48 protein-coding genes and 3 tRNA genes (1 of these 51 only partly in view) are annotated in these 57,671 nt (G+C 62.8%); 21 read left to right on the plus strand and 30 right to left on the minus strand.

What is annotated here, in order from left to right:
• Nucleotides 1-36 precede the first annotated feature (36 nt).
• Entirely contained in the window at nucleotides 37-342 is a 306-nt protein-coding gene (locus ACUXUR_RS04410; protein WP_445501123.1) for a hypothetical protein, read from the minus strand.
• A 502-nt stretch (nucleotides 343-844) separates the two neighbouring features.
• Between ACUXUR_RS04410 and ACUXUR_RS04415 the strand changes: the two genes are divergently transcribed.
• Both ACUXUR_RS04415 and ACUXUR_RS04420 read left to right on the plus strand, forming a co-directional pair.
• On the plus strand, nucleotides 845-1,597 hold the full coding sequence (locus tag ACUXUR_RS04415; RefSeq protein WP_445501124.1) for a hypothetical protein: 753 nt from the start codon (nucleotides 845-847) through the stop codon (nucleotides 1,595-1,597).
• Between the two features lie 117 nt (nucleotides 1,598-1,714).
• Nucleotides 1,715-2,056 carry a DUF6894 family protein gene (locus tag ACUXUR_RS04420; RefSeq protein WP_445501125.1) on the plus strand — a complete coding sequence of 114 codons (342 nt, stop codon included), beginning with the start codon at nucleotides 1,715-1,717 and terminating at the stop codon, nucleotides 2,054-2,056.
• Between the two features lie 270 nt (nucleotides 2,057-2,326).
• On the opposite strand, the gene ACUXUR_RS04425 is transcribed toward ACUXUR_RS04420, so the two are convergent.
• The 3 genes from ACUXUR_RS04425 to ACUXUR_RS04435 form a co-directional block, all read right to left on the minus strand.
• On the minus strand, nucleotides 2,327-2,554 hold the full coding sequence (locus tag ACUXUR_RS04425; RefSeq protein ID WP_445501126.1) for a hypothetical protein: 228 nt from the start codon (nucleotides 2,552-2,554) through the stop codon (nucleotides 2,327-2,329).
• Between the two features lie 21 nt (nucleotides 2,555-2,575).
• Complete coding sequence (locus ACUXUR_RS04430) at nucleotides 2,576-4,558, minus strand: M10 family metallopeptidase C-terminal domain-containing protein (protein WP_445501127.1); 1,983 nt, start codon at nucleotides 4,556-4,558, stop codon at nucleotides 2,576-2,578.
• Nucleotides 4,559-5,300: 742 nt separating this feature from the next.
• Nucleotides 5,301-6,893: an isocitrate lyase gene (locus ACUXUR_RS04435; protein WP_445501128.1), complete on the minus strand. Its 1,593-nt coding sequence runs from the start codon at nucleotides 6,891-6,893 to the stop codon at nucleotides 5,301-5,303.
• Nucleotides 6,894-7,459: 566 nt separating this feature from the next.
• Between ACUXUR_RS04435 and ACUXUR_RS04440 the strand changes: the two genes are divergently transcribed.
• The gene (locus tag ACUXUR_RS04440; RefSeq protein WP_445501129.1) at nucleotides 7,460-8,479 is read left to right on the plus strand and encodes a calcium-binding protein; all 1,020 of its coding nucleotides are present in this window, start codon (nucleotides 7,460-7,462) and stop codon (nucleotides 8,477-8,479) included.
• Here ACUXUR_RS04440 and ACUXUR_RS04445 read toward each other — a convergent pair.
• From ACUXUR_RS04445 to ACUXUR_RS04495, 11 genes are all read right to left on the minus strand, one after another.
• Nucleotides 8,476-8,865, minus strand: coding sequence for a YbaN family protein (locus tag ACUXUR_RS04445; RefSeq protein WP_445501130.1), 390 nt, complete (start codon nucleotides 8,863-8,865; stop codon nucleotides 8,476-8,478). The two genes, ACUXUR_RS04440 and ACUXUR_RS04445, sit on opposite strands and share 4 nt — an antisense overlap.
• 74 nt (nucleotides 8,866-8,939) lie before the next feature.
• A complete protein-coding gene (locus ACUXUR_RS04450) occupies nucleotides 8,940-10,232 on the minus strand; it encodes an amidase (protein ID WP_445501131.1) in 1,293 nt (430 codons plus the stop codon).
• A 149-nt stretch (nucleotides 10,233-10,381) separates the two neighbouring features.
• Nucleotides 10,382-11,431 (minus strand): sensor histidine kinase, encoded by a 1,050-nt coding sequence (locus ACUXUR_RS04455; RefSeq protein WP_445501132.1) that lies wholly within the window; start codon nucleotides 11,429-11,431, stop codon nucleotides 10,382-10,384.
• Nucleotides 11,432-11,442: 11 nt separating this feature from the next.
• Nucleotides 11,443-11,892, minus strand: a complete 450-nt coding sequence (locus tag ACUXUR_RS04460) for a response regulator (protein WP_445501133.1) — start codon at nucleotides 11,890-11,892, stop codon at nucleotides 11,443-11,445.
• Complete coding sequence (locus tag ACUXUR_RS04465; protein ID WP_445501134.1) at nucleotides 11,893-14,121, minus strand: ATP-binding protein; 2,229 nt, start codon at nucleotides 14,119-14,121, stop codon at nucleotides 11,893-11,895.
• A gap of 8 nt (nucleotides 14,122-14,129) precedes the next feature.
• A complete protein-coding gene (locus tag ACUXUR_RS04470) occupies nucleotides 14,130-14,696 on the minus strand; it encodes a biliverdin-producing heme oxygenase (protein ID WP_445501135.1) in 567 nt (188 codons plus the stop codon).
• On the minus strand, nucleotides 14,693-15,445 hold the full coding sequence (locus ACUXUR_RS04475) for an ABC transporter permease (protein ID WP_445501136.1): 753 nt from the start codon (nucleotides 15,443-15,445) through the stop codon (nucleotides 14,693-14,695). Before ACUXUR_RS04475 ends, ACUXUR_RS04470 begins: the two co-directional genes overlap by 4 nt.
• Nucleotides 15,442-16,380 carry an ABC transporter ATP-binding protein gene (locus tag ACUXUR_RS04480; RefSeq protein WP_445501137.1) on the minus strand — a complete coding sequence of 313 codons (939 nt, stop codon included), beginning with the start codon at nucleotides 16,378-16,380 and terminating at the stop codon, nucleotides 15,442-15,444. Before ACUXUR_RS04480 ends, ACUXUR_RS04475 begins: the two co-directional genes overlap by 4 nt.
• Nucleotides 16,377-17,543: an ABC transporter permease gene (locus ACUXUR_RS04485; RefSeq protein WP_445501138.1), complete on the minus strand. Its 1,167-nt coding sequence runs from the start codon at nucleotides 17,541-17,543 to the stop codon at nucleotides 16,377-16,379. Before ACUXUR_RS04485 ends, ACUXUR_RS04480 begins: the two co-directional genes overlap by 4 nt.
• Before the next feature lie 93 nt (nucleotides 17,544-17,636).
• Nucleotides 17,637-18,551, minus strand: coding sequence for a glycine betaine ABC transporter substrate-binding protein OsmF (gene osmF / locus ACUXUR_RS04490; protein WP_445501139.1), 915 nt, complete (start codon nucleotides 18,549-18,551; stop codon nucleotides 17,637-17,639).
• 181 nt (nucleotides 18,552-18,732) lie between these two features.
• On the minus strand, nucleotides 18,733-18,942 hold the full coding sequence (locus tag ACUXUR_RS04495) for a DUF4170 domain-containing protein (protein WP_445501140.1): 210 nt from the start codon (nucleotides 18,940-18,942) through the stop codon (nucleotides 18,733-18,735).
• A 219-nt stretch (nucleotides 18,943-19,161) separates the two neighbouring features.
• Between ACUXUR_RS04495 and ACUXUR_RS04500 the strand changes: the two genes are divergently transcribed.
• Nucleotides 19,162-20,595 (plus strand): helix-turn-helix domain-containing protein, encoded by a 1,434-nt coding sequence (locus tag ACUXUR_RS04500; RefSeq protein ID WP_445501141.1) that lies wholly within the window; start codon nucleotides 19,162-19,164, stop codon nucleotides 20,593-20,595.
• On the opposite strand, the gene ACUXUR_RS04505 is transcribed toward ACUXUR_RS04500, so the two are convergent.
• Together ACUXUR_RS04505 and ACUXUR_RS04510 are read right to left on the minus strand one after the other, a co-directional pair.
• On the minus strand, nucleotides 20,596-21,117 hold the full coding sequence (locus ACUXUR_RS04505) for a GNAT family N-acetyltransferase (protein WP_445501142.1): 522 nt from the start codon (nucleotides 21,115-21,117) through the stop codon (nucleotides 20,596-20,598).
• Complete coding sequence (locus ACUXUR_RS04510) at nucleotides 21,114-21,842, minus strand: glutamine amidotransferase (RefSeq protein WP_445501143.1); 729 nt, start codon at nucleotides 21,840-21,842, stop codon at nucleotides 21,114-21,116. The genes ACUXUR_RS04505 and ACUXUR_RS04510 overlap by 4 nt, the downstream gene beginning before the upstream one ends.
• Nucleotides 21,843-22,417: 575 nt before the next feature.
• Here ACUXUR_RS04510 and ACUXUR_RS04515 point away from each other — a divergent pair.
• The 6 genes from ACUXUR_RS04515 (at nucleotide 22,418) to ACUXUR_RS04540 (ending at nucleotide 32,518) form a co-directional block, all read left to right on the plus strand.
• Complete coding sequence (locus ACUXUR_RS04515) at nucleotides 22,418-22,810, plus strand: response regulator (RefSeq protein ID WP_445501144.1); 393 nt, start codon at nucleotides 22,418-22,420, stop codon at nucleotides 22,808-22,810.
• Between the two features lie 166 nt (nucleotides 22,811-22,976).
• Nucleotides 22,977-26,810, plus strand: coding sequence for a FecR domain-containing protein (locus tag ACUXUR_RS04520; RefSeq protein WP_445501145.1), 3,834 nt, complete (start codon nucleotides 22,977-22,979; stop codon nucleotides 26,808-26,810).
• A gap of 3 nt (nucleotides 26,811-26,813) precedes the next feature.
• On the plus strand, nucleotides 26,814-28,790 hold the full coding sequence (locus ACUXUR_RS04525) for a CHASE2 domain-containing protein (RefSeq protein ID WP_445501146.1): 1,977 nt from the start codon (nucleotides 26,814-26,816) through the stop codon (nucleotides 28,788-28,790).
• A gap of 115 nt (nucleotides 28,791-28,905) precedes the next feature.
• On the plus strand, nucleotides 28,906-29,793 hold the full coding sequence (locus ACUXUR_RS04530; RefSeq protein WP_445501147.1) for a cation diffusion facilitator family transporter: 888 nt from the start codon (nucleotides 28,906-28,908) through the stop codon (nucleotides 29,791-29,793).
• 230 nt (nucleotides 29,794-30,023) lie between these two features.
• The gene (locus ACUXUR_RS04535) at nucleotides 30,024-31,697 is read left to right on the plus strand and encodes a methyl-accepting chemotaxis protein (protein WP_445501148.1); all 1,674 of its coding nucleotides are present in this window, start codon (nucleotides 30,024-30,026) and stop codon (nucleotides 31,695-31,697) included.
• A gap of 524 nt (nucleotides 31,698-32,221) precedes the next feature.
• A complete protein-coding gene (locus tag ACUXUR_RS04540; protein WP_445501149.1) occupies nucleotides 32,222-32,518 on the plus strand; it encodes a hypothetical protein in 297 nt (98 codons plus the stop codon).
• A 39-nt stretch (nucleotides 32,519-32,557) separates the two neighbouring features.
• Here ACUXUR_RS04540 and ACUXUR_RS04545 read toward each other — a convergent pair.
• From ACUXUR_RS04545 to hemC, 7 genes are all read right to left on the minus strand, one after another.
• Nucleotides 32,558-32,632, minus strand: a tRNA-Gly gene (locus tag ACUXUR_RS04545).
• 149 nt (nucleotides 32,633-32,781) lie between these two features.
• Nucleotides 32,782-32,857 (minus strand) — tRNA-Ala (locus tag ACUXUR_RS04550).
• 66 nt (nucleotides 32,858-32,923) lie between these two features.
• A tRNA-Thr gene (locus ACUXUR_RS04555) sits at nucleotides 32,924-32,999 on the minus strand.
• Between the two features lie 82 nt (nucleotides 33,000-33,081).
• A complete protein-coding gene (locus tag ACUXUR_RS04560; RefSeq protein ID WP_445501150.1) occupies nucleotides 33,082-34,671 on the minus strand; it encodes a heme biosynthesis protein HemY in 1,590 nt (529 codons plus the stop codon).
• 15 nt (nucleotides 34,672-34,686) lie between these two features.
• The gene (locus ACUXUR_RS04565) at nucleotides 34,687-36,078 is read right to left on the minus strand and encodes a COG4223 family protein (RefSeq protein WP_445501151.1); all 1,392 of its coding nucleotides are present in this window, start codon (nucleotides 36,076-36,078) and stop codon (nucleotides 34,687-34,689) included.
• A gap of 186 nt (nucleotides 36,079-36,264) precedes the next feature.
• The gene (locus tag ACUXUR_RS04570; RefSeq protein ID WP_445501152.1) at nucleotides 36,265-36,963 is read right to left on the minus strand and encodes a uroporphyrinogen-III synthase; all 699 of its coding nucleotides are present in this window, start codon (nucleotides 36,961-36,963) and stop codon (nucleotides 36,265-36,267) included.
• Nucleotides 36,963-37,889: a hydroxymethylbilane synthase gene (gene hemC / locus ACUXUR_RS04575; protein WP_445501153.1), complete on the minus strand. Its 927-nt coding sequence runs from the start codon at nucleotides 37,887-37,889 to the stop codon at nucleotides 36,963-36,965. The genes ACUXUR_RS04570 and hemC overlap by 1 nt, the downstream gene beginning before the upstream one ends.
• 124 nt (nucleotides 37,890-38,013) lie before the next feature.
• Between hemC and tsaD the strand changes: the two genes are divergently transcribed.
• The 6 genes from tsaD to ACUXUR_RS04605 all read left to right on the plus strand — a co-directional run bounded on the left by tsaD (nucleotide 38,014) and on the right by ACUXUR_RS04605 (nucleotide 43,956).
• A complete protein-coding gene (gene tsaD, locus ACUXUR_RS04580; RefSeq protein WP_445501154.1) occupies nucleotides 38,014-39,069 on the plus strand; it encodes a tRNA (adenosine(37)-N6)-threonylcarbamoyltransferase complex transferase subunit TsaD in 1,056 nt (351 codons plus the stop codon).
• Nucleotides 39,069-40,055, plus strand: coding sequence for an NAD(P)H-dependent glycerol-3-phosphate dehydrogenase (locus ACUXUR_RS04585; RefSeq protein WP_445501155.1), 987 nt, complete (start codon nucleotides 39,069-39,071; stop codon nucleotides 40,053-40,055). Before tsaD ends, ACUXUR_RS04585 begins: the two co-directional genes overlap by 1 nt.
• A 69-nt stretch (nucleotides 40,056-40,124) precedes the next feature.
• Entirely contained in the window at nucleotides 40,125-40,538 is a 414-nt protein-coding gene (locus tag ACUXUR_RS04590) for an EVE domain-containing protein (RefSeq protein WP_445501156.1), read from the plus strand.
• 189 nt (nucleotides 40,539-40,727) lie between these two features.
• Nucleotides 40,728-41,129, plus strand: coding sequence for a DUF1761 domain-containing protein (locus tag ACUXUR_RS04595; protein WP_445501157.1), 402 nt, complete (start codon nucleotides 40,728-40,730; stop codon nucleotides 41,127-41,129).
• A 147-nt stretch (nucleotides 41,130-41,276) separates the two neighbouring features.
• The gene (acs, locus tag ACUXUR_RS04600) at nucleotides 41,277-43,235 is read left to right on the plus strand and encodes an acetate--CoA ligase (RefSeq protein ID WP_445501158.1); all 1,959 of its coding nucleotides are present in this window, start codon (nucleotides 41,277-41,279) and stop codon (nucleotides 43,233-43,235) included.
• A 223-nt stretch (nucleotides 43,236-43,458) separates the two neighbouring features.
• Nucleotides 43,459-43,956, plus strand: coding sequence for a L,D-transpeptidase (locus ACUXUR_RS04605; RefSeq protein WP_445501159.1), 498 nt, complete (start codon nucleotides 43,459-43,461; stop codon nucleotides 43,954-43,956).
• Nucleotides 43,957-44,113: 157 nt separating this feature from the next.
• On the opposite strand, the gene ACUXUR_RS04610 is transcribed toward ACUXUR_RS04605, so the two are convergent.
• The 4 genes from ACUXUR_RS04610 to ACUXUR_RS04625 form a co-directional block, all read right to left on the minus strand.
• Entirely contained in the window at nucleotides 44,114-45,427 is a 1,314-nt protein-coding gene (locus ACUXUR_RS04610) for a class I SAM-dependent methyltransferase (protein WP_445501160.1), read from the minus strand.
• 72 nt (nucleotides 45,428-45,499) lie between these two features.
• On the minus strand, nucleotides 45,500-46,390 hold the full coding sequence (locus ACUXUR_RS04615) for a sigma-70 family RNA polymerase sigma factor (protein ID WP_445501161.1): 891 nt from the start codon (nucleotides 46,388-46,390) through the stop codon (nucleotides 45,500-45,502).
• A complete protein-coding gene (locus ACUXUR_RS04620) occupies nucleotides 46,377-46,838 on the minus strand; it encodes a carboxymuconolactone decarboxylase family protein (RefSeq protein ID WP_445501271.1) in 462 nt (153 codons plus the stop codon). The genes ACUXUR_RS04615 and ACUXUR_RS04620 overlap by 14 nt, the downstream gene beginning before the upstream one ends.
• Before the next feature lie 86 nt (nucleotides 46,839-46,924).
• Nucleotides 46,925-47,161, minus strand: a complete 237-nt coding sequence (locus ACUXUR_RS04625; protein WP_445501162.1) for a DUF1674 domain-containing protein — start codon at nucleotides 47,159-47,161, stop codon at nucleotides 46,925-46,927.
• 116 nt (nucleotides 47,162-47,277) lie between these two features.
• Here ACUXUR_RS04625 and htpX point away from each other — a divergent pair, with 116 nt between their 5' ends.
• From htpX to ACUXUR_RS04650, 5 genes are all read left to right on the plus strand, one after another.
• Nucleotides 47,278-48,198 carry a zinc metalloprotease HtpX gene (gene htpX, locus ACUXUR_RS04630; protein ID WP_445501272.1) on the plus strand — a complete coding sequence of 307 codons (921 nt, stop codon included), beginning with the start codon at nucleotides 47,278-47,280 and terminating at the stop codon, nucleotides 48,196-48,198.
• Between the two features lie 5 nt (nucleotides 48,199-48,203).
• On the plus strand, nucleotides 48,204-49,514 hold the full coding sequence (locus tag ACUXUR_RS04635) for an RsmB/NOP family class I SAM-dependent RNA methyltransferase (protein ID WP_445501163.1): 1,311 nt from the start codon (nucleotides 48,204-48,206) through the stop codon (nucleotides 49,512-49,514).
• A 147-nt stretch (nucleotides 49,515-49,661) separates the two neighbouring features.
• Complete coding sequence (locus tag ACUXUR_RS04640; protein ID WP_445501164.1) at nucleotides 49,662-51,422, plus strand: heparinase II/III family protein; 1,761 nt, start codon at nucleotides 49,662-49,664, stop codon at nucleotides 51,420-51,422.
• A gap of 93 nt (nucleotides 51,423-51,515) precedes the next feature.
• A complete protein-coding gene (gene purH, locus ACUXUR_RS04645) occupies nucleotides 51,516-53,108 on the plus strand; it encodes a bifunctional phosphoribosylaminoimidazolecarboxamide formyltransferase/IMP cyclohydrolase (RefSeq protein ID WP_445501165.1) in 1,593 nt (530 codons plus the stop codon).
• 42 nt (nucleotides 53,109-53,150) lie between these two features.
• On the plus strand, nucleotides 53,151-53,471 hold the full coding sequence (locus tag ACUXUR_RS04650; RefSeq protein ID WP_445501166.1) for a heavy metal-binding domain-containing protein: 321 nt from the start codon (nucleotides 53,151-53,153) through the stop codon (nucleotides 53,469-53,471).
• Nucleotide 53,472: 1 nt separating this feature from the next.
• Here the strand turns inward: ACUXUR_RS04650 and ACUXUR_RS04655 are convergent, their stop codons facing one another.
• Both ACUXUR_RS04655 and ACUXUR_RS04660 read right to left on the minus strand, forming a co-directional pair.
• The gene (locus ACUXUR_RS04655) at nucleotides 53,473-54,846 is read right to left on the minus strand and encodes an MFS transporter (RefSeq protein ID WP_445501167.1); all 1,374 of its coding nucleotides are present in this window, start codon (nucleotides 54,844-54,846) and stop codon (nucleotides 53,473-53,475) included.
• Between the two features lie 186 nt (nucleotides 54,847-55,032).
• Nucleotides 55,033-57,671, minus strand: the 3' portion of a protein-coding gene (locus ACUXUR_RS04660) for an NAD-glutamate dehydrogenase (protein ID WP_445501168.1). It continues 2,200 nt past the right edge of the window; only the last 2,639 of its 4,839 coding nucleotides appear in the window; its start codon lies beyond the right edge, outside the window; its stop codon occupies nucleotides 55,033-55,035.

Consider the following 57,671-nt stretch of genomic DNA (forward strand, 5'->3'; position numbering starts at 1 on the left):
TTGGAGAGAGGATTACGGGAACTCATTCCTCGCCATCTATGCTCCACGGCTTTCGAGATACATGCGTGCCGCTTTAATGGTGCTCTCGCATTGTAGGGATGTGCTCAGCACATCCTCTGGTGCTGCCCTACCCGTCCAAACGTCGAGGGCGGTTGTCACCACCCAGACAGGCTCGGCCATGGCTCGTTCCGCGAGTCTTGGCAGCGAACCCTCGGCACATGCTCTCACATCCGCAATGACAGCCTGAGGCGCTCGGACTTCAGCGAGCCGTTTGTTCATCTCATCCTGGAGAGGATCAACGACCAGCAGGTTGATGACGAAAGCGAGAATGTCCTGGATCATGGCTACCTCTTTGCCGGCCGTCAGATCAGTTGGGATCCGACATCACGCAAGTGCCAGCTGGCTCACGTCAGAGGGGCCCGGATCAAGGGTCTTGCGTGAAGGTAAGCGTAAACGGGAAGGGTTCAAGGCCTCTTTGCTGACATGGCAACGGCGTCAAGGGAAGGTCATGCCGCAGGTAGGACACCTTCGCAGGCGGAGGCTGCATAAAAGAAGAGCGCCCGTGTTCGTGGCGCTCGAGGGTGGCCGCCTTTCACGGCCAGTTACAGGGAGACGACCGTGCACGTGCCAACTGGGCACAAGAGAAGGCTGCGCTCAAAACGTGACCGATTGGTTAAAGCCCAAGCAGAATCCTCGTTTGGATAGACGGTGAATAAGGCTCAGCTTCACTCATCAAAGCATCCTTTGTGATTACTTCTTTATGGAAATTGATCGGAACTTCCGCGAATTTTCCTACTTCTTGGGAAAGGGGGCTCCTGAACCGCTTGTCCAGAGGAGAGTGGAAATGAGTTCGTCTGTGTTGCTGCGCCGCAAAGAAACATTCGCGGGTGTAGCCCTATTGCTGGCCTCGTGCCTGGCTTGGCAGCCTTCGGCCGCCCAGGTTAATGCCGGAGGCGGGGTCAGCATCGGCGGCTCCGATGGGATCGGTGCCGGCGTGGGTGCAAGCATCGGTGGCTCTGACAGCGTTAGCGCGGGAGCAGGTGCCAGCATCGGCGGGTCGGACGGCATCAGCGCGGGCGCTGGAGCGAATGCCGGCGGATCGGGCGGGATCTCTGCCGGTGGGGGAGCAAGCCTGGGCGGCTCCGGCGGCGCCAACGCCGGAGCAGGTGCGAGCATTGGCGGCTCAGGCGGCGTAGCGGCTGGTGTCGGAGTCAGCCTCGGCGGATCTGACGGCGCCGACGTCGGCCTTGGTGCCAGCATCGGCGGAGCGAGCGGCGTCACTGCCGGGGTAGGAGCCAACATTGGCGGCAGCTCCGGCAATGGAGCTTCACCAGGGAATGTCGGCGGGGCCGGCTCCTCCCCTCCTGGAGGCATCCGGAATCCCACCACGACAGGCAGCATCAATCCAGGGACTGCCACGCCAGGAACGGTCGATCGAGCCCCAACGGCTCGCCTCACGGCCGAACTCAGCCGCATGAGCGAAACCCAACGGCAGCAGCTGCGTCGCAATTGTGCGACCGTGCTTGCGTCCCCCGACAGTTATGAGGCGGATATGTCGGCTCTGTGCAATCTCATGAGCCGAATGTCATCCCGATAGGAGACGCGGAGCGGGTGGAGGTTTCTCTCCACCCGCTTCTTGTCTTGGAACAGCCGACTTGCAAGCAGCATCTTGCAAGCAGCATTCTGTTGACTTGCGCCAAGGAGAGCACGGCAAATGCGCTGCTATTTTCATCTCGTGCGCTATCATGATGCCATCTTTGACGAGACTGGCATCGAGGTCACGGACCTCAAGGCAGCGGAAACCGAAGCCCTGAAGGCGATCGACGAACTCCGAGAGGAGGACAGCGCGGCCAACGAAGACTGGCAGGAGTGGCAACTCAATGTCACCGACAGATCAGGACAAGTCCTCCTGTCCATTCCACTTGATCCTGCGCCGGAACAGAAGACGCCAAAGCGATTTCAGCACACTACGTTGAGACGGGCTACTCAAATCCACGGACTGCTGATCGGAATCGGAGCCGTGACGGAATACCTGAGCTTGCTTCTGCTGCGATGATGGAATCATCCACGAGCGGCAGGCGCCCCAGCTACGACGTCGATACAGCAGGTATTCCAGAAGAGCTGGAGGCCATAATCAGCCTCGCTGGCATGAGCGCCTCTTCCCGCGGCACAGACGGTGCTGACCAGTAAGTTCAGAGGGAGAGGTGGTGTCGCGGAAGTGCTTCACCTTTCGCGTATATGTGGAGGCATAACGAGAGGGTTAGGAGAACCCTTGGTTCTGCCTGAGACCCCTGCCCGTCCGCACCAGCTAAATCCTCAATTTCGTCTATGGGCGCTGCTGGGGTTTAGGGATCGGCGCCGAGTGGCGCGGCTTGGGCTCCTGCACAAGCCGGAATTGCACCGGGGCTGATGTCCAGTCCCAGGGCGTCTGCAGGGGATACGTGCAGGGTGTGAACAGGCTTTGCCCTGCCGCATTCCTCACTTCGAAAACGAAGCCGGGCCGCTCCATTCGGGCGCAGTCCTGCCACTGATCGAAATCGATCCAGTCGCTCATTGCCGTCTCCTCATCGCCTGATCAGAGATAGAAGTCGCTGCTGGCGAGAGCCGATATGCCAGAGACCTTGATATGGAAGTCCGCGACCTTGTCACCGTTGATATCACCGGACAGGACTCCACTGCTGAACTTCAGCTGACCTGCCTGGCCGCCGAAGGCCTTACTGCCGATAAACGAGAACGCCTGATCACCGGACAGCTTGCTGTTGGCGTCAATGGTGCGCAGGTCAATGTGATCAACCCCACGCACGAAGTCCCTGATCGTGTCAGGAGCGCTCGGCAGCGAGTCCTTGATGGAGTTGAAGTCGAACACATCAGCGCCTGCCCCGCCGGACAGAAAGTCAGCGCCGGCATCGCCGCGCAGCACGTCGTTGCCGCCGCGACCGTACAAGGAGTCATTCCCTGAGCCGCCCCGGATCACGTTGGCAGAATCATTGCCGCGCAGAGAATCGGCATAGCCGCTGCCGGTCAGGTTTTCGATGCCCACATAGGTGTCCCCGTACGCATCCTGGGTGTTGCTGGATGTCACCATCAGGTCGGCGACAAGCCCTTTCACGGCTGTTGCATAGCTGGCGGTGTCCGCGCCGGCTCCGCCATCGAGATAGTCGCGACCAGCCCCGCCGGTCAGCACGTCGTTGCCGTCCTTGCCATAGAGCTTGTCGTTGCCGCCCTTCCCGTCAAGCGTGTCATTCCCGGCTCCGCCCGAAAGTGTATCATTGCCCGTCCCGCCAGTGCGGTTGAGATTCTGTGGAGCCACAGCAATCGCGCTGCTGTTTATCTCGGATAAGGAATAGGTCTTGTCGGAGAATTGGAACCACTCGGCATTTTTGATCAGGTCCTTACCGTCCGGTGAGCCAGAGCGTGAATCCGTGACCTGGAGCGAGCCGTCCGAGAGCTTTGAGACGGTGTAATTCGAACGTAAGCCACCGAGTACAACGGTATCGGTTCCGATGCCGCCATCCAGGATGTCGTTGCCCTTCCCACCGACGAGGCGGTCATTGCCGGCCCCGCCAAGGAGTGAGTTCGCGGCATCGTTGCCGGTCAGAGTATCACTGCCCGAGCCGCCGACGGCGTTTTCGATGAGCGAGCGGGCATCACCCTTGTAGAGCAGCGCGTTTGCGATGTTGCCAGCCGCAACCTTCGAGCCGTCATAATGCAGTTTCGCGAGCTGGGCCGTCGAGGTGATACTCCACTGTCCTGGCCGCAGATCGACCTTGAGATTGCTGCTGTAATTCGAGAAGTCGTAGGTATCGGTGCCACCGCCGTCCCACACCGTCTGGAAGATCTTGTTGCCGCCGGGCGCACCCTGGCCGACACCGTTGACGATCATCTCGCCAGTGGCCGAGTTCCATTTGTAAGTGGTGTTGCCGCTGTTGGTCGTGAAGTTGGCGCCGTACATATGCTGGATCGCGGCTATGTCGTACATCATCAGCGATTGCGCATAGCCCCAGGTCTCGTTGACGTAGCCGCTGGTGGTGGAGGCACCGACATACGAGCGATAGCTCATCACCGTATACTGCATCGCGTCCCGGTCAGCCGGCATGCCGCTCTCATGGGGATGCTCGAGGCCGAGCGCATGACCGATCTCATGGACGAAGGTGAGATAAGCGTAGTTGCCCTTTACAGGAGCATTGTAGTCGGTGCTGTTGAACCAAGCGTCTCCGCCGACGGCGCTGGTGGTCGGAAAGTAAGCCCAGGCCGTACCTGGCAAATCAGATTTGGCAAAGCGCAGATCTGCGTGCTGCGCGGTCGTCTCAGTGATCTCAGTGAAGCTGAGATTGGCGACGGAGGCATACATCTTCAGCGAAGAGCGAACCGCCGCCTGCTGCGTTGTGTTCAGCGCACCAAAATTGTCTGCTGTCTCACCGCTGCCATAGCCGGAGCCGTAGAAGGAGGCGTTAGTGGGGAAGCTGTAGGTGAAGCTGTTCACCGCCCATTTGACATCTCCCAGGACACCATCAATGTAGGCGTTTCCGGTCAAGCTGTACGAAGTAACAGCAGGCATTGGACCATCCATTTGTTGTAATCAGAGTTCGTCGTTCTGCGGCTTAGGGGATCGGCTTCCGGCATGTGGCCCAGCCAGCAAGAGTCGCTGTAGCCGTCAGTGTCTCTATGCCACCGATATAGAGATTCCTGATTGGGCGTTCCATTCAGGCAGATGGACTAGGCCATTCAGATAGGGAATTAAGTTCCTGCCCTTCGCATTCCGCGGGCACCTTGTGGCTCTGTTGATCATGGCACCAACAACCATGCTAATTAGGAACCTGGACCGGAAATATGAACTCTTTCCACCGCGAACGCGTTGTTCCCAGGAAGGATTTGCAACTCAATATCCCATCATGCTGGTCGACGAGAGCATCTGGAGCAGAGGGCTTTATGTGCCAGCTCCAATCGCATATGCGGATCTCATGGCCCACCTCGGGCGCGAGCTCGCTCTGGCGTATGGCAACAATGCGCAAGAGCCTCTGCCGGAACAGTGGTTACAGTTGCTGAAACAGCTTCCTTGAGTCAGCCATGGAGGTGCGATGAGCAACTGGCGGAATGGCAAGCTCGTTGGCACACCTCCTTCAGACCCGTTTCCTCAAACGAGGGCGAGAAGCCCCCCGACCATCCGACTGACCCGCTTTGAGGTCGAACGCCCTGTTGTGAATGGCCCTACGGGAGCAGGATGACCCGATCCTCCCGATCATAGAAAGAGATATTGTTGTTCGGTGGGCGAAGCGGTTTCCCGCCTCGCCCACCGAAGATTAGGCCGCGAACTGGTTCATGGTATTGTGCGCGCCGCTGGCCTTCAGGGCGGCTTCGCCGGAGAAGTATTCCTTGTGGTCGTCGCCGATATCGGAGCCGGCCATGTTCTGGTGCTTCACGCAGGCGATACCCTGGCGGATTTCCTGGCGCTGCACGTTGCGGACGTAGCCCAGCATGCCCTGATCGCCAAAGTACTCCTTCGCGAGGTTGTCGGTGGACAGAGCCGCCGTGTGGTAGGTCGGCAGCGTGATAAGATGGTGGAAGATGCCCGCGCGCCTGGCGCCATCCGCCTGGAAGGTGCGAATGCGTTCGTCGGCCTCCTTCGCGAGATCCGTATTGTCGTAGTCCACACTCATGAGCTTGGCGCGATCATATTTCGACACGTCCTTGCCCGTTTTCTCCCACGCATCGTAGACCTGCTGGCGGAAGTTGAGCGTCCAGTTGAAGGACGGCGAGTTGTTGTAGACGAGCTTCGCGTTGGGGATAACCTCGCGGATGCGGTCCACCATGCTCGCGATCTGCTCGATATGCGGCTTCTCGGTTTCGATCCAGAGAAGATCGGCGCCATTCTGCAGGGCGGTGATGCAGTCGAGCACGCAGCGATCCGCGCCCGTGCCGGGCCGGAACTGGAAGAGATTGCTTGCCAAGCGCTTCGGGCGCATGAGCTTGCCGTTACGGTTGATCACCACATCGCCATTGATGCAGTTCTCTGGCGTGATCTCCTCGCAGTCGAGGAAACTGTTGTAGAGATCGCCGATGTCGCCCGGCTTGTGGCTGATGGCAATCTGCTTCGTGAGACCGGCCCCGAGCGAGTCCGTACGCGCCACGATCAGACCGTCATCGACCCCGAGCTCAAGGAAGGCGTAGCGCACGGCTCGGATCTTGGCGACGAAGTCCTCGTGCGGAACGGTGACCTTGCCGTCCTGGTGACCGCACTGCTTCTCATCCGACACCTGGTTCTCGATCTGGATGCAGCAGGCACCGGCTTCGATCATCTTCTTCGCAAGAAGATAGGTGGCCTCCGCGTTGCCGAAGCCCGCATCGATATCGGCGATGATCGGAACGACATGGGTCTGATAGTTGTCGATGGCGTTGAGGATTTCCTTTTCCTTGATCGCGTTGCCGCTATGACGCGCGGCATCGAGATCGCGGAACATCAAGCCGAGCTCACGGGCATCGGCCTGACGCAGGAAGGTATAGAGCTCTTCGATCAGCGCAGGAACGCTGGTCTTCTCGTGCATGGACTGATCGGGCAACGGACCGAACTCGGAGCGCAAAGCGGCGATCATCCAGCCGGAGAGATAGAGATAGCGGCGCTTCGTGGAACCGAAATGCTTCTTGATCGAGATCAGCTTCTGCTGGCCGATGAAGCCGTGCCAGCAGCCAAGCGACTGCGTATAAAGAGACGGATCGGTATCGTAAGCGGCCATGTCCTCGCGCATGATCTTCGCGGTGTAGCGCGCGATGTCGAGCCCGGTCTGGAAGCGGTTCTGCAGACGCATGCGCGCAACCGATTCCGCGTTGATGCCATCCCAGGTCTTCGCGGTTTCGATGGTGCGGTGAGCCTGTGCAATCTGATCTAGGTAAGCCACTTTCTTAATCCTCGCTTTGGGGAAGGTTGAACGAGGAAGTAGCCGGGGCGTTCGGGAGCGGGAAGACAAGTTAAGGTCCAGGTGTGAAGCTTTACAAGATAGCATCTGTTAATCTGTAAATTTTTGACACTTCGCGTGGTAAAGCTATGCGACTGATCCCATTGGGAAATTGTCTGATGTCAGCATTGCGCGATCCTGCCAGCTCAAAAGAGATACATCTTAAGTCTATGGTTTTTTCAGAGAAAAAGGACACCTCTCGTCAGACTGCCAGACGGGTGTCAGAACTTTTGAGGTGATCTCGCGCGACAATGTAAAGACCTTACAAATCGTGACCTTCAAAGGTGATCACTCACTCAGTGACGATGCCTTTGCAAAGAAATGACAAGAGGCATGAAGAATCCATCTAGGACATCAACAGAAGAGGCTTGGCACCCAAACGGGACAATCGCCGATGCGGCGAGCCGCGAGACCAGATACGGATTTCGCGCGAGTGCAGGAACGGTGAAGCTCCGGACGCCGTTGGTATGTCTCTACTTCCTGCCTGAAGCGAGACGAGGATTTCAGCCATGCCGACGGTCATCGCTATCGAAGCCAAGCCCCTCGGCGTAGGAGACATCAATAGCGAGTTTCACCACCTTTATCTGGTGAAGACGGTCACCGACAGCCAAGGTCGCATTTTGTCGGAGAAGGTGATCCGAGGCAGCTTCGAGTCTGACGGAAGTCTCGGAACTCTCGCGAATGTCGATCTGGCATCCTCTCCCGACAGGCGCGGATCGGATACACCTCAAGAGCGGCATCGCACCTTGCTGGATCTCGGCGGCCGCAATGCCGATGACGTCTGGAGAGTCATGGTCCAGCATGCCGTGAATATCGATGCCACCTATCTGCCTTACAGTTTCGATATCTATCAGCAGTTTCCTGGGGGCGATCTCAACAGCAATTCGGTTGTCGCCTCCGTGCTTCATAGCGTCGGTATCAGTTGGTCCGTGACCTATCCCATCGGAATCCGCCCAGGGGAGGCACCGCTCTACGGCCAGCTCCAATACATGAATGTCAATGATGTTCTTTATGGAACAGCACGCAACGACCGCATTTACGGTGGCGTCGGACATGATACCCTTTTTGGTGGGGCGCTCAACGACAAGCTTTACGGCGAGAGCGGAAACGACAGGCTTTATGGAGCAAGCGGCAGCGACTACATGGCGGGAGGCTCTGGCAACGACCGCCTTTACGGTGGGGACGGCAGGGACGTCCTCATCGGCAACTCAGGTTACGATGCCTTCGTGTTCAACACACGAGCGAATAGCGTCACGAATCTCGATACGATCTCGGATTTCTCGGTCGTCTATGACAGGATCTGGCTCGATAACAACGTCTTCACCGCCCTTGGGACCACGGGCCTCTTGAGGTCATCGGCATTCTGGACCGGCACCGCTGCTCATGACACCAATGATCGGGTCGTCTACGATTCTGCCCATGGAGTTCTCTATTATGACCCGGATGGCAGCGGTGCCACGGGGCAGGTCGCCGTTACGAAGCTCTCGACAGGACTGAAGATGACCTACGCCGATTTTCTCGTGGTTTAGTCGCGGCCTGCCTCCTGATCCGCTGTCATCTCTTGCGGGCTCGGACGGGTGACGATGTAGAGAGCAACACTGCCCATGATGGCAGCGAGGATGAAAGGCACATAAGGGCTCCGGGTCAGCCCGACGGTGATGACATAGGACAGCGCAAGCGTCAGCAGCGCATAGATCTTCGCACGCGAGGCGATGGCGCGCTGGTCGCGCCAGGTGGTCAGAAGAGCGCCAAAACGGGGGTGCTTATAAAGCCGTTCGGCTAATGCCGGATTGGATCGGGCAAAGCACCATGCGGCCAGGATCACGAAGGGGGTCGTCGGCAGTACTGGCAGCACGATCCCGATGATACCGAGCACGAGGCTCGTGTAGCCGAGAGCAAGGTGAAACCTGCGCATGCTTCCTGTCCTACGTCTGCCTGCCCATGATCCAGATAGAACGCACACTTCTTCCAATCGTGCCTGACGACCAATCAGCGCAGCAGTTCCTGCTCCACGCTCGCTCCGATATCCAGAAGCCTGCGATCCTGGCCGTGCCGCGCCATCAGCATGAATCCGACGGGACGCTCGCAATCCGGCAACGGCAGCGACAAGGCCGTCAGATCGAACTGGTTGGCCACTTGCGTGTTGCGCAGGATCAGGCCATCCGTCTCGTTGTAGAGCTGCTCGTCGGCCTCCAACGGAGCCATCAGAGGCGCCGAGATGGCGGTCGTCGGGAGGGCCAGCACGTCGACAGGGGCGAGGCGCTGATCCATAGCCTCTACCAGGGCGTGGCGGCGGCGCATCATGCGCAGATAGACGTGAGCCGGAACCGCGCTGCTGCGCGCGAGCCAGTACTGAACCCGCGGATCGATCTCAGCCGAACGGCTCTCGAGCCAATCCGCATGAACCTCCGCAGCTTCAATGGAAGCGATGGAGGCTGCTGCGGTCGTCTCCCGCATGGCCATGAGAAGGTCATCGATGGCGTGGTCGACGATTGCTGCCCCGGCCTGCGAGAGACGGCCCAAGGCTCTCTCGAACGCCTCCTCCACCATCGCTTCGCCGCGCGAGAAGAGGCGCCCTCGCGGAATACCGATCCGCAATCCCGCCAGCGGATAGGGTTCGAGCGTGCGGGGCTCCTCCCCTGCCATGATTGCGTCGGCGAAAGCGCAATCCTGCACGGAGCGGGCAAGCGGGCCGATGGAATCGAGACTGGGCGAGAGCGGAAAAGCGCCTTCCAACGGCACGCGTTTCGCCGTCGGCTTGAAGCCCACGATGCCGTTGAGGGCGGCCGGAATACGCACCGAGCCTCCCGTGTCGCTGCCGATGGAAATCTCGGATGTGCCCTCCGCCACCGAGACGCCAGCTCCGGACGACGAGCCGCCGGGGATCCGCAACGGATCCACCGCATTGCCGGGGGTGCCGTAATGCGGGTTCAGGCCGAGGCCGGAGAAGGCGAACTCCACCATGTTGGTCTTGCCCAGGATCACGGCGCCTGCTTGGCGCAGGCGGCGAACGATCGCAGCATCCTGCGCGGCGGGCGGGGCATGACGCAGCACGACGGAGCCTGCAGTCGTCGGCTCACCCGCCACATCGAACAGATCCTTGATGGAGATGAGCGAGCCGTCGAGCGGGCCCAAGGAGATTCCCGCCTGCCGACGTGCGTCGGCAGCATCCGCAGCAGCTCGGGCGGCGGCTGGATAAAGGTTCAGGAAGACCCGCTCATCGTCCTCCCGGGCCGCCAGTCGCGCCAGGATCATTTCGAGCTTGTCTCGCACCGTCATCATGGAAGCATCCGACTTGAATGTAAGCTTTCTCTGCCACCATCAGGGGGCGCGACGAAGAGTCAAGACGTCGGATGATTGCGCGGCCGGGTTCCAGAAGATGGATCGGCCGGGAGAGCAGCCTCCTGTTGCGAGTTCGCCTTGCTTCTCAATCAGCCGACTTCTTGAACCGGCATGAGAATGCGCACCAGCACCTCAGGCCTGTCGGACGGCCACTCGACGCTTGCGCTGAGCTGCCGCGCCAAGCCCTTCAGGATGGCGCCCGAAGCACCGTTCTGCGCCGCCCGCTTCTCCTCGGGACTGAAGGCATCATCGGATAACTGAAAGAGGAGCCGGCCGTCGCGAACCCGCATGGAGAGCTTCAGCTTGCCGTGCCGCTCCTTGTATGCGTGGGTGAGGGCATTCACGATGATCTCATTGAACAGAAGCGCCATGGGCGCGGCCTTTGCCGCTTCCACTTCGATGTTCTCGACGTCGAACTCGGGGGTGATCGTCACACCGGAAACTGCAGCCGCCAGTTCCTCGCAGATCCCACGCGCGAAATTGCTGGCGTCGAAGCGGGACGAGCCCTTTCCGTCATAGAGATCACGATGCGCTGCGCCGAGAGCCTGAAGGCGCTCTCTCATGCGCTCCAGCACCCGGATCGTTGCCTCATCCTCCGCATGCCGGATCTCGATGCCGATCAACGACATGAGAAGCTGCAGGTTGTTCTTCACACGATGGTCGAGCTCATGCAGAAGCGCAGTCCGCTCATCAAGAAGCTTCTGCAGGGCGTCCTGAGCCTGACGCTTCTCGGCCCGTTCGCGCGCCTCGGCAAGCGCACGCAGCACCGTCGCGGGCAACCGGTCCAGCCTGTCCTTGATGACGTAATCCGTCGCGCCGCGCTTGAGCGCCTCGACGGCCACCTCCTCGCCAAGCGCCCCGGAGACAAACACAAAGGGCAGTTCCGGGCACTGTTCCCGCACGAGGGCGAGAGCATTCAATCCATCGAAACCGGGCAAAAGGTAATCGGCCAGCACGAGGTCCCATTCACCATCGCGGAGCGCCCGGGAAAAATCCTCCTCCAGGATGACGCGCTCCATCGAGACCGACAGACCGGCTGAGGACAGAGCCTCTGTCACCAGCTCGGCATCGAGCGCGCTATCCTCCAGGAGGAGGATGCGGAGCGATCGGCTGGATTGGTGAACGGCCGGCTGGTCCATGGGCTCAAAACCTAACGATCAGCCCGCCCCGGTGGCGGCTCGTTGAGGATGGCCCAGAACACGCCGAGATCCTGGATCGCATCGAAGAATTCGCGAAAGCCCACCGGCTTCACCACGAAAGCGTTGACGCCGAGCTCGTAGCTGCGGATCAGATCGCTTTCTTCTCGCGAAGAGGTGAGCATCACCACCGGCGTCTGCCTCAGATGTGGATCGGCCTTCACCTTCTCCAGCACCTCGAGCCCGTCGATTTTCGGGAGCTTGAGGTCGAGCAGCACCACGGCGGGATCACTGGTGTTGCGGTTCTGGTGCGCACCGCGGCGGTTCAGGAAATCGAGCGCCTCCTCGCCGTCGCGCACCACGACGACCTCGTTGGCAAGCTGGCTCTGCTCCAGGGCGGCCAGGGTCAGTTCAAGATCCTTCGGGTTGTCCTCAACCAGCAGGATCGGTTTCAATTCCGGCATTCACGCCGCTCCTTCATTATCGGGCAGGACAATAAAGAAGGTCGCACCCTTGTCTGGCTGAGCTTCGGCCCAGCAGCGTCCCCCATGTCTCTCGACAATGCGGCGAACATTGGCCAATCCGATCCCGGTCCCCTCGAAATCCTCGGTCCGGTGCAGTCGCTGGAAAACGCCGAACAGCTTGTCGACATACTTCATATTGAAGCCGACGCCGTTGTCCCGCACGAAAAAGACGATGTCCCCATTATCCCTATAGGAACCCACTTCGATGCGGGATGTATCCCTCGTTCGAGAATATTTGACGGCGTTATCCAAGAGATTCTCGAACACGAGTCGGATGAGCGCCGGATCTGCCACGATGGCCGGCAGGTCGCCGATGGTCCATTTGATCCGGCGATCCCCCGCATGTTCCGCAAGCTTCCGGCGGATGTCCTCCACGAGTTCCCTCACATTCACATTGCGAGGCTTGAGCGCCGTGCGTCCCATCTGAGAGAAGCGCAGCAGATTGTCGACGAGCGTTCCCGCCGTATAAGCTGACTCGATGATCGTTTCGATATAACGCTTGCCGCGGTCGGAGAGGCCGCTCCACTCCTGCTTCTTCAGGAGTTCCGAATAACCGACGATATGGCGAAACGGCGCGCGCAGATCGTGGGACACGGAATAGGAGAAGGCCTCCAGTTCCTTGTTGGAGCGATGCAGCTCTTCGGCCAGAGCGGCGAGTTCTTCTGCGCGACGCAGCACGATGCCGACGATGGCATTGCGCAGTTCCTTCACCGCCTCGATCTCGCTTCGATCCCAGGAAAGCGAGCGCCCGCGTACGGTTTCCTTCCAGATCTCGAAGGAACGTCGGGGGTGGAGGCGCAATGTGCCGGCTTCCTCCTGCACGGGCTTTTCCGGATTGCCGCCCCATTTGACGGTCTGCACCATCTCGGGCCGGAACCAGAGGATGTAGCTTGAGCGCATCCTTGAGACGGAGATGGAAAGGAGGCCGCTCGCCTTGTCCGCATAGGCTCTCGCTTCCGGCAAGAGTTCGCCCAAGCGATCCGTGACGAATAGGTCTTCCTGGTGATGCTCGGACAGCCAGGCATGGAGCGCCTTGACCTCATCCTCTCCGGGTGTTTCGCCCAAGCACCAGCAATGCTCGTCCGTGACAATAGCAACACCTTGGGCACCGGCGAGCAGCATCAGGTCGGCCGGATGGTTCACGAGGCCATCCACGAAGAAGTTTTCCCCTGCCATGTAGGCGAGAAGTCGCGCCTGGACGGCACCCAGCCGCATCCTGTTCTCCGCCAGAATTGTGTTCTCCCGCGCTTCCAGCTGCGACGAGAAGATCTGGGTGAGGAAGTCGCAGGCATTGCGCACCGGCAACGAGACGCGCTTAGGCTTGCTGTTGTGGCAGGAGATCAGCCCCCAGAGCGCGCCGTCCCGCAGGATCGAGATGGACATGGAGGCGGGCGTGCCCATGTTGCGCATGTATTCGAGATGCACGGGTGAAACGCTGCGCAGCACCGAGTCGCTCAGATCGAGCGACGCGGGATCGTGAGACTGGATCGGCACTGGCGTATAATTCGCATCGGGGATGATGCGCAGGCGATTGCGGCGGTAGAGTTCCCGCGCCTGAGCCGGGATGTCGGAGGCAGGAAAACGCAGATCGAGATAGGACGGCAGAGCCCCGTTTCGGTCCTCGGCAATGACGGTGCCGTTCCACCGCTCGTCGAAACGATAGATAAGAACCCGGTCGAATCCCGTCATGCGGCGGATGTCTTCCGCCGCCAACTGAGAGAGACGATTGACCGTGGAGGCTCCGTGCAGTTCCTCCACGAAGCGGCGCAGAGCCGGATAAAGCGCGTCAATGCTGGAGATCGTGTCCTCGGGCACCGCCTCCAGCTCAAGGATCACATAATCATCCGAGCGGGAAAGGGCGGCATCGAAGGCCGTTTCGCCCATGAGTGTTTTCAGTACGATGGTACCGACATAGCGCGCGGCACCCACAGGCGCCGGCTCTGCAACATCCGCGTCCAGCTGCGCGGCCACCTCAGGCAGTGCCTCGCGGAAGGTTTTTCCCAAAGCTGATGCGGGATCGATTCCGAAGACTGCCGCAGCATTGGCGCTTGCGTGCGTGACCGTCCTGTCTGCACGGGACATGGCGAACAGGACGCCGTGTGGCTGAATGCTGCCGGGAATGTGAATCGGCTCGCGCTCACAAGCCGTCAGGTCAATCTCTTGAGGCATTTGGCTGTTCATGGGGCCTCGCAGAGCCAGTCATGCATGATGTCGAAGGTTTTCTGGGCAGTCTCAACGATCACGCTGTCGGTCTCGGAAGAGGAGGTCTCCAGAAGCTTCGCACCAAACTGCTTCCACATGACAGCGATCTCACGCCCATAGCTTTTGAAATAGGCACAGCCCGTCTCGCCATCGAGCCCGAGCGTCCGTTCCACCTCGCGCGCGATGATCGCGCCGCCGAGCGTGGAGCCTTCGATCACATACATGCTGCCGAGCACGGCTGCAGGCGATGGCAATGGCATGAGGGGATCGCATTGCGGCAATCGGATGATCTCGTCGCAGGACAATCCGAGTGCCTTGAGATCCTTTACCAGGAGCTTCGTTTTGCGCCGCCTCTCGAAGAAAGCCTTGTCAGGCGCGAGGACGCTGGCCGCCTCCTCCCATGCGCTGTGAAAGCCGTAGAAGCGGATCAGCAGTTTCGTATAGCCGTCACGTGTGGCGATGCGACGTTCAAGGTCCATTGCCTTCTCGATCCGGTCGTGAGCGGGCCTGGTTTCCGTTTTCAACCGTTCAAGCAGCGTCATGATACCTCGTCCGGGGAATGGCCCAGCTTTCTGGCGGCGAAGCGCTCGACGAGGCCTAACCCGTCGTGAATCAGAATGGCGAGCAGCGCCACCACCAATCCCCCCTGGAGAACGAAGGCAATATTGTTCGACTGCAGTCCGGCGATGATCACCTCGCCGAGTCCCTTCGCTGCAACGGTCGAGCCGATGGTGGCGGTGCCCAAACTGATGATGACGGAGAGACGGATGCCGGCGAGGATCAAGGGAAAGGCCAAGGGCAGCTCAACCTGAAAGAGGCGCTGTCGCGCGCTCATCCCCATGCCTCGCGCTGCCTCCAGAGTCTGCGGTGAAACCTGTGTCAGGCCCGTCAGCGTATTCTCGAAGATCGGCAGAAGTCCATAAAGGAACAACGCGATGAAGGTCGGCTTTTCCCCGAAGCCGACGAGCGGCACCGCAATGGCGAGAACCGCGATGGGAGGAAAGGTCTGCCCGATATTCACGAGACTCCGCGAGAGCGGAAGGAACTCGGCCCCGGAAGGGCGGGTGACGAAGATACCGAGCGCGATGGCAAGAACGGTGCTGGCAAGGGTGGCGAGAACCACCGTTCGCAGATGCTGCAGGGTCAGAAAGAGCAGGCTTCCCTGATTGTAGATGGCCGGCGCGCGATTGGCCGTCAAAGGCTCGAAGAGAAACGCGAAGGCCTGCGGCATCGTGATGAAGACCACGAGCAGGATCAGAGCCGTCGACCGGAGAACCGAGACCAGATTCATGGGAGAGGCCGCCCGTGCTCCAGAATGCCGCCGAGGGTCACCTGGCCGATGATCACCCCCGAGGCGTCCGCCACCGGCAGAGACTTTCGCCCTGACCACATGAGACGCGCGAGCGCATCGTGGAGGCTTTCGGAAGCGGCGATCGGCTCACCCTCGGCGCTGCCCGGTTCGAGAGCTTCCTGCACTTTGGTGAGAGTCAAAAGCCGGAAAGGTCGCTCCGCCGTTCCGACAAGTCGTTCCACAAAATCATCGGCCGGGCGCATCAGCAACTCGGCGGGCGTCGCATGCTGCAGGAGCCGCGCCTGATCCATGACGGCGATATGGTCGCCGAGATGGAACGCCTCGTTCATGTCATGGGTGACGAGAACGATGGTCGTTCCCAATCGACGCTGAATGGCGAGAAGGTCGTCCTGGGCCTTGGAGCGGATCACCGCATCGAGCGCGCCGAACGGCTCATCCATCAATAGAAGCGCAGGCCGTGCCGCCAGGGCACGCGCCACCCCGACACGCTGCTGCTGCCCGCCGGATAATTCATGCGGAAATTTTTGGGCGAATTCCGCCGGATCGAGCTGAAAAAGGTCGAGCAATTCCTCGACGCGCTGCGCGATCTTGTTGCGATCCCATCCGAGCAGGCGCGGCACGGTCGCGATGTTGGCCGCGACCGTCCGATGCGGGAACAGCCCATAGCCCTGAATCACATAGCCGATGCGATGTCTCAGCTCATCTTCCGGAATCGAGCGCGTATCCTCCCCGTCGATGAGAACGCGTCCTCCGGTGGGCTCCACCAGACGGTTGATCATGCGCAGCAAGGTCGACTTGCCCGCGCCGGAGGTGCCCACGACCACGGTAATCGTGCCCTCCTCCACCTGGAAGGACACGTCGTCGACCGCGGCAGCCGCACCATAGCGCTTGGTGAGATGGTCGATCTCGATCATGCGAGCGCCCCCTTGGCGATATCGACCATTGCATCGAGGATGATGGACGCCGCAAAGGACAGGCCGACCGTCGGAATGGCACCGAGCAACACGAGATCGATGGCCGTCTGACCGATCCCCTGGAAGACGAAGGTGCCGAATCCTCCCCCCCCGATGAGCGCCGCCACCGTGGCAAGGCCGAGATTTTGGACGAGCACGATGCGGATGCCCGCCAGGATCACGGGAAGGGCAAGCGGCATCTCGATCTGCACCAGACGCTGGCGCGCCGACATGCCCATGCCGCGCGCCGCGTCGACGACGGCCGCGGGCACCTGGTTCAAACCGGCAATCGTATTGGCGACGATGGGAAAGAGTGCATAGAGAAAGAGAGCGATGAAAGCCGGTGTGGCTCCGATGCCCCGAATCCCGAGTGCTGCGGCCAAGGGCACGCTGGCCGCGATCGCGCCGAGCGGCGCCATGAGAAGGCCGAACAAGGCGATGCTCGGAATCGTCTGCACGATGCTCAGGCCCTGCAGCACCGCCGTCCGCAGCGTTCTCATGCGATGACCGGCAATACCAAGTGGAATGCCCAGGAGGCAGGCTGCCGCCATGGAGCCGAAGGCAAGCAGAAGGTGCTGGCGAGCCTCACGCCAGAAGCTGTCCGCGCGGGTGTGATATTCCTTGAGAATCGAGAGATCGTCCCAGATTCCTGACACGAGCAGAAGCGCCAGAGCGCCTGCCCCGACAGCCAGAGCGGCCAGCCGGCCGTAAGGCCCCAGCCTCATGCGCACCAAGGCATCGATGGCCAGCAGCGAGAACGACAAGGTTAGGAGCCAGAACCCAAGCGACGGCGAAACGCGGGCGAAGCTGTTCTCGGCCGGCGTCAGGAAACCGGCGGAAAGGCCCAAGGACGGGAGCAGAATGGCAAGACCGATCACGGCCGATCCCAAGCGGCCGAGCGGCTCGCGCACCAGCACGCCCCCGACCGCAACGCTGAGCGCCACCACCACGACAACCGCGCCCATGGTGATCGGCAGCGCCTCGATCAGCAGGCGTGCCTCACCGGATGCGATGCGCGTGGCGCGATAGGTGGCAAAAGGAGCTGCGAAGAGCGCAACGCCAATGAGAATGGCGATCACGCTCCCGAGCCGGTCGAGGGAGAACGCGGGGCGTGGCGGAAGCATGCCGAGCGCGCTCGTCCGGGATGTCACGGAACTCACGTTGAACCTTAGTCTTTTCTTGGCCACCCTGTTTCGCTTTGCGCGATACTCGTAATCTTACTTGATGAAGCCTTTGGATTTCAGATAATCGGCTGCAACCGCTTTCGCCGCTTCGCCACCCACCTGAACGCGGGCGTTCAGCTTCTGAAGCGTCGTCAGATCGAGAGAAGCGAAGATGGGCTTGAGGATCTCCGCGATCTTCGGGTTCTCCTTTAGCACGACTTCACGGATGATGGGTGCCGGGGCATAGACGGGCTGCACGCCCTTGTCGTCCTCCAGCACCACGAGGCCGGACGGCGCGATGCCGCCATCGGTGCCATAGACCATGGCGGCATTGGCGCCGCTGGTCTGCTCAGCCGCCGCCTTGATGGTCGCCGCCGTATCGCCCCCCGAGAGGACGATGAGCTGCTCCGGCTTCATCGTGAAACCATAGGTCTTCTGGAACGACGGAAGGGCTGCTTCCGAGTTCACGAATTCGGCGGAAGCCGCGAGCTTCACCTGCCCCCCGCCGGAAACCCACTTTCCGAAATCGGAGAGGGTCTTGAGCTTGTTGGCCTCCGTCACGTCTCTGCGCAACGCGATGGCCCAGGTGTTGTTGGCAGGCGCGGGATCGAGCCAGACGATCTTGTTGGCGTCGTAATCGAGCTTCTTGGCGGTCTCGAAGCCCTTGGCTGCATCCTTCCAGATCGGATCATCCGCCTTGTTGAAGAAGAAGCCCGCATTGCCGGTGTACTCGGGATAAATGTCGATCTCGCCCGCCGTGATCGCCTTGCGCACCACCGGCGTCGCGCCGAGCTGGATGCGGTCCTGCGTCTTGATGCCGTTGGCCTGGAGGCTCAGCAGGATCATGTTGCCGAGAACCGATCCTTCCGTGTCGATCTTCGACGAGACGACGACATCGGCTTTGGCAGGGCTCAAGGCCACAAGGCCAAGGCCCAAGGCAGCGACAAAGGCATTCAGAACGGATTTCATATCGGTCCCCTCAGCGTGATCAGACGAGCGCTAGGCTATTTCTAGGTCACGCTCGGCATTTAAGCAGAGGGCGCACCGTGAGTCCCGGCCTCCCCTGTCAAAACTTCGTGTCAAACGACGTCATCCACCGCCGGCCTGAGCCGGCGGTGGATGACGTGAAGAGGGACGGATCTGCTGGCTCTTAAGCGCTCAGGGCCGACGGAGGCTCCTGGGCGATGGTGAAGCGCACCTGTGCCTGAGGACGGTGATCCTCGGAGAGGAGGCGCCAGGTGTGCTCGGCCTCGGTGCGGCTCTCGAAGGGACCGACAACGCGCTCGGTGCCCTGGATCAGGCTTTCGCAGTCGCAGGAGGTGTACTCGCCGCCAACCACCCAGAAACGAGACTTTTGCATGATCGTTCTCCGTTGTGACCCGAGGGCCAAAGCCCTCATCATAAAATTTACATCCGTTGACAAAAGGCCCGCCTGAGCCACACACTCTGTGCGTCGGCGGGGTGTCTGTAGGGTATAATCCTCGAAGAAATCTTTGTTTCAATGCTCGATTTCGAAAGAAAAGTGGCCTTGTAAATTGCCGACAGAGCTTGGTGAGTAAACCTGTAAAAAGATTTACAAATGGATGAAAGCAGAAAACTCTTCGTCGGCCCGCGCCTCAAGCGCCTGCGGCGGGACCTCAATTTGAGCCAGGCTCGCATGGCCGAAGAGCTCGGGCTCTCGCCAAGTTATCTGAACCTCATGGAGCGGAACCAGCGCCCCATCACGGCGCAGGTGCTGATCCGCCTCGCCCACGCCTATTCGCTGGATCCGCGCGAATTCGCCAATGACGACCACGAGCGCACGGCCTCGGAGCTGGAGGAGATCTTCGCCGATCCGCTCTTCCGTAGCGCGCCGGTGTCCCGCATCGAGCTGCGCGAGACCATCGAGAGCGCCCCCACCCTCGTGGATGCGGTCAACCGTCTCTACCGCGCCTATCAGGCCATGCGCGGGGCGCGCGAGGCGGTGACCCCCAACCTGAACGACCGGGATCGCGCCGAGGATGCACCGCAGATCAACCCGGTGGACCGGGTGCGCGAGCTGATCCACGAGGCCAAGAACCATTTTCCGGAACTGGACGAGGCCGCCGAGTCGCTTGCTTCCGATCTTGCCGTCACCGGACACGAGCCCTTCTTCGCCGTCGCGGAACGTCTCCGGTCGAAGCACGGCATCCGCGTGCGCGTCATGCCCATCGACGTGATGTCGGACAATCTGCGGCGCTACGATCATCACCGCCGCCAGCTTCTGATTTCCGAACTCGTCGATCCATCCGGCCGCACGTTCCAGGCCGCCTACCAGCTCGCCTTCGCCGAGATGCGCAACACCATCGATGCGCTCGCCGCGAAGCTCGAACCGGCCGATGGCCCGGCGCGGCGGCTGCTGCGCGTGTCCTTCGGCAATTACTTCGCCGGCGCTCTCATGATGCCCTATGGCAAGTTCCATACGGCGGCTGAAGCCTTGGGCTACGACGTGGAAGTGCTGGGCGCGCGGTTCGGGGCAAGCTTCGAGCAGGTGGCACACCGCCTCACGACGCTCGCTCGCCCCGGCGCACGTGGCATCCCCTTCTTCCTCGTGCGCGTGGATGCGGCGGGCAACGTATCGAAGCGCTTCTCATCCGGACGCTTCCCATTCTCGCAATTCGGCGGCACCTGCCCGCTCTGGAACCTGCATTCCACCTTCAGAACGCCGGGGCAGGTGGCGACCCAGATCGTCGAATTGCCCGACGGCTCACGCTGGTTCTCCATGGCCCGTTCGGTCAAGCGCGCCTTCAATCCCTGGGGGATGCCCGATCCGCAATTCGTGGTGGGTCTTGGCTGCGAACTGAAATATGCCCATCGTCTCGTCTATGCGCGCGGCCTCGATCTTTCCTCCGCGGACGCCACACCCATCGGCATCAATTGCCGGCTCTGCGAGCGCCTTGCCTGCCCGCAACGTGCAGCACCGCCGATGATGCACGCGCTGATCGTAGACGAGATGAGGCGCGGCGTTTCGCCGTTCGAGTTCGACGCGACGTGATCAGGAAGCAACAGGCCGGTCATGCCGGTAGAAGGCATTCGGAATCCCGTTCAGGTCCCGCACGTCCATAAACGTCATTCCGATCTTCTCCAGCACCCGGCGTGAAGCCGTGTGATCCGCGACCGCAAAACCGATCACATGATCGAGCGGCGTCACCTTGTAGATCCAGGTCAGGAGGGCGCTCGCCACCTCTGTCGCATAGCCCTTTCCCCAAGCGTTTCGCATGAAACTGTAACCGATTTCGAGTTCGCCGGTTTCCTCGAAGCGGCTGAAGCCGGCCCGGCCGATGAACCGGCCTGCCGAGTCGAGAACCTTGAATTTCGACCAGCTATGCTCAGCGTAATCGGCGCGGAAACAGGCAAATTTTTCCCGAAGAATCGGCTCGTCCCAAACGTTCTCGCCCGCTTCCAGAAAACGCTGGACCTCCGGGTCGCTGTGCAAACCTGCAAACAGCGGGAAATCCTCTTCCTGCCATGGATAGAGCCACAGGCGCTCCGTGGTGAGCACGGCATCCGCACTCATGCGGGGGCCCGCTCATCGAGCCAGTGATCGAGGAAGCGGTCGATCCAACGCGAGACATGCGGATCATACTGGAAGCGTCCGTCGAGTTGGCGGACCCGATCCTGCGCGCCGGGCATGGACAAACGCTCCTCGGCGACCACGGTCCAGCGGCAGATCATGGCGTGCGTGACTTCCGGGTGGAACTGCAGACCGAAGGCCTTCTCGCCGACCTGAATGGCCTGTGTCGGAAAATCGTCGCCCGTGGCGAGCGTCTCGGCGCCCGAGGGGCAATCGAAGCCCTCGCGATGCCAGTGATAGACATGGGTCGGCCAGGGAACGCCCCAGACCTCGCTCAGGCGTTCTCCTGTCTCCGTCGGCAACAGGGGATAATAGCCGATCTCGGCGCGCCCGTCCGGGTGCTGCCACACGCCGGCTCCCAAGTGCTTCGCGAGCATCTGGGCGCCGAGGCAAAGCCCTAGGAAAGGCTTGTTCTCTTTCAAGGGAACACCGATCCAGTCGATCTCCGTCTTGATGAAATCATCCGGATCATTGGCGCTCATGGGGCCGCCGAAGATGACGGCGCCGGCATGGTCTCTCAGCGTCTCAGGCAACGGATCCCCCAAGCGAGGGCGGCGGATATCGAGCCGGTGGCCGCGCTCCGCAAGCAGGCGTCCGACGCGGCCCGGTGTCGAATGCTCCTGATGAAGGACGATGAGGACCGGTGCCTTGGCTCCCTGTCTAGCCATGGCCCTGCTCCGCTGCATGGGCCTTCCGGGCCTGGGGCGGGCGGGTGAACGCGGGGATCAATCGACTGAACATGGCGCGATTATTCAGAGGAGGCCTGTCTTCCGCAAGGGCCATGGCGATGTTCACGGGCTGGCTTTTGGTGCGGCTCCCGGCGCGTCGAGATAACACTTCGCCCATCCCGTGCCGGCTCCTCCTTAATAGCGATCTCGGCATCGAGAGCCTGGAGTTTGGACCTCGTCAAGGCCTCGAGAACCGGAGCCTAGCCCGGACGCTGGTAATAGCCCCGATAAGATCTAAGGCGAAGAGTCGCACGAAACTTCCGCGAAGTCCGGACCCCACCATCGCTTTTTCGAACGATGCCAGGCTCTTGAGGACCTATGCAATTGAAACCAGCCGCTCTAAGATCAACTCGGCTATAAACTACAGGGGGCTCCGAGGGATTCCTTCGCCTTTTGCACCCTCGTGCAAGGATGATAGAACCTTCTGATTCCCGAAGCGGCCTTTGCAGGTACCTGGGACAGTCCGGTGCTGCCAATGTCGACTTCCGGCGCCTTACGTGAAAGAAAGAGAAAACGTGACCGACAGCGTGACGAGCGAAGGGGATCTCACCGGCCTGCGCATTCTTGTCGTGGAGGACGAGGCGGCGATCTCGCTGCTGCTGGAAGACATGCTCCTCGATTTCGGCTGCGAGGTGATCGGCCCGGCCGCACGCCTTTCGGCTGCGCTTGATGCTGTCGCCCGTGAGCAGGTGGACCTTGCCATTCTCGATGTGAACGTGGCGGGCGAGCCGATCTATCCGGTGGCCGAGGCTCTGGCCGAGCGCTCCATTCCCTTCGTGTTCTCGACGGGATACGGCAGCGCGGGCATCCGTGATGCCTTCCGCGACCGTCCGGTCCTTCAGAAGCCGTTTGCCCAGCATGATCTGAAGCAGAAGCTGATCCTGGCCCGGAGCAAGAGCGCTTCCTGAACGTCCGAAGCCAAGTTTTCCGCCTCCTTTTCTCTCACTTCTTCCGTTGCGGAATAGCCACTGTGCTGCAGAGCACAGAAGAGTTCTTCTGAATCAGCTTTGATCTTGCCTTATTCCTGCTAAGCTTAAATTCCGCAGAGTAAAGTAACGTTATCTCAGCTATCCCATGCCAGCACCCTCACTCCGGCTCCTTGCAGCAGCAAGCACTCTCGCGCTGTGCCTAGCCGAAGCTCATGCCCAGTCGCCCATTCCTCGACCGATTCCCGCCGTTGGTTCGATCGTGGCTGCCAAGGGCGGCGAGGAAATGCGGTTCGTGCGTGAAGAGGCTTGGCGTGAGGCTCAGATCCGGCAGGATGTCGTCGGTGGTGACACCCTGCGTACCAACGCTATCGGCAATCTTGCCATTCTGTTTTCGGACCAGACCCAAATCCGCGTCGGGCGGAATTCCACCCTCGTCGTCAACGAGGTTGCCTCCACCCAAGGCAACACGCAGCTGAGCCTGCAAGCAGGCCAGGTGTGGGCTCGCGCCGCCCGCGGCGGCACGGGCGTCGACGTGAAAACGCCCGCCGCGGTCGCGGCAATTCGGGGCACGGACTGGTCCCTCTCGGTCGATGCCGCAGGCAAAACCTCTCTCATCGTGCTGGAAGGCGTGGTGGAGCTGAAGAACGCGCAGGGCTCCGTCACGGTGCGTCAGGGCGAGGGTGCCGTGGCCGCCATCGGCCAGGCCCCGACGAAATTCGTGCTCGTGAAGCCCAACGACCGCGAGCAGATGCTGTTCTACTACGGCCTGCGCGATGCATTTATCGGGCTTCCCGCCACGCCTCTGAAAGGCCCCTCCATGCGGGCTGAGCGCGCCCGTCTCACGGCCATCCCGCCGGAAGCACGCGGGGCGGACGATTGGCTCAGCCTCGCTGAGGTCTCGCTCGATCTCGACGGTCGCACACAGGCCGCGAAAGCGCTGGCAGAGGCACAGCGCCATGGCCTGAGCGCAAGCCAGCGCGCCCGGGCGGACCTCGTCGCCGGACTTCTTGCCGGTCTGGGACGCCGTTGGAGCGAAGCGGAGGCCCATTTCAAGCGCGCAGAGCGGGGCGTGAGCGGCGACAGGCGTGTCACGGCGACCTACGGCCGCTACATCGCGGCCTCGATGGCCGACCCGAAGCGCGCCCTGTCCGAACCCAAAGCCCAGAGAGACAGCGCCCTTGCCGCAATGGCTCATGCCTTCGTGGTGGGCTTCCAACAGGACCTCAAGGCCGCCGCCGAAGTCATCAGGGCCGCAGAAAAGAAATATCCCGACGACGCCCGGCTCGCCATCTTCTCGGCACAGGTCTCCTTCCTGCTCGATCGCCGGGACGAGATGCGCGCCTCCCTCGATCGGGCCCGCGCCATCGATCCGGAGGATCCGGATGTCCTGGCGGCAAGCGCTGCGGTCAAGGCGGCCCTGGAGAGCGACCTCGAGGGCGCCCTTTCGGAGCTGCGCAAGGCAGCAGCCATCGCCCCCGGCAAGTCATCGGTCTGGAACAACCTCGGTCTTGTCGAGTCCGAACGCGACGCAAGCCTTGAAGCGGAGGCCGCCTTCAAGCGCGCCATCGCGGAGGATCCCGACGATCCGGTCTCCTATGCCAATCTCGCCATCCACATTCTCGATCAGAACCGCGTCGACGAAGCAGGTGCGCTGATCGACAAGACCTTCGAACTCGATCCTGGTTTCCATGCGGGCTACGTCTATCGTGGCCGCTATCTCATGCAAACGGACGAGAACGCGAAGGCCATCGAGGCAACTCTTGCCGGGCTGGCCGCTAACCCGGCCTATTCGCAGGGATTGCTGATTGCGGCGGCGGCTTATTACCAGAACGGTGATTACGAGCTTGCACAGCAGGCTCTCGACAATGCCGATCGTCTCGACCCGAACGATCCTGTCGTCTCTGTCGCCCGCACGGCCTTTGCCATCGACCAGTATCAGGCGGACGAGGCCATCCTCAGCTCACGCGAAGCCCTGAGGCGGTATCGAGCCCGCGGCGGATATTTCGCCCCGCTCGCCGTGAACAGGCAAGGCGGTTCCTTTACGGCCGAGGCCTACCGTTTCATCGGTCTTCATGAATGGGGACGGTTTTACGGCGACAGAGTTTTCAATCCGTTCGAAGGTGCGAGCTACTTCGACCAGGCGGCCTCGCTGCGCCCGCGCATCACTCTGGCCGAGCCGGATCTGGATGAGGTCAACGATTCCAATCTCGACATGACATCCCTGAACCTGACGATTCAGGGCTTGTTCTTCGATCCTTTGGCCGTTGCCGGCCGCATCGGACGGACGGACATCATCCGCCGCCCCTTCCTCGATGCTGAGGTCGGCGGCGAGATCGTCGATCGTGACGGTCGCCTCGGTTGGAAAACGGAGACGAACGTCGCCGGCTTCGTCAACAATCCGGTCCCGACGTCTTTCTCTCTCAGTGCCAGCCGTACCCGAGGCAATGATGAGAATGCCCTGTTCCAGGAAGAAGCGGACAGCGGGGCGTTTTTCATCGGCATGACACCCTCGGCGGCCGACCGGCTTCTCGTCTTTGGCACCGCCTCGGAGGGAAGGCCTGGGCTCGTCACCCTGCCCCCGCCCGCGCCATTCCTTGAGCGTCGCGACGACATCAACGTCCAGGCGGGGGGCGGCTGGAGCCATACATTCGGCTACCGGAACGTGCTGACTGCGGCACTCTTCTACAGCCGCGGCAAGTCGCGCCAGGAGCAGTCGGCCAGAGAGACAGGCACCATCGACGCGGATCCCGTCCTCTTTGGGTTCCCCGATCGCCTTGGCGTGACGGTTCCCTATAGCTTTGAGGCGCTTCAGGATACACGCCGCCGATCCAGGACCGAGGGAACTGTGGCAGCCCTCGGCCATACCCTGGGCGTCGGTGATTTCACCCTGCGCTACGGCATCGAAGGCCAGAAGGGCGAGACAAGCGCCGACAACAGAGAGGCAAGCACCGGACTGTTCCAGGAGGGAGCGCCACGCACGTTCAACGGGCTTTTCGATTTCATTCTGTCGAACGGCGAGAGGTCGCTTCTCGATACATCCTTCAACGCCGCACGGGGCTACGCCGATCTTTTCTGGCGTCCATCCGACCGCTTTGAGCTTCAGGCCGGCGGCCAATATGCCTTCTACAATTTCGACACGCGGGGCGAGGTCAGAACAAACAGTTTTGTCGACTTTTACAATGCCGATCCTCTCATCCCACTTCTGTCCGGGCCCATCGAGCGCTCGACGTCGACGACGCGCCCTGTCTCCACGGAGCAGGAGAGCTCTACACTCGACCCACGGATCGGGGCGGCCTTTTCACCAGTCGAGGGGCATTGGCTGCGTGCAGCCTATCGGTACGACACGGAGTTCCCGCTGGGCCTAACGCTCTCTCCTGTTTCGACGGTCGGCCTTATTCCCAATCTGCTTCCGACGACGGTCGGCAGCCGTACCGAAACGCTCGCGGCTCGCTGGGATGCGGAATGGAGTCCCCGGATCTTCACGGCCGTGGACTATCAGAGGCAGGATGTGAAAGGTCTCAACCTGCCGATCCTCAACACGCTCAGCAGCTTGGATCTCGAACAGGGACGGATCGAGCGCATCTCCGCAACCGCCAATATCTGGCTTGGCCATGGCATCGGCCTGTTCGGCACCGTGGGATTCGCCGATACCGAGAATCTGACCGCTGGCGATTACCACGGCCGTCAGATCCCCTTCGTTGCCGAACGCTTTGCCCAGGCAGGGCTTACCTTCGTTCACCCGAGCAGGCTCAAGTTCACCCTGGTGCAAACCTTCTTCGGCGACATCACGGGGAATCTCGCGGGCCAGCCCCTTGACGATTACTGGACCACGGACGCTTCGATCACGTGGGAAACGCCTGACCGCCATCTCCTCATCGGAGTGACGGCGCTCAACCTCTTTGACGAGACGTACGAGTTTGCCCCCAATATTCCGGGTATGGGCCGCACTGTCGCGGCGAGCCTGAAGGCACGGTTTTAGAGAGTGAACGCCCCCAACCCCGCCATGCAGACGCAGACCGGAGAGCCGCTCTGGCGGCACTTCGTCATGGCGGGGCTGATTGCGGCTCTTCTGACACCGCTTGCCTTCTTCCCGCCTTTTGCGCTCATCGAGGCAAAGCTCTTCGACGTCCTCTCGATCATCGATCCGCCGCGCCCCGATCCCTACGGCGTGGAGGTGGTGGCCATCGACGAGCCGTCCTTCTCCGAGATCGGCCAGCGTTGGCCCTGGTCCCGCGCGTTGCACGCCGAACTCATCGAGCGCCTGCGCGCGGCGGGAGCGAAGGTGATTGCCTTCGACATCATCTTTTCCGAGCCCTCGACGGAAGAGGCTGACAGGCGCTTCGCCGCAGCGCTCGGACCTGACGTGGTGCTGGCGGCAGATGACGTGATGACGAAGCTCGATCACGGCATTCAGGTCACGCGCGTCAACCCCATCGACCTCTTCCTCAACGCACGGGCTGTTCCGGGCGTGGCTTCGGTCGATCCCGATGGCGACGTGTATTTGCGCCGCATACCGCTGCAGCCGGACGGTTTCGCGGCAGAGATCCTGCGTCTTGCAGGAGAGCCGGTGCGGCCACCGCCCGAAGGGGCTCTCATCCAGCATTTCGGCCCGCCCCGCACATATCCCACCGTGTCCTATTACCAGGCGCTCGATCCGGAGGAATTTCTCCAACCGGGACGTTTCAAGGACAAGATCGTACTGGTGGGCTTGAGCCTCAAAGCGTCGACATCAGCCGATGCAGGCGCGCCCGATACCTTCCCGACAGCCTATACCCTGACCACGCGCGAGCTCACGGCGGGCGTGGAGGTGCAGGCGACGATCCTCGACAACCTGCGCCACAACCTCTTCGTCATCCCTGTTCCGCGCCTTGCCGTGATGGCGTTGCTGATCGCTGCAGCCTTTCTTGCAGCCGCCCTGTCCATTCACGGCGTGACTTGGCGCACCGGGTTCGCGGCGCTCTTCGTGGTCGTCTTCCTGATCGTGGGTGCGTGGCTTGTCCTGCGCATCGAGCGCGTGTGGATGCCGCCCATGCTGCCAGTTGCTGCAGCCCTTGCGGTTTTCGGCACGCGCTTCGGCCTCGACTACGCCCACGAGCGGCAGCTGCGCCGTGCCGTGTCCGAGGCCTTTTCGCGCTATCTCTCGCCCGACCTCGTCGCAAAGCTCGCGCGCGATCCAAGCGCGCTCAAACTCGGTGGCGAGCGGCGCAACCTCTCCATTCTGTTCTGCGACGTGCGCGGCTTCACCACGCTGTCCGAAAAGCTGAAGGACGAGCCGGAGCGCCTGACTACGCTCATCAACCGTCTGCTCGATCCTCTTTCCGAAGCCGTTCTCGCGGAAGGCGGCACCATCGACAAATACATGGGTGATTGCATCATGGCGTTCTGGAACGCGCCATTGCCGAGCCCGGACCATCCGCAGCGCGCCGTCCGTGCGGCCATGCGCATGATGGAAGCGGTCAATGCGTTGAACGCCACTCTGCGCCAGGAAGAAGGTGACAGCGCGCCCACCTTCGCAGTCGGCATAGGGATCAACACGGGCGATTGCGTGGTGGGCAATGTGGGCTCGCGCTGGCGCTACGACTACTCGGTGCTCGGCGATACGGTGAATCTCGCCTCGCGCCTGGAGAGCCTGTCGAAGGAATATCGAGTCTCACTGATCCTCGGCCCCACGACGGCGCAAGCCGTGCGCGACGATTATGCCTTGATCGAGCTTGACCGCATCGCCGTGCGGGGGCGCGCAACGGAGTCGGCCATCTTCACCGTCGTGGCGCCGGCCTCGCAGCGGCAGGACCCGACAATTGCGGAACTGACAGTCGCTCATGCCCAGGCTCTCAAGAGCATTCGCGCAGGGCAACGGAATGACGCTCTCGGCCTCGTCGTGCGCTGCCAGTCGCTCGCGCCATCGCTCACCGGCTATTACCGCACGCTCATGCACAAGATCGCCGAAATCCCGGAATAGGCTCATCGCTCTTGCGAGCGAATTGCAAGTGAATTGAAAGGCTTGCACTTAGGGAGGCAGTCACTATAACGGCGGCTCCGCTTGACCCCCACTGCCCCGTTTGTCGATGTCAGCCATGAGCCGGATTCAAAAGCTTGCCATCGGCAGCATATTCATTGGCGCGCTCGTCTTCGCGCTCAAATATGCCGCCTATTACCTGACGGGCAGTATCGCGCTCTATTCGGATGCGCTGGAAAGCATCATCAACGTGGTGACGGCGGTTGCAGCCTTCATGGCCGTACGCTTGAGCGCTGCGCCTGCCGACGCCAACCATCCTTACGGCCACCATAAGGTGGAATATTTCTCCGCGGTGCTCGAAGGGGTGCTGATCATCGTCGCCGCACTGATGATCTTACGCGAGGCTTACTTCGGTTTCTTCACGCCCAAGATGCTCGATGCGCCCGGTATGGGCCTCGCCATCAATGCGGCGGCGAGCGTCATCAACGGCATCTGGTCCTGGATGCTGATCAGCCAGGGCCGCCGCCTGCGGTCGCCCGCCATCATTGCCGATGGCCGCCATCTGTTGACGGACGTGTTCACCTCGGCCGGCGTTCTCGTTGGCCTCGTGTTCATTCCCGTCACGGGATGGGCCTGGCTTGATCCGGTGCTGGCGGCTTTCGTTGCGATCAACATCCTCTGGTCCGGCTGGGGCCTGATCAAGGAAAGCATCGGCGGTCTCATGGACGAGGCTCTGCCTGAGGCGACGCTCTCGCGTGTGCGCGAGATCATCTCCGGCAACGCGCAAGGTGCCATCGAGGCGCATGATCTGCGGACGCGCCATGCCGGCAAGATGACCTTCATCGACTTCCATCTCGTCGTGCCCGGTGCCATGAGCGTGACCGACGCGCACGACATCTGCGATCGCCTGGAGCGGGCCTTGAAAGACGAGGTCGAGGATGCGCTCATCACGATCCATGTGGAGCCTGACAATAAGGCGAAGCACGCAGGCATCGTGGTTTTGTAATCGGCATTGGGAAAATGATGGCCGGACGAGCCGCGGAGGCGATCATGCTGCCATCCGTCGCCGGACCGTCCTCTATGCTCCGCTCCTCTTCAGCAATCCAAACGGCGCAAGAGAGCCGGTTCTGTCAAGCCTCACGCAAGCTCGCCTCAATATGAAGCATGGGCCTGAGCATCCGCACGTCATGGGGGCGTGCGCCTCCCACGGTGATGTGGGCAGGCTATTAAACAAAAATGTCTTTCTCAATTTCTCGGCGGCTCGGACTTCTCGTCACGGGCGCGATCTTCATCAGTATCGTCGCGATGACGGTTCAGCTCTTCGCGATGCGGAATGCCATCGAACTGGAACGCAGACAGGCTGTCGTTGGCCAGGTTCAAGCCGCCATATCGATCATCAAGAGTATAGCCGCTGAGGCCGAGGCAGGCCGCCTGTCGAAACAAGAAGCCCAGGAGCGGGCCAAAGCCGCTGTCCGGGCCACCCGTTATGGTCATAATGACTATTTCTTCGTCTACGATTATGAAGGGATCAACCTCGTCCACGGCCTCAAACCCGAGAACGAAGGCAAGGATCTGACTGGCGTCAAGGATGCCAATGGCGTCTATCTCCATAAGGATCTTGTGGAGGAGGGAAAGCGCGGAGGTGGCTTTGTGAGCTATCTCTTTCCGCGCGCCGGCCAGGAGAAACCATCGCCAAAGGTGGCTTATGCTCTGAACTTTGCTCCATGGCAGTGGGTCATCGGGACTGGTGTTTACATCGACGACATTGATGAGATCTTCTGGAAGCGGGTTTGGGATGCTGCCTTCTGGGCTGCTGGCTTGCTCGCCGTGATGATCACCTCTGCTTGGCTCCTCGCTCGCGGTCTCGTCCGGCCGGTGCAGGGTCTGACAGCAACCATGGGAACTCTTGCGTCGGGGGACACGGATGTGGCGGTACCGGCAGTGAAACGCTCTGACGAGATTGGAGCGATGGCCCGTGCAGTGCAGGTGTTCAAGGAAGCTTTGATCGCCAAGAAAAAAGCCGATGAAGCAGCCGCAGTTGAAGCCGATGCAAAGATCCGTCGCGCCCAAATGCTCGACGACCTCACCAGGCATTTCGAGACGAAAGTTTCCTCTCTCACTCAGGGCCTTTCTTCCGCCGCAACGCAGATGGAAGCCACGGCGCAGTCCATGACATCCGTGGCCGATCAGACCACCCAGCAATCGATGACCGTCTCCTCCGCGGCCCAGCAGACCTCGGCCAATGTGCAGACGGTGGCCGCTGCCACGGAAGAACTCTCGATCTCGATCCGCGAGATTGCGACCCAGGTCGGACAATCCTCGCAGGTGGCAGAGCGCGCCGTTCAGGGAACGCAGCGCACCAACGAAACGGTGCAGGTCCTAGCGAGCTCCGCCGAGCGGATCGGCAACGTGGTGCAGCTCATCAACACCATTGCCGGCCAGACCAACCTGCTGGCCTTGAACGCCACCATCGAGGCCGCCCGCGCCGGCGAGGCCGGCAAGGGCTTTGCCGTGGTCGCAACCGAGGTAAAAGAACTCGCCTCCCAGACGGCCAAGGCCACGGAAGAAATCAGTGCGCAGATCGCCTCCGTTCAGCAGGCCACCCAGGAGACGGTGACGGCCATCCACGAGATCGCCCGTACGATCACCGAGATGTCGCAGATCTCCACCTCGATTGCCGCAGCGATGGAGGAGCAGGGTGCCGCCACGGCCGAGATCGCCCGCAACGTCCAGGAAGCCGCCCGCGGCACGGAAGCCGTGACCGGCAGCATCGTCGACGTCCGGCAGGGAGCAGGCCACACCGGGGTGGCAGCCTCCCAGGTGCTGGGGGCAGCCCAGGAACTCGCACGCCATTCCAGCGAGCTGAGCCAGGAGGTTTCAAACTTCCTCTCCGGTGTCAAAGCCGCCTGATCCTGATCTGCTCCTATGAGAGCAAGTCCTAAGGCCCGGCGTTGCCGGGCTTTTTCTTTTCCGCCACGCTGAAACAAGTTCCCTCTGGAAACCTTTTCAACTGTGACAGGCCTGTCTCCCGCTTCTGGAGAAGAGCCTGTCAGGAGCAGCGGATCGGCTTGATGGTGCCGTGCGGGTTCCTGAAAACGGCCGCCGACCGTAGGATAACTGGCCGAGCACCCGCCCCGGCCTCAAGGGAATGGAGGCTGACATCGCGATATCGCCTGGGCTGAAAGCACCCTCCATTATGCCGGATTGAGCATGGGGAGGAGGCTCCCAGCTCGACAATCTGAAATCATATGAACCGGTTCAACCGGATAAGCATCAATGATGCATGACCCTTGCGGTCACGACGGGCCCTCCCTCTCCTGGCAAGGGCCCGTTTGATTGAGTGCAGGCTCATTGCCAGGAAGCATCCATGCCGAGGGGCCTTTTCCGCTCCGCTCATCGGCCTAGCTTTCCTTCCATATCATGGAGGTATCGGAATGAGGGTTCTGGCAGCGGCAATGTTCATGATGACGGCAATCCCCAGCGCCTGGGCTGCCGATCTCTCCCTATCCTCACCTCCCGTCGTTGAAGAGATGGAAGAGGTCGTGGTCGTGCGCCCCGTACGGCGGGTCATCACGACGAGATATGCCTGCGCGAGATGCTCCCGTCTGCCGTTCGGTGGCTTGAGGAAGCCTTATGTCGCCCATGTGCCGCTCGGCGGCCTGCGCAAGGCCTGCCCGCCGATTGTCGTGGAGACGATCCGCGAGCCGGTGGTGCTGCGGGTGAAGGGCTGAAAAGCAAAAAAGCCGCCCGAAGGCGGCCTTTTTGGAAATTGGAGCGGGCGAAGGGATTCGAACCCTCGACCCCAACCTTGGCAAGGTTGTGCTCTACCCCTGAGCTACACCCGCACGCTCCGTCTCTTTGCATCGGACCCAAAAGTGGACACCACTTTCAGGATCCATCCGATGCACATTTAGCAGCGCATCGCTGGGCCCGGGAATCCGGAACCACTTTTCGCTAGCGCGGCCCGCTGGGTCCGCACGATGCGTGGGCAGGATGGTGGAGCCAGGCGGGATCGAACCGCCGACCTCTTGCATGCCATGCAAGCGCTCTCCCAGCTGAGCTATGGCCCCCTTCCATGCTTCCCACTCGACAGCCCAGAGCCGCCCGAGGGCCGCCTTTGCACCATCGCTTGGGAATGGTGCCGCAAGAGGGATTCGAACCCCCGACCCCCTCATTACGAATGAGGTGCTCTACCAGCTGAGCTATTGCGGCGTACCGATCATGCGATCGAAGAGGGCGTCGTCATACCCTCTCGCCTGCCGCTTGGCAAGGGCAGGCCTAAGCGGAATTTCGCCTACCAGATGGAAAAAGCGCTGCGGCGCGCCGACGCTGGCTCCTCGAGCTTCGGCACATCCGGGGGAGTGACCGGAAAGACCACAGGCTCCGGCTTGGGCTGCGGAGTTTCCTCTTCCTTCGAGGGTTCGGGCCAGGCGGCTTCCACCGTGCTGGCGGGTTCCGCCGGAGCAGGGACAGGCTCCGATGCGGAGGCGGCCACAGCCGTTGCAGGCTGCGGTTCCTCGGCCGCCACGATGGGCAGCACCCTGGGCTCGTCGTCGATATCCGCCGTCACGTCGTCGTGCATGGTGATTTCGGGTGCGATCAGAACATCCGGCGGGGCCTGCCAGACAAAGGCGTCGAGACGGCCGGTGACGGGAGAGATCGGCGCCCAATGATCCGAGACGACACCATCCGCGATCCAGGCCGGATCACGCGGAGCGCGGGTGGCACGGGCAAGCCATTCGCGGCCCTTGCCCGTCGAGCCATGCTCCGCCTGTTCGAGATCGGACATGAGGAGGCACACGCGCATCGTGGGCCGATCCGCCAGAAGCGGCTCCAGCGCATCGCGAGCGCGGTCGAACTCGCGTGATTCCAAGGCCGAGCGAGCAACCGCGAGCCTGCCTTCCGGTGCGCCATTCGAGAGCTTGAACAGGGTTTCGGCACGCTTCAGGCGATCAAGGCCGGAATCGCCGGGACGCAGGTTGAGATAGACCTCTGCCAGATCCGGATGCGGCTGGCTGCGCCAGGCGGTTTCCACGATCCTGGCGGCCCGGCGCAGATCGCCCCGGCGGGACAGGAGCTTTCCGGCGAGAGCGGCGGCGGGCACGAGATCGGGAGCGAGCTTCACCGCATCCTGGGCGCTGCGCAATGCGCCCTCGGGATCATGCTCGGCCCGGTCGAGGGCATCGGCGGTCAGAAGCACCGCGCGATGGCGCCTTGCGGTGGCCTTGTCGAGAAGACCGAGCGAGGTGCGACGCTCGATGGTTTCCAGGGCTCCGCGCCAATCGCGCTCGGCGCAGCGCGCCTCCAGCACCGCATCGCTCGCCCAGGCGGCGGCGGGAGCGATGCGGATGGCCTCGGAGGCAAATTCGCGGGCAGCCACAGCATCCCCCCGGCGGCGGGCTTCCACGAAGAGACCACGCAGGCCCAGCACCCGGGTCTCATCCTCATCCATCATCTGCTTGAAGGCGGCTTCTGCTGCCTCCCTGTTCCCGGAGACCTGGGCGGCCTGCGCCTTCAGAAGAAGCGTCAGGGGCTCGTGGCCCAGAAGGCGCTCGGCCTCGTTGGCATAGCGGCGGGCGGCGATCGTATCGCCCGCGCCCACGGCCACCATGCCGCGTGAGACGGCCTGATAGCCTCGGGACCGGCGGCGCGCCCGCGAAGCGAAGGTGAGGCGCGAAGGCAGGCGCAGGATCGTGCTCACCGCCGACCAGAGGAGAGCGAGCGCCAACGCAAGGCCGACGAGAGCAATCGCCGCCACGGCGACGGAGGTCTGCACCTCATAGCCCCCGAAGGTGACCAGGACCGTGCCCGGCCTGTCGGCGAGCCAAACCGCCCCGAAGGCTGCGACGCAGAGAAGACCGATGAAAACGAGAGCGCGCCACATTCTGGGCTGTTCCTTTTATTGCGTCGAACGGTTGAGGGTGGCGAGGGACTCTTCGGAGATTTCGCGAGAGGCCTGCTGCGCTCCGGCCAAAGCCGTGATCTGCCGCCCCCATTCTTCCGATAGCCGTCGCGCCGGCTCAGGCAAGCCCCCCCACGCGGCTGCCGCTCCGCCCATGTCGCCCTGAGCCAGCGCCTGCCGGATGCGGGCGAGCGTCGCGGAAACGCCCGTCGCGCCCGGTTCGTTCACGGGCCGCACGGTGACCACCTTGTCCATCATGCGAAGCAGCCGATCGGACCATTCGCCGGAGGCGGCACGCTGGTCCCGCAGGATCTGCGCCTCCAGCGGCTCGAAGCCCTCAAGCATCGCGGAGGCTGTCGGCGCGCCCTTGTCGGCGAAAGGCTCCAGAGCCTTCAGCTTCTCGGGGTCAGTTCCGGTCTTTTTCAGCCCCTCCAGCACATCCGCAAAAGGCACGCCACTGCGCAGTGCATTGTCGAGGCGCTCGGCGAGCACCACCCGGGTGCCGGTCTGGCCCGCCGCCTCCGCGCTCCTGCTGCTCTGGGTCACCTGCTGCGAGAGGGCCGCCAAGCGCTGATCCTGCTCTGCCAGGTGCTGGTCCTGCTCAGCCATGCGGCGATCCAGGCTTTGAACCGCATTCGAAGCAGTGGCCGCGTTCTGCGCATTCGCCCTCACCTCGTTTTCGAGAGCCGAGAGGCGCTGCGAAAGATCGTTGAGCGCCGCCTCGTTCTGCGGTGCCGGCGGCTGGGGCAGCGGCCTGTTGAACGCTTCCTCCGCCCGGGCAGCGGCGCGGTCCGCCGCTCCCTGGATGTCCTGAAGCCGCTGGTCGAGCGGGCCGCGTGCGGATTCGAGCGCCTGAAGCCGCCCCTCGATGGCCGACAAGTCCACGCTCTGCGGCCGGGACTGGCCCAACGCATTCACCCGCTGCTCCAATTGCGCAAGGCGCTGATCTTCCTGCGTCGATGTCGGCCGCTGCCAGACCTGCAGACCATAGACGAGACCGGCACCGATCAAGCCGCCGAGGAGGCCGGAGCCGATGAAGGCCGCCGACGAGGTCCGGCGCTCGGGAGCGGGGGGTGGACCAGGAGGAACAGTGCCGGGCTCTTGGCCGGGCTCTTGGCTCTGCGGCGGCAGTTCCTCGGCGGACGCACTCGATTCGATGGAATCGGCGTTTGTGCCGGAATCGAGCGTCGCTTCCGGCGAGCCGACCGTGTCCTCTGCCCGCACATCGGGCTCCGGCAGAATCGTCTCCTCAGGCTTCACGTCATCCCAGGCCTTGTCCTGCTGCCCGCCATCGTCGATGACAGTCGCCTTCAAGTCGATGGTGGCCGGCTCGCGGGCGGGTTTCTTGCGGGAGTTCTTGGGAGCTTTGGGATTGGATGAATCGGTCACAGGTCACTCGTGGTGAAGCAATTGGGGCAGATCAGATTGAAGTGCAATTGAGGCAAGCTTGAGCGCAGCGTTTCGGTTCCCGGTGAGGGCTTCAGACCCTAAAGGAGGGACTGGATTCATCGGACCACGATCCTTTCCTTCGGCAAAGATCCCTAATGACCATCCTAAACGAAGCCGTAGCGCAGGTCACGAAAGGCTCATCACCAATTTGAGAAGCGCATCTTCGTCAGGCTGATCGGCGACGCGAGTAGCCGTGCCTGCCGCTCTAAGAGGGGCCGCCACATCCGCCGACAGGCAAAGATGCGGACACTCACGGATTGCGGCGTGGAGACCCGCCCTCTCCGCCAGCCGGACGAAAAGATCCGCGCTCCTTCGAGAATAATGGAGCGCAGCCCCGATTTCGCCAGTGCGAAAGGCCTCCACGGCCTCACCAGGCAAGCTCTCGGCGGCCCGCGCTTCATAAGTCTCCCAGGTCAGCACCTTAAATCCCGCCGCGCGAAGAGAGGAAGCCGGCTCCTCCTTGTGATGCCGCCCGGTGACATGAAGAAGCGTGAGAGGGGGCTGAAGCGTCTCCCGGATCACCCTGGACAAGGAGATTGCATCGCCGTCCGCCGCCATGACCGAGGCGAAGCCCTCGGCCCGCAGCACCTCCGCCGTGCGTTCGCCGACGGCGAAGACGGGAACGCTCTTGTCGGCACAGGAGGACAGAGCCTCCACCGCATGGGCGCTTGTGACGATGACCGCATCGCAGATGCCCGCGGGTGCGGGATCACCCGTCGGCACGATTCGGAGCACGGGTGCGATCAGCGCCTCGTGCCCGAGCGCCGCGAGCTTCTGCGCCGTGCGCTCGGCATCGTCCTTCGCGCGTGTGACGAGAACCCGCATCAGGTCTCTAGGAATCCGGCCGGCATGCGGGTCCGCAGCTCGGTTCCGGCTTCCCGCCCGAGCGTGACCGCATCCTCCGGCGAGCCGCGCCGAACGGCCTCCAGGCACTCCGACCCATCCGGGCGTAGCACGAGGCCGCGGATCTCGAGCTCATTGCCCACCATGCGCGCATGGCCTGCAATCGGCGTACGGCAGGACCCGTCGAGGATGGTCAGAAAAGCGCGCTCGGCAGCGAGCGCATGGCCGGTGGCGGCATCGAGAATCGGCTGCACGGCCCCACGCACCCGCTCGTCCTCGGCGCGGATCGCGATGGCGATCGCCCCCTGCCCCACGGCGGGGAGGAAATCATCCGTCTCGAGCGTGGTGGTCACGTGATCGGTGAGGCCGAGGCGGCGCAGGCCCGCCATGGCAAGGAGCGTGGCATCGACCTCGCCGCGCTCCAGTTTGGCGAGACGCGTCTGCACATTGCCGCGCAGCAGCGTGACCGTCAGATCGGGCCGGAGGCGGCGAACTTGAGCCTGACGGCGCAGGGACGCGGAGCCCACGACGGCGCCGGGCGGCAGATCGGCGAGGCTCTTGTAGCGATGGCTGATGAAGGCGTCGCGCACGTCCTCGCGCGGCAGGAAGCCCGCGATCACGATGCCCTCCGGCAGGGTCGTCGGCAGATCCTTCGCGGAGTGAACGGCGAGATCGATGGAGCCTTCGAGCAGCGCGATGTCGAGTTCCTTCGTGAAGAGCCCCTTGCCGCCAGCTTCCGAGAGGGGCCGGTCCTGAATGGCATCGCCCGTGGTCTTGATGATCGACAGGGGCAGATGCTCCACAATCCAGCCATGGGCGGCGACCAGCCTGTCTTGCGTCTCGTGGGCCTGCGCCAGCGCCAGGGGGCTGCCGCGCGTGCCGATGACCAGGGTCGGTGAAGAGGTCATTCCCGCTGCGTACTCCTCTGCTAAACAACATCCGCGTTTGATCTTGTGCGGCGGGGCGGACTATAGGGGGAGGACAGCCGGGCCGAAAGCCCGAAAGATCACGTAGCGACGGTACCCGATCACCATGCGCATCCTAGGCATCGAAACCACCTGCGACGAAACCGCGGCCGCCGTGGTGGGCATCGGCTTCGACGGACGGGGGGAAATCCTCTCCAGCGAGGTCCTGAGCCAGATCGCCGAGCACGCGGCCTATGGCGGCGTGGTGCCGGAGATCGCCGCCCGCGCCCATGTAGAGGTGCTCGACCGCCTGATCGCCCGTGCCCTCAAGAGCGCCAACTGCACGATCAAGGACATCGACGGCATTGCGGTGGCCGCAGGCCCCGGCCTCATCGGCGGGGTTCTGGTGGGCCTGACCACGGCCAAGGCCATCGCACTCGTGACCCGCAAGCCCCTGATGGCGGTCAATCACCTCGAAGCCCATGCGCTTACCGCGCGGCTCACCGACGGCATCGGCTTTCCCTACCTTCTGCTCCTCGCCTCCGGCGGCCACACGCAGCTCGTGGCGGTGAAGGGCGTGGGCGATTACGTGCGCATCGGCACCACCATCGACGACGCCATCGGCGAGGCCTTCGACAAAGTGGCGAAGATGCTGGGGCTCCCCTACCCTGGCGGACCGCATGTGGAGAGCGAGGCCACCAAAGGTAATCCGGAGCGTTTTGCCCTGCCGCGCCCCATGCAGGGACGGGCCGAGCCGAATTTTTCGCTCTCAGGACTCAAGACCGCCGTTCGACTCGAGGCGGAGAAGATCGCGCCCCTCACACAGACCGACATTGCCGACCTCTGCGCGAGCTTCCAGGCCGCCATCGTCGACGTGGTGGTGGACCGCACCCGCGTCGGCCTGCGCCGGTTCCGCGAGATCGCGGGCACGCCGAAGGCGCTCGTGGTGGCGGGCGGGGTGGCCGCGAACCAGAATATGCGCCAGGCCCTCCAGCGTCTGGCCGTCGAAACCGGCCTCAAGCTCGTCGCTCCACCCCTGGCGCTCTGCGGGGATAATGCCGCGATGATCTCTTGGGCGGGCCTCGAGCGCATGCGCCTTGGCCTGATCGACGACATCAATGCGCCAGCCCGCGCCCGCTGGCCGCTCGACACCAGCGGTCAGGCAGTGGGAGTAAAGGCCTGATGGGGAAGCCCATCGGCATTGCCGGAGCGGGCGCCTGGGGGACGGCACTCGCCAATGCGGCCGCCATTGCGGGCAACGACGTCATCCTCTGGATGCGCTCGCCCAAGCAGGCCGAGGACCTTGGCAAGGCACGCACGAACGAGCGCTTTCTGCCCGGCGTGCGCCTGCATGACCGCATCACGCCGACCGCCGATCTGAACCAGCTTGCCGGATGCCACGCCGTTCTTCTCGTCACGCCCGCGCAGACCACGCGCGAGATGACGGCGGCGCTGACCCGCGTTCTGCCAAGCGAGACACCGCTCGTTCTCTGCGCGAAAGGCATCGAGCGGAGCACCGGCTCGTTTCTCTGCGACGTGGTGGAGGAGGTTCGCCCCAACGCTCCCGTCGCCGTGCTGTCGGGCCCGAGCTTCGCTCACGATGTGGCGCGTGGCCTGCCCACCGCCGTGACGCTCGCCTGCCGCGATGCAGCACTGGCCGAAGATCTCGCGACGGCCCTCTCCGGTCCCACGCTTCGCGTCTATCACCGCACCGATGTGCGCGGCGTCGAGATCGGGGGTGCGGCGAAGAACGTGCTCGCCATCGCCTGCGGCGCAGTGGTGGGACGTGGGCTCGGCGAAAGCGCAAAAGCCGCCCTCATCGCGCGGGGCTTCGCGGAACTCTTGCGTTTCGCGCGCGCCTATGGGGCTAAGGCGGAGACGCTGATGGGCCTGTCCGGCCTCGGCGATCTCGTGCTCACCTGCTCCTCCGCACAATCGCGCAACTTCTCCTTCGGCCTGCATCTCGGCCAAGGCCTGAGCGTCGAGGCCGCCTCCGGCGGCAAGCTGGTGGAAGGCGCCACGACTGCCAGCGCTCTTGTCACTTTGGCGAAGGCAAAAAACATCGACATGCCGATTGCGGAGGCCGTCGAGCAGATCCTGTCCGGCGCATGGACCCTCGATCAGGCGGTCGATGCGCTCATGAACCGTCCCATCAAGTCCGAGCACTAAGCATGATCCGGAAAAGTGGATACCGGTTTTCCGATCAGATCATGCGTCCTTGAATCAAAGAGTACAAGAATGGCCAAGTGGCTCTACAAATCAGAACCCTCCGTCTGGTCCTGGGACAACCAAGTCGCGCAAGGCGACAAGGGCACGTTCTGGAACGGCGTGCGCAACCACGTCGCCAAGCAGAATCTGATGGCTATGAAAAAAGGCGAACAGGGCTTCTTCTATCACTCCAACGAGGGCAAGGCCGTTGTCGGCATCGTGGAGGTGATCAAGGAATACTACCCCGATCACACGGACGAGACGGGCAAGTTCGGCATGGTGGATATCAAGGCCATCAAGGCCCTCAAGCGTCCGGTGACGCTGGAGGAGATCAAGGCCGAGCCGAAGCTCAAGGACATGATCCTCGTCAACAATTCCCGCCTCTCGGTTCAGCCGGTGACGGACGAGGAATGGGCCATCATCTGCAAGATGGGCGGGCTCTAGCGCATCGTGCGGAACCGAAGGGCCACGTCAGTGAAAAGTGGTCCCGGTTTTCAGCGCAAAGGATGCGCTCCTCTGGGGACTAAGCATCGGATCGATCCCAAAAATGCAGGTCCACTTTTGGGTCCGTTGCTCTAGCGTATGGCTGCGTTCTATGCATGATACAGCATATCTCTTCTAGGCCATCCACCGATGACATTTGCCGGAACCAACTTCATCGCCATCCTAGTCTCCGCCGTCGCTGGCTGGCTCTTCGGCATGGTCTGGTACATGTCGTTTGGGAATGCCTGGATGTCGGCCATCGGCAAGACCCGTGAGGATCTGAAGCCCTCACCCGGCCCCTTTATCATCGCCTTCGTGGCGCTCCTCGTCATGGGCTGGGTTCTGGCTGGTGTGATTGGCCATATGGGCCAAGTCACGATCCGCAACGGCATCCTTTCCGGCTTCCTGATGTGGCTCGGCTTCGTCATCACCACCCTGACCGTGAACCACGGCTTCGGAGGCCAGAAGCCGAAGCTCACCTTGATCGATGGCGGACACTGGTTCGGCGTGCTGCTGGTACAGGGCGCGGTGGTCGGAGCCTTCGGAGCCTGAATATTCAGCTCCTTGGGGACAGCGCCGGGCGCCAACCCAAAAGTAGCAAAGACCAAAGTCCGATCCCTGCCCCGCTTGCCCGAACCCTCTCTCTTTCCGTAAACCTAGACCTAATTACCCGATAACGACGAGTCTGGGAGAAGCGTCATGGAAGAGAAGATCTACGACGTGCCGTCTGAGTGGAGCCACCGCGCCTATCTGGACGATGCCGGCTACCGCGCGAAATACGAGGCCTCGGTGAAGGACCCGGACAAGTTCTGGGCCGAGGAAGCCAAGCGCATCCACTGGTTCAAGCAGCCGACCCGGATCAAGAACACCAATTTCGGCCCCGGCAACGTCGCGATCCGCTGGTTCGAGGACGGCATCACCAACGTCGCCTATAACTGCATCGACCGGCATCTCCACACCCGCGGCGATCAGGTCGCCATCATCTGGGAAGGCGACGATCCGTCGGAATCCAAGAAGATCACCTATCGCGAGCTTCACGCCGAAGTGAACCGCATGGCCAACATCATGCGTAACCGCGGTGTCGGCAAGGGCGATCGTGTCACGATCTACCTGCCGATGATCCCGGAAGCGGCTTATGCCATGCTCGCCTGCGCGCGGTTAGGGGCCATCCACTCCGTTGTGTTCGGCGGTTTCTCGCCGGATTCGCTCGCCAGCCGCATCCAGGATGCCAAATCCGCCTTCGTCATCACCGCCGATGAAGGCCTGCGCGGCGGCCGCAAGGTGCCGCTGAAGGTCAACGTGGACGCTGCCATCGAGACCGTCGGTCCGGGCGTGGTAGACCACGTGCTCGTCGTTCGACGCACGGGCGGCGCCGTGAACATGGTGCCGGGCCGTGATGTGTATTACGACGAGGCGGCGGCGCAGGTTTCCGACGATTGCCCGTATGAGGAGATGAATGCGGAGGACCCGCTGTTCATCCTCTACACCTCCGGCTCGACCGGCACTCCGAAGGGCGTTCTGCACACCACCGGCGGTTATCTCGTCTATGTGGCGATGACGCATCAATACGTCTTCGACTACCACGACGGCGACATCTACTGGTGCACCGCCGACGTGGGTTGGGTGACGGGCCATTCCTACATTCTCTATGGCCCGCTCGCGAACGGCGCCACGACGCTGATGTTCGAGGGTGTGCCCACCTATCCGTCGATCTCCCGCTTCTGGGAGGTCATCGACAAATACAACGTGAACATCTTCTACACCGCGCCGACCGCAATTCGCTCGCTCATGCAGGCGGGCGAGGAGCCGGTGAAGAAGACCTCGCGCAAGTCGCTGCGCCTGCTCGGTTCCGTGGGCGAGCCGATCAACCCGGAAGCCTGGGAATGGTATCACCGCGTCGTCGGCGACAGCCGCTGCCCCATCGTGGACACCTGGTGGCAGACGGAAACCGGCGGCATTCTCATCACGCCGCTGCCAGGTGCTACGAAGCTCAAGCCCGGCTCCGCCACCCGCCCCTTCTTCGGCGTAAAGCCGGAAGTGGTGGATGCGGAAGGCAAGGTGCTGGAGGGCGCGGCCGAGGGCAATCTCGTGATCGCCGATTCCTGGCCGGGTCAGATGCGCACGGTCTATGGCGACCATGAGCGCTTCGTGCAGACTTACTTTTCCACTTATCCGGGCAAGTACTTCACCGGCGATGGCTGCCGCCGCGATGCGGATGGCTATTACTGGATCACCGGCCGCGTGGACGACGTGATCAACGTCTCCGGTCACCGCATGGGCACGGCGGAGGTGGAATCCGCGCTCGTCGCCCATCCGAAGGTCTCGGAAGCCGCCGTCGTGGGCTATCCGCACGATATCAAGGGTCAGGGCATCTACGCCTATGTCACCCTGATGGCGGGCGAGCAGCCGTCAGAAGAGCTCCGCAAGGAGCTGGTGGCCTGGGTGCGCAAGGAAATCGGCCCCATCGCCTCGCCGGATCTGATCCAGTTCGCACCGGGCCTGCCCAAGACCCGCTCCGGCAAGATCATGCGCCGCATCTTACGCAAGATCGCCGAGGACGAGTTCGGCTCGCTGGGCGACACCTCGACGCTCGCCGACCCCACTGTAGTCGACGACCTGATCAACAACCGCCAGAACAAGCGCACGAAGGCGGCTTGATCGATCCGTCATCCGGAGCCGCAGAGCAGAACCTGGGGTCTTTGACAAACACTCTCCATGTCATGGCCGGGCTTGTCCCGGCCATCTCTTTTAGAAGGGCAGTGCTCTCTTCTTGATCGGGCTCACCGGCGGCCAAGCCGGTGATGATGCTTGTCCTTCTCGGAACCGCAGCCGTTTCCTTCGCGTCTCACCCTCGTGTCTTCAAAGAAGGAGGGTTCGAGACATGATCGTGCGGACAGCCATGGGATTGGCCGCCCTCATCCTTGTCGCCTCGAGCGCATCCGCTCGCGAGGTTGTGCCGTTTGAGACAAGCGTGTCGCCCGGCACCATCGTCATCAAGACCGGCGAGCGGCGACTCTATTACGTGCGCGGCGACGGAACGGCCCTGCGCTATCGCGTGGCCGTGGGAAAGCCGGGCAAGCAATGGTTCGGCGAGGCGCGGATCGACGGCAAATACGTCCGTCCCGCCTGGTCGCCGCCGGCGGAAGTCAAACGCGACAATCCCCGCCTGCCCGACGTGATTCCCGGCGGCGCGCCGAACAACCCCATGGGCGCGCGGGCGCTTACCCTCGATCTCGACGAATACGCCATCCACGGCACCAATCGTCCTAGCTCCATCGGCACCTATGCATCCTACGGCTGCATCCGCATGCTCAACGAGGATATCGTCGATCTCTACGATCAGGTGAGCGTGGGCGCACGGGTGGTGGTGACGCCTTAAGCCGAAGAGCACCCAAACGCTCCTGCTCTTCACCCTACGACCTCATCCTGAGGAGCCACGAAGTGGCGTCTCGAAGGAGGGGCCAGAGTGCACTGGATGCTCCTTCGAGACGGATTGCTCACGCAATTCTCCTCAGGATGAGGCGAGAGCTTCCCGGTTACTGCGGCTGATACAGATCCGCCCGCGACGGCGGCAACCCGGAGGGGCCGCGGGTGCGCTTGGAGACAAGGGTCTGGTTCACGCCCACCGCCGCGCGCTCGAAGGCGAGCGAGCAGCCGGCGAGATAAAGAAGCCACATGCGGGTTTTCTCCTTGCCCACCATGGCCTCGGCCTCTTTTCGCCTGGCGCTCAAATTCTCCCACCACAGGCGCGTGGTGCGCTGGTAATGCTCGCGCCAGCCCTCCACGTCATGCACCTCGAAGCCGTAGCGCTCGAGATTGGCGATCGACATGCCGAGATGATCGAGTTCGCCGCCGGGGAAGATGTATCGGGTGAGCGCCTTGTATTCGGGTTTCAGCTTGCGGAAGGCGCGTTCGCTCCTCTTCGCGCGCCGCGCGATGGTGTGATGCAGATAGAGGCCGCGTGGCCGTAAGAGACGATGCACCGAACGGAAATAGGCAGGGTGGTTCCTGATGCCCACATGCTCGAACATGCCGATCGAGGAGATCTTGTCGAACTCGCCCTCCATCTGCGTGAAATCCTTCACCAGGATCTCGACGCGATCCTGAAGACCGAGCCGCGCCACCTTCTCGCGGGCGAGCTTCGCCTGCTCCTCGGCGAGCGTCACGCCGGTGGCCTTCACGCCATAATGCTGCGCCGCATGGCAGATGAGAGCCCCCCAGCCACAGCCGATATCGAGGAAGCGCTCGCCCGGTTTCAGCCGCAGCTTGCGGCAGATCATGTCGAGCTTGTCGACTTGTGCACGGGCGAGATCGTCATGCCAATCCGGCTGGAAATAGGCGCAGGTATAGACCATCTCCGGATCGAGGAAGAGCCGGTAGAACTCGTTCGAGACGTCATAATGATAGGCGACGTTCTTCTTGTTGGTCTGAGGTTTTCCCTCGCGCGCCTTCGGATCCTCCTCAACGACGCTTAAAGGGCGCGGCATGTTGGCGGGAGCGCGCAGGAAGTGATAGGCAGTCTTCAGGGCCTTGAGCTTGCTCACCTTCCGCAGGTGGCGGCCGGCCTTCTGCGGGCGCTGGGCGGCGAGATCGAAAAGCGTGCCGTTCTTGAGATCGAGCAGGCCCGAGACATAGGCGTTGAGCACCGTGTCGAGGCTCGGGCGGCGAAGCAGGCTTGCGATGACGTTCTCATGCCGGATCACGAGGCGCATGGCGTATGACGGCAGGTCGGCGGGAATCGTAGAACCATCCCACAGCTCGAAACCGAACTGCAGATCAAGCGCCCGGTGGGCATCGCTCAGGAGTTCCCGGAACGTTTTCAGCCGTGCCGTCTCGCCGATCTCAGCCATGGCCCCTCCCTGTTTGCGACAGCCTAGCTGGTCACAGCGGGAGGAACAACCTTTCCACGAAGCAGGCTGTCTTCAAGCATCGTTTTTCTCCGCCAAGACGGACAGATGCCGAAGCTTCTCGGGATTTCGGACCACGTAGATCCCCACGATCCGACCATCCTGGATGTCGAGCGCGGTCGTCTGCGGCAGGCCGTCCTGTTCGAGTGTCACGAATCCCGGCAGGCCGTTGATCAGCCCCTTGTAGAGGATCGGCGGCGCTTGGAAGCTGCTCTTTCTCGCCACACCCAGGAAAAGGCTTGAAACCCTGCGGAAGCCGGAGAGTGGATTGAGGGCTGCATTCCGAATGCCGCCGCCGTCCGTGTAAGCGACGACATTTTCCGCCAGAAGCGTGCGAAGCGTCGTTAAGTCGCCGCTGCGTGAGGCTGCGAAGAAGGCCTCCGCCATGCGTCGGCCTTCCTCCTGGGCGACGGCATAGCGCGGCCGTGCGGCCCGGACGTTCTTTCGCGCGCGGGCTGCAAGCTGGCGACAGGCCGCAGGCTCCCTGTCCAGGGTGGCGGCCACCTCGTCGAATCCGAGCCCGAAAACGTCATGAAGGAGGAAGGCGGCGCGCTCGAGCGGAGACAATCTCTCGAGCGCGAGCATCAACGTCAGGGACAAGTCCTCCCCCGTCTCCGCCTCTGTCTCCGGTTCCAGAACCGGCTCGGGCAGCCAGGGTCCGATGTAGGTCTCGCGCCGAACCCGGGCCGACTTCAGGATGTCGAGACATAGCCGTGTCACGATCTTCGACAGAAAGGCTCCGGGCTCCCGGATAGTGGAAGGGTCCGTCTGGTGCCAGCGGATATAAGCCTCCTGCACGACATCCTCGGCCTCGGCCATGGACCCGAGCATGCGATAGGCAAGGCGGATCAGCCCCGGCCTGAGAGGCTGGAACCGATCCGCGGCGGCATCTTCAGGCGGCGGCACGATTGGACCCGGCAGGATGGATGGAACGGAAGCCGATCGCGAGGCGATTCCAGGTGTTGATCGCGCCGATCAGCACCGTCAGCTTCACCTGCTCCTCCGGCGTGAAATGCGCGTTGAGCAGAGCATAATCCTCGTCGGGCGCATGAGTCTGCGCGATCAGCGTCAAGGCTTCGGTCCAGGCCAGCGCCGCCCGCTCTCGGTCACTGTAAAGGGGCGATTCCCGCCAAGCATCGAGGAGATAAAGCCGCTCCTCGGTCTCGCCCTGGGCGCGTGCTTCCTTGGTGTGCATGTGGATGCAGTAGGCGCAACCGTTGATCTGCGACGCGCGCACCTTCACCAGATGGAACAGGCTGTGCTCCAGCCCGCTGTTCTTCAGGCTCTGCTCCAGTTCGATCAGAGGTTTCAGGGTTCCCGCGGCCACGTCGAAGGGGATCAACCGAGGTTTCAACATTGTCTTCGTCCTTATGCATTGCGTTGCGAACGAAGCTAAGACGAGACGATGATGCCGAATGTGACATGCCGGCGCGATTTTTTCTAAAAATCGCTGGCGAGGCCTTTCACTTCCCAATCATCGTAGCGCACGGGCTCCAGGCCGCCGCGGCCCTGGTGCTCTTTCACCTTGGCGATTTCCGCTGCGCGGGCATCGATCTCCTGCCGCCGCAGGGCGGCCTCTTCCAGGGCCCGCCGGGCCGCAGGCGAGAGGGTTTTTCCGGGCGCGGCCCCGTCGAGGGCAGGTGCCTGGGTCTTTTCGGAGATGTCGCTGGTGTTCATGAGAGGCCTTTATCAGGTCCTTGTCCCTCATGGGAGTGGGTGCTCTTGGTCGAGAGCTGGACCATTCCCACATGAAGGTTGAAACGGATGAAGTCCTGATCGAGGTGGAGTCTCCGATGAACACCGTCAAGACCGGAATGCTGCTTGCGGCCCTGATGGCCCTGTTCGGCGTTGTCGGCTACATGCTGGGCGGCGCGACCGGCATGATGATCGCGCTGGGCCTTGGCCTGGCGACCAACCTCTTTGCCTATTGGAACTCCGACCGGCTGGCACTTGCCGCCCATCACGCCATCGAGGTGGATGAGAGGACCGCTCCGGAGCTGGTCCATATGGTGCGCGATCTCGCCCGCAACGCGAACCTGCCGATGCCGCGGGTCTATATCATCGAGAACCCCCAGCCCAACGCCTTTGCCACCGGACGCAACCCGGAAAACGCAGCGGTGGCCGCCACCACAGGCCTTCTCGACATGCTGTCCCATGACGAGATCGCAGGCGTGATGGCGCATGAGCTTGCCCATATCAAGAACCGCGACACGCTGATCATGACGGTCAGCGCCACGATTGCGGGCGCCATCGCGACGCTCGCCCAGTTCGGCTTCCTCTTCGGCGGGCGGGGCGACGACAGGCCCAATCCCATCGTGATGCTCGCCACCGTTCTGCTTGCGCCGATTGCGGCCATGATCATCCAGATGGCGATCAGCCGCTCGCGCGAATACGACGCCGACCGGATGGGCGCCGAGATCTGCGGCCAGCCGCTTTCGCTCGCCTCGGCGCTGGCGAAGATCGCGGGCGGCGTAGCCCATGTGCCGAACATGGATGCGGAGCGTCACCCGGCCACGGCACCGCTTTTCATTATCAATCCGCTCTCCGGCCACGGCATGGACAATCTGTTCTCGACACACCCGGCGACGGAAAACAGGATTGCGGCGCTTCACGCTTTGGCGCAGGAGATGGGAGCAGCGCCGCAACCCGGCTTCTTCACGCAGAGTTCATCGAGTCCTTGGGGCCAGCCGCCCCGCCGTGGACCTTGGGGTTAAGTGTTTTGAATCAATCAGACGATCAGGCGGGCCTCGGCCCCCGTCGCCTCGCCTGGATGGCAGTGACGGAAACCATGAAGCGGCGTGTGCCGCTCGACGATGTGCTGGACGAGCTTTCCCCGAAGGAGAACCTCTCCCCGCGCGACGAGGCCCTGGCGCGGGCCATTGCCATCGTCACCTTCCGCCGTCTCGGCACCTTGGGACGCGCACTCAACGAGCGGCTCAACCGCGAGCCTAAGGACGAGCGCCTCCTGCATCTTCTCGCCACCGGGGCGGCGCAGATCCTCTTCCTCGACGTGCCCGACCATGCAGCCGTGGACAGCACAGTGAGGCTCGCGCAGGAGGATGCGAAGCTTTCTCACGCGGGCGGCTTCATCAATGCCGTGCTGCGACGCGTGGCGCGCGAACGCGACATGATCCTGTCGGGCCAGGAATCCTGGCTCGACACGCCCACCTGGCTCGAAGAGCGCTGGGTCGCGCAATATGGCGAGGAGCTTGCGGCGAAGATCGCCGAAGCCCATCGCTCCATGGCATCGGTGGACATTTCCGTGAAAGACGATGCGGCCGGTTGGGCCGAGCGTCTTGGCGGCATTCTTCTGCCCACGGGCAGCATCCGCCTCGTGGAACGCACGGCGATCCGTGATCTGCCGGGTTTCGACGAGGGCGCATGGTGGGTCCAGGATGCCGCCGCAGCTCTTCCCGCACGACTGCTTCACGCCAAGCCTCACGAGCGCATCGCCGATCTTTGCGCCGCGCCTGGCGGCAAGACGGCGCAACTCGCGGCAGCCGGAGCCGAGGTGCTGGCAGTAGATCGTTCTCCGAAGCGCCTGAAGCGGCTGGAAGAGAACCTCGCGCGCCTGAATCTCACAGCCGCAACCCGCGCCATCGATGCGGAAAAGCTCGATGAATCGCCGTTCGATGCGATCCTGCTCGATGCGCCCTGCTCGGCCACCGGCACGATCCGCCGCCATCCGGATGTCGCCTGGACCAAGAGCGAAGAGGACATCCGCAAGCTCTCAGGGCTGCAGACGCGCCTTCTGGAGAAGGCAGCAAGCCTGCTGAAAGTCGGCGGACGCCTGGTCTATTGCACCTGCTCGCTCGAAGCCGAAGAAGGCGAACGTCAGGCGGAAGGCTTTCTCGCCCGTCACCCCGAATTTGTGCGCCAGCCCATCACGGCGGATGAGATCGGAGGGCTTGACCAATGCCTCACGCCCGAAGGAGATGTGCGCACCCTGCCCTGCCATCTCGTTTCCCCTGAGCACGAGCGCAGCGGGCTCGATGGCTTCTTTGTCGCACGGTTTGTGAAAGCTTCTTGATTCTCGAGTGTTGTGCTCTGTCCTCATCCTGGGGACAGCATCTGTTGAAACCAGCCAAAACAGCGGATGCTTACGTGTTGTTAACCAGTCAGCAGGAACTCCCCTCTATGCTGGCGCGGACGAGCATGACTTAAAGGAGCGCCACGGGTGGATTTCGGGCCAGATCGCTGGCGTTTGTACAAGCTTGCCTTATCCGAGGCAGGCCGCGCCATGCGTGGAGGAATGGTCTGGAGCCTGTCCAAGGTGTTCGCAGGAACGCCGTCGCCGACGCGCCTTCTCTTCGCGCCGCAGGATCTGCGCACGGCCGATCCCACCATCGCCACCGATATCTATTCCGGCTTCTTCGCTTTTGCGGGCCGCGCCATCACCACGAGCGGACGCTCCCCCTTCGCCTTCACGCCGCCGAGCAAGGCATGGGCCGAGGCGCTCTATGGTTTCGGGTGGCTGCGCCACCTGCGCGCGGCGGGCACCGCGCTCGCCCAGGCCAATGCGCGTTCGCTGGTGGATGAATTCGTCTCTTCGAAACTCGGCGACAAGAGCATTGCCTGCGATACGCAGATCATCGCGCGCCGTCTCATGTCCTTGATCAGCCAATCGCCGCTGATCCTGGAGGGCGCAGACCACGCTTTCTACCAACGCTTCCTGCGCCTGCTCGGCCAGCATGTGCGCGAGTTGGAACGGCACGTGCGATCCGGCGCTCTGCCGCAGAAGCAGCTGATGGCGGCGATTGCGCTGTGCTATGCCGGTCTGTGCTGCGAAGGCCTCGACCGTCATCTGCGGCGCGCGAGCCGCCTGCTCACGCGTGAGCTGGAGCGGCAGATTCTTGCCGATGGCGGGCATGCGAGCCGCAACCCGCGCATCATCGTCGATCTTCTGTTCGATCTCCTGCCCTTGCGCCAGATGTTCGCGAGCCGCGAGGTCGATACACCGGAGGCGCTCCTCAACGCCATCGACCGCATGCTGCCCATGGTGCGCATGTTCAGGCACGGCGACGGCACGCTCTCCCATTTCAACGGCATGGGCGTGACGGCGGCGGACCATCTCGCCACGCTGCTCACCTATGACGACATGCGCAGCCAGCCGATCCAGCATGCGCCGCATGCTGGCTACGAGCGCATGGAGGCCGGACGCACCCTGCTGGTGGTGGATGTGGGCGCGCCGCCGCCGACCCATCTGTCGACCGAAGCCGGTGCAGGCTGCCTCTCCTTCGAGTTCTCCAGCGCTTCGCAGCGCATCGTGGTCAATTGCGGCACGCCTCGGATCGCGGGCGACACCATCATCCAGGCGTCGCGCTCGACGGCGGCTCATTCGACCGCCTCGATCAACGACGTCTCGTCCTGCCAGATGGTGGGCGACCGGGGCAACTGGCTGAACCGCTGGGTCGCACGCTGGCTCCTGCGCCGCATCGGGCCCGTGGTGCTGAGCGGCCCCGAGCGGGTCGCCTCGGAGCGCGGCGAGCGCGAGCATGCTCAGGTTCTCACCGCCAGCCATGACGGCTATCGCCAGCGTTTCGGCCTGACCCACGAGCGGCGGCTGCAGCTTTCACCCAAAGGCAACATCCTGGAGGGTGAGGACGTGTTCTGGGGCGAAGGCACGGGCGGCGCCTCGGCGGAAGCCGTCATCCGCTTCCATCTCGCTCCCGGCATCAGAGCAAGCCGCGCTCAAGGCGGGCGGGTCGTCATGCTCGTTCTGCCGAACCAGGAAGCCTGGCAGTTCACCGCCATCCCGGTCGGGGCTCATGTGGAGGACAGCGTGTTCCTCGCGGCTCCCGACGGCATGCGCCGCACGGAGCAAATCGTGCTCAGCATCCGCCCGAGCGAGACCCCCTCCGTCCGCTGGCGGTTCGAGCGCCTGGCCCGCAGCCTCAACCCGAGTCAACCGGGTGAGAGCACACCAGAGCTGCTCTGAATGCAGGGCTGAAACTCCTGCCTCCCCGGTTCCCATCTTGACACTCCCGTGCTATCGCGCCCGCATCCTTTACCCCTTCATGGAGCGGCCGCCATGCCGAGCGATCCGAAGCGCGTTTCCCGCGCTCTGCTTTCCGTATCCGACAAGACGGGTCTCGTGGACTTCGCCCGGGCACTGTCCGAGCGGGGCATCGAGCTGGTCTCCACCGGCGGCACGCATAAGGCGCTGAGCGAGGCAGGGCTGCCTGTAAAGGATGTGAGCGACCTCACAGGCTTCCCCGAGATGATGGACGGGCGCGTGAAGACGCTGCACCCGGCAGTCCATGGCGGACTTCTCGGCATCCGGGCAAATCCCGAGCACCAGGCGGCCATGCTGGCCCACGGCATTCAACCCATCGACCTCCTGGTGGTGAACCTCTATCCCTTCGAGGCGACAGTCGCGGCGGGCAAGCCCTACGACGACTGCATCGAGAACATCGATATCGGTGGACCGGCCATGATCCGTGCAGCGGCCAAGAACCACGGCGACGTGGCCGTGGTGGTGGACGGCGCGGACTATGCCGCCGTTCTTGCTGATCTCTCCGCTCATAACGGCGCGGTGACATACACGCTTCGCCGCCGCCTCGCCCAGAAGGCCTATGCCCGGACAGCCGCCTACGACGCGGCGATCTCGAACTGGTTCGCGGCCGAACTCGGAGAGGAAACGCCCCCCTTCCGCGCCCTCGGCGGCACGCTGGCCGAAGTGATGCGCTACGGCGAGAATCCGCATCAGAGCGCCGCCTTCTACCGGACGCCCGAGCAGCGCCCCGGCGTCGCCACCGCCCGCCAGGTGCAGGGCAAGCAGCTTTCCTACAACAACATCAACGATACGGACGCCGCCTATGAGGCCGTGGCCGAGTTCCTACCTGAGCGCTCGGCCGCCGTGGTGATCGTGAAGCACGCCAATCCCTGCGGCGTGGCGGAAGGCACGACGCTCCGCGAAGCCTATGAGAAGGCGCTTCGCTGCGACCCGGTTTCGGCCTTCGGCGGCATCGTCGCCATGAACCGCCCGCTCGATGCGGAGGCCGCGAAGGCCATCACCGAGATCTTCACCGAGGTGATCATCGCGCCCGATGCGAGCGAAGAGGCCATTGCCATCGTCGCCGCCAAGAAGAACCTGCGCCTCCTGCTCGCAGGGAGTCTGCCCGATCCGCGTCAGGAGGGGCTGACGCTGCGCACGGTGGCAGGCGGCTTCCTGGCGCAGTCACGCGATAACGCCGTGGTCGACGCCATGGATCTGAAGGTGGTGACGAAGCGCGCCCCCACCGAGCGCGAGCTCGAAGACCTGCGCTTTGCCTTCCGCGTCGCCAAGCACGTGAAATCGAACGCCATCGTCTATGCCAAGGACCTCGCCACCGTCGGCATCGGTGCGGGCCAGATGAGCCGCGTCGATTCCTCCCGCATTGCCGCCTGGAAAGCTGCCGAAGCTGCAAAAGCAGCCAACCTGCCGGAAACCCTCGCCAAGGGTTCTGTCGTGGCCTCCGACGCCTTCTTCCCCTTCGCGGACGGCCTGCTCGCAGCAGCGGAAGCCGGCGCGACCGCCGTGATCCAGCCCGGCGGCTCCATGCGCGACGACGAGGTGATCAAGGCTGCCGACGAGGCAGGCCTCGCCATGGTCTTCACGGGCTACCGGCACTTCCGTCACTGAGAACGGATCCCCACATCAGGGTCTCCAGAGAAGGAGACCCTGATGATCATCACCACCACGCCCTCGATCGAAGGCCGCCGGATTGCCGCTTATCGCGGCATCGTATCGGGCGAGGCCATTCTCGGCGCGAATGTCTTTCGTGATTTCTTCGCCTCCATCCGCGACGTGGTCGGCGGACGCTCGGGCTCCTACGAGCGTGTGCTGCGCGACGGGCGCGACACGGCGATCAGCGAGATGATCGACGAGGCGCAACGTCTCGGAGCCCATGCGATCGTGGGCGTGCACATGGATTACGGCGCCATCGGCAAGAACGAGGGCATGATGATGGTGACGGTGAGCGGCACGGCCGTGACGCTCGAATAGCTCACGCCTTCTTCACGCCGCTCAGCAAAGCGAAGCCCGTGAACAGGAACAGGATCAGCACCGCTGGTCCTGCCGCTTGCGTTTGAAAGATCGCGGTTGCGACCGCAACGGCGAGCGGCGCGAGAAAGGACGTGACTTTGCCTGAGAGCGCCAGCAATCCGAAATAGCGCCCCGCCTCCCGCGCGGGCACGAGCCGCGCCAGCATGCTGCGCGAGGATGCCTGCAGCGGCCCTGCCACGGAGCCGATGACGAGGCCGAGTGCTACGAAGAGCTTTTCCGGTGTGCTGGCATAAAGACCTTCACCCGCAGGCGCTGTGGGAATGGCGAACAGGATGTGTCCGCGACCCAGTGAGAGCACGCCGATGCAGACGAGCGCGAGCACGAGGATCGCGCCGAGGATCACGGGCTTCGCACCGAAGCGGTCATCGAGACGTCCGCCGATCAGCGCACCCAATGTTCCGGTGATCGTGAGCAGGATGCCGAAGAGGCCGAGCTCCGTCGCCTGCCAGCCGAACACGCCTGCGCCGTAGATGCCGCCGAAGGCAAAGAGCGCCACGAGCGCGTCCTGATACACCATGTTGGCAATGAGGAACCGCAGCACGCCCTCATGGCGCCGTGCATCGACGAGCGTATTTTTCACCTGCACCAATCCCTGCTTCACCGCCTCGCCCAAGCGCAGCTTGGAGCGGGCGATGTCCGGCGTGAAGAGGAAGAGCGGCATGATGAAAACGAGAAACCACAGGGCCGAGAACGGGCCCGTAATCCGGTCTCCCTCACGTAGCGCGGGATCGAGCCCGAAGAGCGGCGTGACGCCCAGCACCGTCTTGCCGCTGCCGGAATCCGCCGCGAGAAAGCCCAGCACGATGACGAGAGAAACCAATCCGCCGAGATAGCCGACGGCCCAGCCGGTGCCGGAGAGGCGTCCGAAACGCTCCGGCGGCACGAGGTGCGGGATCATCGCATTGTTGAACACCGCAGCGACTTCGACGGCGACGGTCGCGAAGGCGAAGCCGAGAAGCGCGATTGCGATGCCGTGAGACTGGCCCGGCGCGGCATACCAGAGGGCGAAGGACGCCACGAACAGCACGAAGCCGCAGGCGGCAATCCAGGGTTTCTTCGGCCCTGTCGCGTCAGCCACCGAGCCCAGGACCGGCGAGAGGATGGCAAGGGCAAAACCCGCTGCCGCCGTCGCATAGCCCCAGAGGCTCTGGCCCGTGACCGGATCGGGCGCGAGGGACGCCGCGAAATACGGCGCGAAGACGAAGGTGGTGACCAGGGTGAAGAATGGCTGACAGGCCCAATCGAACAGGAGCCAGCCCAGGATAGCGGGGCGCGAGGCAAAAGCGGGCTTTCTCTGACGTTCGCCCCCGCTCACCGATCAATTCCTGTCACCATGCGCCTCGCGTTTTTAGCGCATCGTACGGACCCAGCGGGCCGCGTCAGCGACCCGAAGGACCGTGTCAGCGAAAAGTGGATCCGGTTTTCCGCAATCAACGATGCGCTCCTCTAGGGACTGAGCATCGGACCCAAAAGTGCAGATCCACGTTTCTCGTCCGATGCTCTAGCCTGTTCTTGCGAGATCGCCGAGCAGGCTTGCCGCCACGGTGATCTTGGACAGCGTTAGACCCGAAGAGACGATGCTGTCTACTGCGCTTCTGATGCGGCTGACATCCGCACCCCGCTTCTCGCCCCAGGCCTGGACGGCATCCGCGCCGGAGAGATCATGCGCGGCGACTTCCGCGGTGAGGCCGCGATGAGCATAGGCGATGCTGTCGACGGCACGATCGAGCGCAAGGCGGTCGAAGTAGTCGCTGACGGAGATCTCGCGCGCGGCCCCGATGAGCGAACCGAGGCGGAATGCGGCTTCGAGGGCGAAGTGGGTGCACGCGATATCGCCGACGGGCTTGCCCGTCTTCTGCGCCGTGAGCACGATGTCGGGAGCCGCCACCAGATCCGGCAGGGCCGCGATGCGACGCGCCAGCGCCTCGGGCGTACCCTGATCGACCAGCGCCTTCGTCCGCGCGTTCCAGGCCTCATGTGCCTCAGGCGACAAGGTTTTCGCCAGGCTGCTCTCGACCTCCGCGATGCCGGCCTGATAGGTGCCGATGATCGTGTCGAGGGAGTAAGTGGCGAAATCCACGTTGCGGATGAACCAGACGATGCGGTTCATGAGCAGATCCTGCAGCTCGCCATAAAGGTGCAGCTGAAGCTTGCCCGGCACCACGCCGTCGAGCGCATCGATGGCATTGTTCATGTCGGTCAGGCCGAAGGAATCGCGGGTTGCCGCATAAGCCGCCGCAATCGTCGGCGCATCCGCCCCGGTCTGATCCACGAGACGCGCCACGATGGTGGGGCCGCCCCGGTTGATGATGGCATTCGCCAGCTGCGTGGCGATGATCTCACGGCGCAGGCGGTGGCTTGCAATCGCATCCGGGAAACGCTCGCGCATCTCGGCCGGGAAGTAGCGCTCCAGCTCCTTGGCGAGATAAGGATCGTCCGGCACCGCACTCTCGAGAAGCGCGTCGTGCAGCGAGAGCTTGGCATAGGCGAGCAGCACGGCGAGTTCCGGACGGGTGAGCGCCTCGCCGCGACGGGCGCGCTCGGCGAGAGTCGCATCGTCGGGCAGGTACTCCACCTTGCGGTTGAGACGGCCTTGCGATTCCAACATCTGCATGAGGCGGCGGGCAAAGCCGAGATCGGAAATGCCCTGCTGCTCGGAAAGCGAAAGCGCCAGCGTCTGCAGGTAGTTGTTGCGCAGCACGAGGCCAGCGACCTCGTCCGTCATGTCGACGAGGAGCTGATTGCGCGCTTCCTGCGTCAGGCGCCCATCACGCTCGGGGGTGGTGAGCGCGATCTTGATGTTCACCTCGACGTCCGAGGTGTTCACGCCCGCCGAATTGTCGATGGCATCCGTGTTGAGGCGCACGCCGTTCTGCGCTGCCTCGATGCGTCCGCGCTGCGTGGCACCGAGGTTCGCGCCCTCGCCCACCACCTTGGCGCGCACATCCGCGCCCGTGATGCGGATGGCGTCGTTGGCGCGGTCGCCCACCTGCTCGTCAGTTTCCGTGGAGGCGCGGATATAGGTGCCGATGCCGCCGAACCAGAGAAGGCCCACATGGGCTTTCAGGATCGCGGTCATCACCTCGGCAGGCGTCGCCTCGGCCTTGTCGAGATCGAGCAGCGCCCGCATCTCAGGTGAGAGCGGGATCGACTTCGCGCTGCGCGAGAACACGCCGCCGCCATTGGAGATGAGCGACCTGTCGTAATCCTGCCAGCTCGAACGGGCTAAATTGAACAGGCGCTCGCGTTCCTTGAACGACGTTTCAGGATCCGGGTTCGGATCGAGGAAGATGTCGCGGTGGTCGAAGGCGGCCACGAGCTTCAGGGCTCGCGACAGCAGCATGCCGTTGCCGAACACGTCGCCCGACATGTCGCCCACGCCCGCCACCGTCACGGGCTCTTTCTGGATATCGATGTCCATCTCGCGGAAGTGGCGCTTCACCGCCTCCCATGCGCCGCGAGCCGTGATGCCCATCTTCTTGTGGTCGTAGCCCTGACTGCCGCCCGACGCGAAGGCGTCGCCGAGCCAATGGCCCTTCTCGATGGAGAGCGCATTCGCCGTGTCGGAGAAGGTGGCCGTGCCCTTGTCGGCGGCGACCACGAGATAGGGATCGTCCCCATCATGGCGCACGGTATCGGCGGGCGGCACCACGTGATCGCCCTCGATATTGTCGGTGATCTGCAGGAGCGTGCGCACGAAGATGCGATAGCTCTCCGTGCCTTCCGCGAGCCAGGCCTGGCGGTCGCTCGCCGGCGGCAATTGCTTGGGCACGAAGCCGCCTTTCGCGCCGACCGGCACGATCACGGCATTCTTCACCTGCTGCGCCTTCACGAGGCCCAGAACCTCTGTGCGGAAATCCTGCGGGCGATCGGACCAGCGCAAGCCGCCGCGAGCCACCTTGCCGAAGCGCAGGTGCACGCCTTCGACACGCGGCGAATAGACGAAGACCTCGTAGAGAGGCTTCGGCAGCGGCAGGCCTTCCACCTTCGCGCATTCGAACTTGAACGCGATGGTTTGGCGCGGCAGGCCGTTGCCTTCCAGCTGGAAGAAGTTGGTGCGGATGGCCGCTTCGATCAGGTTGATGAAGCGGCGAAGAATCCGGTCATCGTCCAGGCTCGTGACGGCCTTCAGCCGGTCCT

It is taken from the genome of Microvirga medicaginis (assembly GCF_052658925.1).

Coding starts and splice junctions, on each gene's coding strand:
- ACUXUR_RS04410 (WP_445501123.1), bottom strand. CDS start 342: ATGATCCAGGACATTCTCGCTTTCGTCATCAACCTGCTGGTCGTTGAT.
- ACUXUR_RS04415 (WP_445501124.1), top strand. CDS start 845: ATGAGTTCGTCTGTGTTGCTGCGCCGCAAAGAAACATTCGCGGGTGTA.
- ACUXUR_RS04420 (WP_445501125.1), top strand. CDS start 1,715: ATGCGCTGCTATTTTCATCTCGTGCGCTATCATGATGCCATCTTTGAC.
- ACUXUR_RS04425 (WP_445501126.1), bottom strand. CDS start 2,554: ATGAGCGACTGGATCGATTTCGATCAGTGGCAGGACTGCGCCCGAATG.
- ACUXUR_RS04430 (WP_445501127.1), bottom strand. CDS start 4,558: ATGCCTGCTGTTACTTCGTACAGCTTGACCGGAAACGCCTACATTGAT.
- ACUXUR_RS04440 (WP_445501129.1), top strand. CDS start 7,460: ATGCCGACGGTCATCGCTATCGAAGCCAAGCCCCTCGGCGTAGGAGAC.
- ACUXUR_RS04445 (WP_445501130.1), bottom strand. CDS start 8,865: ATGCGCAGGTTTCACCTTGCTCTCGGCTACACGAGCCTCGTGCTCGGT.
- ACUXUR_RS04450 (WP_445501131.1), bottom strand. CDS start 10,232: ATGATGACGGTGCGAGACAAGCTCGAAATGATCCTGGCGCGACTGGCG.
- ACUXUR_RS04455 (WP_445501132.1), bottom strand. CDS start 11,431: ATGGACCAGCCGGCCGTTCACCAATCCAGCCGATCGCTCCGCATCCTC.
- ACUXUR_RS04460 (WP_445501133.1), bottom strand. CDS start 11,892: ATGCCGGAATTGAAACCGATCCTGCTGGTTGAGGACAACCCGAAGGAT.
- ACUXUR_RS04465 (WP_445501134.1), bottom strand. CDS start 14,121: ATGCCTCAAGAGATTGACCTGACGGCTTGTGAGCGCGAGCCGATTCAC.
- ACUXUR_RS04470 (WP_445501135.1), bottom strand. CDS start 14,696: ATGACGCTGCTTGAACGGTTGAAAACGGAAACCAGGCCCGCTCACGAC.
- ACUXUR_RS04475 (WP_445501136.1), bottom strand. CDS start 15,445: ATGAATCTGGTCTCGGTTCTCCGGTCGACGGCTCTGATCCTGCTCGTG.
- ACUXUR_RS04480 (WP_445501137.1), bottom strand. CDS start 16,380: ATGATCGAGATCGACCATCTCACCAAGCGCTATGGTGCGGCTGCCGCG.
- ACUXUR_RS04485 (WP_445501138.1), bottom strand. CDS start 17,543: ATGCTTCCGCCACGCCCCGCGTTCTCCCTCGACCGGCTCGGGAGCGTG.
- osmF (WP_445501139.1), bottom strand. CDS start 18,551: ATGAAATCCGTTCTGAATGCCTTTGTCGCTGCCTTGGGCCTTGGCCTT.
- ACUXUR_RS04495 (WP_445501140.1), bottom strand. CDS start 18,942: ATGCAAAAGTCTCGTTTCTGGGTGGTTGGCGGCGAGTACACCTCCTGC.
- ACUXUR_RS04500 (WP_445501141.1), top strand. CDS start 19,162: ATGGATGAAAGCAGAAAACTCTTCGTCGGCCCGCGCCTCAAGCGCCTG.
- ACUXUR_RS04505 (WP_445501142.1), bottom strand. CDS start 21,117: ATGAGTGCGGATGCCGTGCTCACCACGGAGCGCCTGTGGCTCTATCCA.
- ACUXUR_RS04510 (WP_445501143.1), bottom strand. CDS start 21,842: ATGGCTAGACAGGGAGCCAAGGCACCGGTCCTCATCGTCCTTCATCAG.
- ACUXUR_RS04520 (WP_445501145.1), top strand. CDS start 22,977: ATGCCAGCACCCTCACTCCGGCTCCTTGCAGCAGCAAGCACTCTCGCG.
- ACUXUR_RS04530 (WP_445501147.1), top strand. CDS start 28,906: ATGAGCCGGATTCAAAAGCTTGCCATCGGCAGCATATTCATTGGCGCG.
- ACUXUR_RS04535 (WP_445501148.1), top strand. CDS start 30,024: ATGTCTTTCTCAATTTCTCGGCGGCTCGGACTTCTCGTCACGGGCGCG.
- ACUXUR_RS04540 (WP_445501149.1), top strand. CDS start 32,222: ATGAGGGTTCTGGCAGCGGCAATGTTCATGATGACGGCAATCCCCAGC.
- ACUXUR_RS04560 (WP_445501150.1), bottom strand. CDS start 34,671: ATGTGGCGCGCTCTCGTTTTCATCGGTCTTCTCTGCGTCGCAGCCTTC.
- ACUXUR_RS04570 (WP_445501152.1), bottom strand. CDS start 36,963: ATGCGGGTTCTCGTCACACGCGCGAAGGACGATGCCGAGCGCACGGCG.
- hemC (WP_445501153.1), bottom strand. CDS start 37,889: ATGACCTCTTCACCGACCCTGGTCATCGGCACGCGCGGCAGCCCCCTG.
- tsaD (WP_445501154.1), top strand. CDS start 38,014: ATGCGCATCCTAGGCATCGAAACCACCTGCGACGAAACCGCGGCCGCC.
- ACUXUR_RS04585 (WP_445501155.1), top strand. CDS start 39,069: ATGGGGAAGCCCATCGGCATTGCCGGAGCGGGCGCCTGGGGGACGGCA.
- ACUXUR_RS04590 (WP_445501156.1), top strand. CDS start 40,125: ATGGCCAAGTGGCTCTACAAATCAGAACCCTCCGTCTGGTCCTGGGAC.
- ACUXUR_RS04595 (WP_445501157.1), top strand. CDS start 40,728: ATGACATTTGCCGGAACCAACTTCATCGCCATCCTAGTCTCCGCCGTC.
- acs (WP_445501158.1), top strand. CDS start 41,277: ATGGAAGAGAAGATCTACGACGTGCCGTCTGAGTGGAGCCACCGCGCC.
- ACUXUR_RS04605 (WP_445501159.1), top strand. CDS start 43,459: ATGATCGTGCGGACAGCCATGGGATTGGCCGCCCTCATCCTTGTCGCC.
- ACUXUR_RS04610 (WP_445501160.1), bottom strand. CDS start 45,427: ATGGCTGAGATCGGCGAGACGGCACGGCTGAAAACGTTCCGGGAACTC.
- ACUXUR_RS04625 (WP_445501162.1), bottom strand. CDS start 47,161: ATGAACACCAGCGACATCTCCGAAAAGACCCAGGCACCTGCCCTCGAC.
- htpX (WP_445501272.1), top strand. CDS start 47,278: ATGAACACCGTCAAGACCGGAATGCTGCTTGCGGCCCTGATGGCCCTG.
- purH (WP_445501165.1), top strand. CDS start 51,516: ATGCCGAGCGATCCGAAGCGCGTTTCCCGCGCTCTGCTTTCCGTATCC.
- ACUXUR_RS04650 (WP_445501166.1), top strand. CDS start 53,151: ATGATCATCACCACCACGCCCTCGATCGAAGGCCGCCGGATTGCCGCT.